The following is a 57671-nucleotide window of genomic DNA, read 5'->3' as shown; positions in this document are numbered from 1 at the left end:
CAAAAGTGAGCAGTGGGAAAACCTGACATACGCATTTCCTTTTGGTGGTCAAACAAGGAGTTAAAATGCCAAGCGAAACGCGTAACGTCAGAACTCAATATATTGGTGGTATGAATATTCCGGGAAGTGAAAAGATAGTTTACCGCGAGTGAGATCACTTACTTAATGCGCTCAGCCTCCGTATCAGGTACTATCTGTGACACGAATTTTTGGTGAGGCGAAGGATAAATGCTAAAAGTTGCGATCAATGGATTTGGACGTATCGGTCGTAATGTACTGCGAGCAGTATATGAGAGCGGTAAGCATCAGCAGATAAAAGTTGTGGCGGTTAATGAACTCGCGCAACCCGAAGCGATGGCACATCTTCTTCAATATGACACTAGTCATGGCCGCTTCGGAAAGAAAATCTCGCACGACCAAGAACACCTCTATGTTCACCACGACAGTGGCGAATTCGATCCCATTAGAATCCTTCACCTTGCTGAAATTGAACTCTTGCCATGGCGTGACTTAGAAGTCGACATCGTGCTCGATTGTACTGGTGTTTTCGGCTCACAAGCCGATGGCCAAGCTCATATTGAAGCAGGCGCGCAAAAAGTTCTGTTTTCACACCCTGGCGCAAGCGATCTCGATAACACCATTATTTACGGTGTGAACCACGAAACCCTCAGAGATGAGCACCGCGTGGTGTCCAATGGTTCATGTACCACCAACTGTATCGTTCCTATTATTAAAGTATTAGATGAGGCCTTTGGCATTGAGTCTGGCACCATCACCACGATTCACTCTTCAATGAACGATCAGCAAGTTATCGACGCTTACCACAATGATTTACGCCGTACGCGTGCAGCCAGTCAATCCATCATTCCAGTCGATACTAAGTTGCATAAGGGTATTGAAAGAATCTTCCCGAAATTTTCCAACAAATTCGAAGCTATTTCGGTTCGAGTTCCGACAGTTAACGTCACTGCGATGGATTTAAGTGTCACAATTAGTACAAATGTGAAAGTTAATGACGTAAATCAAACCATTGTTAACGCATCTCAGTGTACATTACGTGACATTGTTGACTATACTGAATCGCCGCTCGTTTCCATCGACTTTAACCACGATCCCCATAGTGCAATTGTGGATGGAACTCAGACAAGAGTGAGTAACGGGCAACTCGTTAAAATGCTTGTTTGGTGCGATAACGAATGGGGCTTTGCTAACCGGATGCTGGATACCGCCTTAGCAATGCAAGCTTCTTCACAAGTGGAGCAATAATGGTGAAGAGGCGATGGAGAAATTTTTTATTTTAAGCCTTGAAATAAATCTGACGTATCTCCATATCAGTAACCAGTTTGAAGAATTAACGGGCTTGGCAGGATTGCCGAGTTTTTAAAAACTTTAATTATTTAATATTTGAGAGGACACATCATGTCTGTAATCAAGATGACTGACCTGGATCTTGCAGGTAAACGTGTATTTATCCGTGCTGACCTAAACGTGCCAGTAAAAGACGGTAAAGTAACTTCAGATGCACGTATCATCGCATCTCTTCCAACTATCAAGCACTGCCTAGAAGCAGGCGCTAAAGTTATGGTTACTTCTCACCTAGGTCGCCCAACTGAAGGTGAATACGCTGAAGAGTTCTCTCTACAACCAGTAGTTAACTACCTAAACGACGCACTAGAGTGCGAAGTTAAACTAGCGAAAGACTACCTAAACGGTCTAGAACTAAACGCTGGTGAACTCGTTGTTCTAGAAAACGTTCGCTTCAACAAAGGCGAGAAGAAAAACGAAGAAGAACTGTCTAAGCAGTACGCTTCTCTATGTGACATCTTCGTAATGGACGCATTCGGTACAGCTCACCGTGCACAAGCATCTACTCACGGTGTTGGTATGCACGCAGACGTAGCATGTGCTGGTCCTCTACTAGCGAACGAACTAGAAGCTCTAGGTAAAGCAATGGACAAGCCTGCTCGTCCAATGGTTGCTATCGTAGGTGGTTCAAAAGTTTCTACTAAGCTAACTGTTCTTGAGTCTCTATCTAAAATCGCTGACCAACTAGTTGTTGGTGGTGGTATTGCTAACACATTCATCGCAGCTGCGGGCCACAACGTTGGTAAGTCTCTATACGAAGCAGACCTAGTTGAAACAGCTAAGAAGCTAATGGACGAGTGTGCAATTCCAGTAGCAACTGACGTTGCATGTGCGAAAGCATTCGACGAGAACGCAGAAGCTGAAATCAAGCACGTTTCTGAAGTACAAGACGACGACATGATCTTCGACCTTGGTCCAGATTCAACTGCTGAACTAGCAGAAATCCTTAAGAACGCTAAGACTATCCTATGGAACGGTCCAGTAGGCGTATTCGAATTCAAGAACTTCGAAGCAGGTACTAAAGGTATCTCTGAAGCTATCGCAGCTTCTGAAGGTTTCTCTGTTGCAGGTGGTGGTGACACGCTAGCAGCTATCGACAAGTTCGGTATCAAAGCTGACGTATCTTACATCTCTACTGGCGGCGGCGCTTTCCTTGAGTTCGTAGAAGGTAAAGTACTTCCAGCAGTTGAAATGCTAGAAGCACGCGCTAAGTAATATTAGTAAAGCGGGAGTCCTCTCCCGCTTTCTTGTTTGCTGCAACGAGAGTGGAACTCTGCTAAAATAGCCCCAGTTGTGAGCAAACGTTTGCAAGATTTTCAATTTAACAAGTTTTGTTTATAAAACGACAGATAAATAGGATTACATCCATGTCTAAGATCTTCGACTTCGTAAAACCAGGTGTTATCTCTGGCGATGACGTTCAGAAAGTATTTGAAGTAGCAAAAGAGAACAACTTTGCACTTCCAGCAGTAAACGTTGTTGGTACTGATTCTGTAAACGCAGTACTTGAAGCAGCTGCAAAAGTTAAAGCTCCAGTTGTTGTTCAGTTCTCTAACGGCGGCGCAGCTTTCTTCGCTGGTAAAGGCGTTAAACTTGAAGGTCAAGGTGCTCAAATCCTTGGCGCTGTAGCTGGTGCTAAATACGTTCACGCTGTAGCTGAAGCTTACGGTGTGCCAGTAATCCTACACACTGACCACGCTGCTAAGAAACTTCTACCATGGATCGACGGTCTACTAGACGCTGGTGAAGAGTTCTTCGCTCAAACTGGTAAGCCTCTATTCTCTTCTCACATGCTAGACCTTTCTGAAGAGTCTCTAGAAGAGAACATCGAAACATGTGCTAAGTACCTAGAGCGCATGGCTAAAATGAACATGACAATCGAGATCGAACTTGGTTGTACTGGTGGTGAAGAAGACGGCGTTGATAACTCTGATATGGACGCATCTGAGCTTTACACTTCTCCAGAAGACGTTGCATACGCATACGAGAAACTAAGCGCTGTTAGCCCACGTTTCACTATCGCAGCATCTTTCGGTAACGTACACGGTGTATACAAGCCAGGTAACGTTGTTCTAACTCCAACTATCCTACGTGACTCTCAAGCATATTGTGCAGAGAAGTTCGGTATCGCACCAAACGCTCTAAACTTCGTATTCCACGGTGGTTCTGGTTCTACTGAAGCAGAAATCCAAGAGTCTATCGGCTACGGTGTTATCAAAATGAACATCGATACTGATACACAGTGGGCTACATGGGACGGTATCCGTGCATACGAAGCGGAAAACCGTGATTACCTACAAGGTCAAATCGGTAACCCAACTGGCGAAGACGCTCCAAACAAGAAGTACTACGATCCACGCGTATGGCTACGTGCTGGTCAAGCTTCAATGGTAGCTCGTCTAGAGAAAGCATTTGCTGACCTAAACGCAGTAGACGTACTATAATTCGTCTCAACTGAGTTTCTAAAAACCCGCTCTTAGAGCGGGTTTTTTTATGTCTAAACAATGAGACTGTCTAGATTCTCCTTCCTGTAGTAATTGATAACTAAATCAACTGCTATATGATCACCGCACTTCATATCCCTTCTGTTTTTGGCGCAAATTTCGAAACTCAGCGCATTTCCGCACCAAGTGGCATAAAACCAAGTAAAAAGTGTGGCGAAATGTAAATCCATTGCGTACTCTGTAACAAGCCAGTATCAGAAAAATCTGATAAAGCTTTGTTTTGTAGGTCTTTGCTAAACTCTGACTTTGCAAAATTTCAGTTTTGAGATATTGTGCCAAAAATCTGACACTGTTCAGGAAAACAATAGGGATGTTGTTGTGAATAAGAACCTATAAAAAACAAGGTTCATAAATTAACGGCAATTAGATTTAATATCTTTATTTTGAGGATACGAATTATGGCAGGTGAATCGATGGGTATCGATACCTCTTTAACGGATGGTTTGAGCAAAGCTGAAACATGGCTAAATAACAACTCAGATCTTCTTATTCAGTACGGTGTGAACATCATTTCTGCACTGCTGATCCTATTTATCGGTAACATTATCGTTAAAGCGGTGGCAAACAGCGTTTCAAAAGTGCTTGAAAAGAAAAAGATGGACAAAGCTGTTGTTGAATTCGTCAATGGTTTAGTTCGTTACCTTCTATTCGTTATCGTACTTATCGCGGCACTAGGCCGTGTAGGTGTTCAAACTGCATCTGTAGTTGCGGTAATCGGTGCGGCAGGTCTTGCTGTTGGTCTTGCTCTACAAGGCTCACTATCTAACTTTGCAGCGGGCGTACTAATTGTTGCATTCCGTCCATTCAAGTCTGGTGACTACGTAGAAATCGGCGGTGTAGCAGGTAGTGTTGAAGCAATTCAAATCTTCCAAACTGTACTAAAAACACCTGACAACAAAATGGTTGTTGTACCGAACTCATCAGTTATCGGCGGCGCAATCACTAACTACTCTCGCCACGCTACGCGTCGTGTAGACCTAGTTATCGGTGTTTCTTACAGTGCTGACCTTAAACAAACTAAGCAAGTTATCCGTGACGTGCTAGAAAAAGATGAGCGTATCCTTAAAGATCCAGCAATCCAAATTGGTGTACTGGCTCTAGCAGATTCTTCAGTGAACTTCGTGGTTCGTCCATGGTGTAAAACTGCTGATTACTGGGACGTTTACTTCGATTCTACTCAAGCAATCAAAGAAGCGTTGGATGAAGCAGGCATCGAAATTCCATTCCCACAAATGGATGTTCACTTGAACAAAGTAGAAGCTTAATCCCTTCGATTGAGAACATGAAAAAGCGAGGCGTTTGCCTCGCTTTTTTATTTCTAGGATTTTTATATTTCTAATAGGGTATTGCTGCCAGCAAGGAGTAGTTGCTTGAGCTCTTTACCTGCAAAACCGAAAGTCGATTCGGGTAAACCAGGAGTATAGAGTAGCTCTTCATGTTGATAGAGGGCCGTATCGACGATAATGGTGACATGTTCAGGTAAGCCAATAGGACAAACTGCGCCGGGCACACAACCTAGTTGCTCAATCATTTCATCGTCGCTGCAAATTGAAGGTCGTTTACCAGTAATGGCTTTGATTTGCTTGGAGTCTAAACGCGAGTCCTTGTCGGTTAGGTACACCGCATAACCTTGTCCTTTTAGCTTGAGAAAAAGACTCTTAGTATGCGTGCCTGTCCAACCGAGTTGTGCGGCGACTCTGACGTCGGTTTCGAAGTCGAGAATGGCTTCGTGTCGCCATTCTCGAAAGGGGATGGAGAGCGCATTGAATCGCTCTCGGTTGATTTGATGGATTTTTTCCAGTGACTCCATGTCGTGTTTCTTTCCTATTTTTCTTTACCAGTATTTGGTGGTTAACTCATTCGCAAGAACAAAAGCGATAGTAAACATCATAGCGGCAACCGCAATATCGATGCCTTTCTTCACTTTTGGTTTTGAGAGCGTCGGACCTAATTTCGCAGCACCTAGTGAGAGTGTGTAGAACCACACAAATGAAGCCATGATGGTGCCCATTGCAAATGCGATGCGATCATTCCCTTCGAATTGACCACCAATTGAACCCAAGATTACTACGGTATCTAAGTAAAGATGTGGGTTCAACACTGTGACGGCAAGTGCGCCAAGAATCACGGTACGACGACCTCGAGCGACGACTTCACCTTTCGATTCAGAGGTGTCTGCCGGTTTGAATGCGCTTTTTAGTGACAGTAAGCCGTAAACACTTAAGAAGGCAATACCACCTAAAGTGACTGAGGTCAGCAGGATTTCATTTTGCGATAGGATCGCACCACCACCAAAAATACCAAGCGATATGAAGATCATATCTAGGATGCTACAGATGGTCGCGGTCGTCAGGTGATGTTGACGCTTAATACCTTGGTTAAGGACGTACGCATTCTGCGCACCGATTGGAATGATCATTGTCGCACCTAAACCGAATCCTTGTAATAACACCCAAAAGCTCACAACACACCTCAAAAAATTAGCAATAGAACAACAGAGGAATGGAAGATAAAACTTTTATTTAAATAAGTATAATTAATGATTTTAATATATTATTAGCAATACTTATCGAGGTTTTTGGGCGTTTATTAAGGAGAAAAAACACGTGCGAGGATTGGACTATAAATGGATTGAAGCGTTAGATGCGGTGGTACATCAAGGCAGTTTTGACCGAGCGGCTGAACACCTTTTTGTCTCACAATCCGCCATTTCCCAGCGTATCAAGCAGCTAGAGAAGTACCTTGCCCAACCGGTTCTTATTCGGGAGCAACCACCAAAACCAACCCCGATTGGTAAGAAGTTACTCGGGCTTTATCGCCGAGTAAGATTGCTTGAGCATGAAATCCTCCCTGAACTAAAAAACGACACGACAACACGTCCTGTACAGCTTTCATTAGCAACCAATGCAGACAGTCTCGCAACTTGGCTCTTACCTGCGTTGCAAGACGTAATGAAGCATCGCCAAGTGGAACTAAAACTGACCATTTATGGCGAGTCGCGCTCGATTGAGAAGCTAAGAAGCGGTGAGGTTGCAGGGGCGATCAGTTTAGAGTCTCAAGCCATCCCGGGCTGTCGAGCAGACTACCTTGGTCGCATCGATTATGTTTGCGTCGCCAACCCAGAGTTTTATCAACGTTACTTCTCGGAAGGGGTCAACAACCAGACTTTGGCCAAAGCGCCGGCGGTGTCTTATGACCAATATGATGATCTGCATAAGAAGTTTTTAACGGAACACTTCAACGTGAGGCCAGATAGCGTGATTCATCACAACATCAGTAGCTCAGAAGCTTTCCTTAAGATGGCGTTAGCAGGCGTGGCTTATTGTTTGATTCCCCGATTGCAGATCACTGACGAACTGGAGAAAGGTGAGTTGATTGATATTACGCCGGGCTTTTTGATGTCCTATCGAATTTACTGGCATCACTGGCAGTTAGAAACGGGGGTGCTTCAAGAGATCTCACAAGCGATCGTTGGCTATGCGCAACAACATTTGCCACAATAAGTTCCCGCTTGGCTCACGTTTTAAGCTGAAATCACGGCGAAGTAACACAGTCAAAGTTGTGTTAGAAGTCGCTTAGGGCGCTTGGATAATTGGCAGAAGTTTCTATGATGAAGCTATATACACTCCAGTTCATTGGTGCCTTTAATTTTTCTGGTTTAGATGAGGCATCAACTTAATCCGCCATGGCATTCATCGAGTATCTCGTCTTGAACTCCGGCATTTGGAGTGATTTTTCTATTTCAATACGGATGGATTTATCGAATGAAACTGTCTTCAATTTTTCTGGCTTCGGCACTAAGCCTTACTAGTGTTTCTGTACTTGCGAATGATGCACCTGATTTTGCTCATGTGAGTACGACTGGATATGGTGAAGTTGTTGCAACTCCAGATATGGCCACTTTCTCTGTGAAGGTGGTTGATACCACAATGACTGCGGAGCAAGCGAAGCAATCGGTCGATAATACCGTTGATGCGTTTCTAAAAAGCTTAGCGGATGCAGGGTTGTCAAAAGACAACATCACCAGTTCAAACCTATACTTAGCACCGCAGTATCACTATCCAAAATCGGGCAAAGCAGAGCTAGTTGGCTATCGCGCATCACGTAGTATTGATGTGACGGTTAACGATCTTGCTAACTTGAATGAATACTTGGACATGGCGTTAAAAGCTGGCATTAATCAAGTCGATAATATTCAGCTTAAAGTGAGTAACCAGTCTGAGTATCAACAAAAAGCGCGTATGGAAGCAATCAAAGATGCGCAAAGCAAGGCGGCATCTTTAGCGACTGGTTTTGATAAAAAATTGGGTGATGTTTGGCAGATTAATTACAACCAAATGCACGCACGCCCAGTACTAATGCGTTCAATGGCAATGGAAGCTGTAGGAAGCTCAAATAGCTACCAAGACTCGACACTCGTGATTCGTGATCAAGTTGATGTGATTTACAAGCTTAAATAAGCCCAGTTAAACACGACGAACAGAAACAGAAAAGGCAGGGAAGTCCCTGCCTTTTTTATATCTAGTAATCAGTGGTTAATGAAGGATGCGAGCACGGATTGTGCCTTCGATGCCTTTTAGTTTCACCAGTGCTTCTTCTGCACGAGAAGTCTCTACGTCGATAACCACGTAACCGATCTCAGCTGCAGTTTGTAGGTACTGACCTGCGATGTTGATGCCGTCTTCAGCAAAGATGGTGTTGATTTGCGTCAGGATACCAGGGCGGTTTTTGTGGATGTGCAACAAACGTGAACATTCACGATGCTCAGGCAGTGATACCTCTGGGAAGTTCACACTTGATAGCGTTGAACCGTTGTCAGAGTATTTCGCCAGTTTACCAGCAACTTCAACACCAATGTTTTCTTGCGCTTCTTGCGTTGAACCACCGACGTGTGGAGTTAGGATGACGTTGTCGAACTTCTGCAGTGGAGACTCAAATGCATCAGCATTGGTTTTTGGCTCTACTGGGAATACGTCAACCGCAGCGCCTGAGATGTGACCAGACTCTAGACTGTGGCACAGAGCTGGGATGTCTACGACAGTACCGCGCGCAGCGTTGATAAAAATTGCGCCTGGCTTCATGCGTGCGAACTCTTCTGCACCCATCATGTTTTTTGTCTCTGGCGTTTCAGGAACGTGCAAAGAAATGACGTCACACTTGTTCAGTAGTTCGCTCATGGTGAACACTTGCGTTGCGTTACCTAGCGACAGTTTGTTTTCAATGTCGTAGTAGTAAACGCGCATGCCTAAGTTTTCTGCGATGATACCCAGCTGAGTACCGATGTGACCGTAACCGATGATACCCAGGCGCTTACCACGTGCTTCGTAAGAGCTGTCTGCACTCTTCTTCCAAATACCACGGTGTGCTAGTGCATTTTTCTCAGGGATACCACGAAGAAGTAGTAGAACTTGGCCTAATACCAACTCGGCAACACTGCGCGTGTTTGAGAATGGTGCATTAAATACAGGGACACCGCGTCGAGCGGCAGCACTTAGGTCAACTTGGTTGGTACCGATACAAAAACAGCCAATCGCAACTAGCTTATTCGCCGCATTGATCACTTCTTCCGATAGGTTCGTTCGGGAACGGATACCGATGAAGTGCACGTCTTTTACTGCTTCAATCAGCTCTTCTTCTGAAAGGGAACCTTTGTGATATTCAATGTTGCTGTAGCCAGCTGCTTGAAGAACTTCAACTGAAGAAGGGTGGAGTCCCTCTAGCAAGAGGATCTTAATCTTTTCTTTTTCCAGTGAAACTTTGGCCATTTTTCTCGTCCTTAAAATGGAAAGGTGGGCTAATGTGGCGCACATAAAGCAAAACCATTAAAAAGGGGATAATTAACAGTTTTGTCGGAAGACAAACGTTTCCCTGTGCGTCTTCTGCTCAATAAAGTAACAAAAAATTTTTGCTTTGGGTAAGAAAATTACGGAATAAGGCATGCTTTTCTTAGAAAAAGGAAGAAAAAACGGCGCCCTAGGGCGCCGTCTGTAATGAAATAACAGAAAATTTAAATCATCTAATGATTTATTCTTCTATTTTCGCACCTTCTGGTGTGCCAGTGATAACCACGTCAGCACCACGGTGAGCGAATAGACCTACCGTTACCACACCTGCAATGCCGTTGATCTTGTCTTCAAGCTCTTTCGGGTTAGTGATTTGCATGTTGTGCACGTCTAGGATTACGTTGCCGTTGTCCGTTGTTACGCCTTCACGGTATGCAGGATCACCGCCTAGTTTTACCAATTCACGAGCAACGTATGAACGCGCCATTGGGATAACTTCGACAGGAAGTGGGAACTGACCAAGTACGTCAACTGCTTTTGTGCCGTCAACGATACATACGAATTTCTCTGAAATAGCCGCAACGATCTTTTCACGAGTCAATGCAGCACCGCCGCCTTTGATCATTTCACGCGCTGCGTTGATTTCATCTGCACCATCAACGTAGATATCTAGCATTGCTACGTCGTTACACTCGTAAACCTCAATACCAAGCTTTTTTAGACGCTCAGTAGAAGCAACAGAGCTAGACACTGCGCCTTTGATATCATCTTTGATACTGCCTAGGGCATCGATGAAGTGATTCACGGTAGAGCCAGTACCAACACCGACAATGCTGCCTTTCTCAACATACTTAAGTGCTGCCCAACCAGCCGCTTTCTTCATTTCATCTTGAGTCATGCCAATCTCCTGAATAGATGTTCGTTAACGTTTGCGGCGTGATTATAGCGGGTAAGTGTCACTTTTCCCATTGCCAGATTTGGCTTGGAGTCACGATCTTAGGTAATGGAATATCCCAACTTTCAACGGGTAGGCGCTCTACATGCTGGCAATCGTGAGCGATACCGATCGGTTTGGCACCTTCGCCAGAGCTAAACCAGCGTGAGAGTGTCCTGTCGTAGTAGCCTCCGCCCATACCTAAGCGATGGCCGACACTGTCAAACCCGACTAACGGTGTACAAATGACATCCAGTTCACGAACCGGTTTCAGGAAACGGATATCAAGCGCAGGTTCTAAGATTCCATATTTGTTATACACCAACTGCTCATCATTGACGTATTGCAAGAAGAGTAATTGACCTTTAGAGAAAGGATGAATGACGGGCAGGTAAATCGACTTACCTTGCTGCCATAGTGATTCAATCAAAGGTTTAGTGTCTAACTCGCCATCGGCAGACAAATAGATGGCAATGTGCTGTGCGGTTTTGATTTCTGTTAACTGTGAAAACTGCTGAACGAGATCGAGCCCAGCTTGGAACTGAGTATCGCTACAAAGGGCGTTGCGTTTTTCACGGATGAGTTTGCGGAATTCTTGTCGAGATAGGTCTGACATAGAGAGGATACCCCAGGGTGCCGTTGAGGATTGTGGCCCTTGAACCAGCTGGTTCAAGGCGGATCAGCAATGATAACCGTAGGCTTCTCGGTGCATGCCAAGCTTGCTCAATAGCTATCAAGTACTAACCCTTTGGTATTGCTTATCGGCTCAGGGACTTAAATCCAACTGACGCACACCCCAGGGTAAATTTGGTATCTACTGCTGTCCTTGTGTTACCTTACTAAGCGCGCTTTCTAAAGACGCGGTGAGCTTTTCCATTCGCTCAGTAATTTCTTGTTGCTGACCGTTAGATTCGTATGACTTGGTATGCAGTTCATAACAAATGTTCAACGCAGCAAAGGTCAGTAGCTGAATTTCATTGGTTACCTTAGTACGCTCGCTCATCTCTTTCAATCGACGATCAAGATCTTTAGCCGCTGTAATTAGTGACTCTTCTTGCCCCGCAGGACAATTGACTCGTGTCATTTTGCCAAGGATTTCAACGTCGATCGCTTGATTGCTCATGATGAATAAACTCTATATTCGCGCTATCTAAGGCGTTGCGTTATACAACTACCGAGGAGGAAACTATAGGAAAACCGCTATTAAGATTCAAGCATTTCCCATCACAGAAAGAAAAATGGTGAAGTGATCACACAGGAATTGGGCAAATTGATTAAATGCTGTCCAAAATTGAATTTGATAGCCGTTTCAGCCGACTAGGCTTGATGGTAGGATATGTCGATACATTATTACGCAAGAATGAGCCAAGATTATGAGTGAAATCACCCTTCCTGAATACCAATCTATTGCTGCCGAACTGAAATCTGCAAGCCTTGCTGTGACCCCAGCAGAATTGCACGGTCTACTTGTTGGCATGCTAAGTGGTGGATTGGCGATTAACGACCAAACCTGGCAACCGATTCTGTTTGATTACACCAACGAAGGCATGGGCTGGCCATCAAGCGCATTAGCACTGGCACAAAGCGTGTTCCGAGTAACCGTTAACGAGCTAACTGGCACTTCTATGGAGTTGTCTCTACTGCTTCCAGATGAAGCGGGCGAAGAAGGTTTGTTTGCACTAGCAGATGGTGTGTCTGACTTTGTGAACCACTTTATCTCAGGTATGGGCTTAGCGGGCATTGCGATTGATAAGGCATCAGACGATGCAAAGGAAGCCCTGGCTGATCTAGAAGAAATCGCCAAACTTGGTATTGATGAAGATGATGACCTAGGCGAGCAAGCGCTATTACTAGAGCAAGTAATCGAACACGTTAAAGCCTGCGTATTAACTATTCATGCAGAGTTTGGTGCTCGTCCTGAAAGCAACGAAAACAAACCAACGATTCATTAATCACTCGTTTCCCATTATCGAATAGTTTCTAGAGGTTAGCATGAGGCAATATGACGTTGTAATTGCTGGTGGTGCCATGGCTGGTGCCACACTTGCGTTAGCAATCGACCGTTTATCTAAAGGCGCGCTGCAAATTGCGGTCGTTGAGCCTTTTAAAGCCCAATCGGATCAACATCCGGGCTTTGATTCGCGCTCGATTGCTCTGTCCTACGGTACGGTCAATATTCTGCGTCACTTGCAGTTGTGGTCTGCTATAGAGCCTTGTGCAACCCCAATTGAACATATTCATGTTTCTGACCGATCTCATGCGGGCATGACTGAGATTACCAAGCACGAAGTTGGCGTTGAAGCGCTTGGCTACGTAGTGGAACTCGCCGATGTTGGCCGCGTCTACCAAGAGCTCTTGGATAACAGTGAGGCTATCACTCTGTTTTGCCCTGATTCGGTTGCGAACATCGAGCGTGAGCAAGACAAAGCACACATTGAACTGAGCAGCGGTGAGAAGTTAGAAGCTAAGTTACTGGTGGCTGCCGATGGGGCAGTATCGCAATGTTGTCAGCAAATCGGCTTAGAGTTGTCTGAACATGATTTTGACCAAGTGGCAGTGATTGCGAATATCGTGACGCAAGAGCCTCATCAAGGTCGCGCTTTTGAACGCTTTACCGAGAATGGTCCAGTCGCACTGCTGCCGATGAGTGATAACCGCATGTCGTTGGTGTGGTGTCTGCGTCCTGAAGAAGCGCAGACCGTGGTGAACCTATCTGATGCGGAGTTTCTTGAGCGTTTGCAGAACGATTTTGGTTGGCGACTAGGTGCGATGCAGAAAGTCGGACAACGTGCGAGCTATCCGCTTCTTCTGCGTCATCGTAAGCAGAACATTTCACACCGCTTTGCTATTGTCGGCAATGCTGCACAAACGCTTCACCCTATTGCCGGGCAAGGCTTCAACCTTGGTATTCGTGATGTGGCATCTTTAGCGGAAGAGGTTGTTAAGCAAGCTGAAGACGTGGGTCGTTATCAAGGCCTGATGCGATTTAGTCAACGCCGTGAAGATGATCGTAGCGAAACGATTTGGCTAACCAGCTCTCTCGTGCATATTTTCTCAAATGATTTACCTGCGATGCGAATTGGGCGTAATCTTGCCCTCGCAACGATGGATAACCTTTCTACTTTTAAGCAGCCGCTGCTACGCCATACACTTGGTTTAGTGAAACGATAAACGGCAACGAATTAGGTAACAAATAGCAATGATGCAAAGTGTAGATATCGCCATCATCGGCGGTGGAATGGTCGGTTTAGCATTAGCTGCCGCTTTTAAGGACAGTGACCTGCGTGTGGCCGTTATTGAAGGTGCAGTACCAAACGACACACTCAACGAACTACCAGATGTTCGCGTATCGGCGTTAAGTCGTTCAAGTGAAACCATCCTTCGCAACCTTGGTGCGTGGCAAGGTATCGAGCAGCGTCGTGCCTCACCATACTATTCGATGGAAGTATGGGAGCAAGACAGCTTCGCTAATATTGCATTTGATGCGCAGAGCATGGCTCAGCCTGATCTCGGTCATATCGTTGAAAACCGTGTGATTCAATTAGCGCTGTTAGAGCAAGTACAAAAGCTCGATAACGTGACGCTGTTTATGCCTGCTCGTTGTGCAACACTTGCCGTGGGTGAGCAAGAAAGCTGGCTAACGCTCGACAATGGTCAAGCTATGACAGCGAAGTTGGTTGTTGGTGCGGATGGTGCAAATTCTTGGCTGCGTAACCAAATGGATATCCCACTAACGCATTGGGATTACGGCCATAGTGCACTTGTCGCGAACGTAAAAACCGCTGATCCACACAACAGTGTTGCGCGTCAGCTCTTTACACCGCAAGGTCCACTGGCGTTCCTTCCAATGTCAGATCCGCACATGTGTTCGATTGTTTGGTCTACCGACCCAAATCGCGCAGAGCAACTGCTAGCGATGAATGAGCAAGAGTTCAATAAAGCACTGACTAGCGAATTTGATGTGCGTTTAGGTTTGTGTGAAGTCGTTGGTGAGCGTGCGGCATTCCCACTTAAGATGCGTTATGCGCGTGACTTTGTGGTTGAACGCGTGGCGTTAGTTGGCGATGCAGCACACACAATTCATCCACTAGCAGGACAGGGGGTGAACCTTGGTTTATTGGATGCTGCAAGCTTAGCGCAAGAGGTGTTGGCGCTGTGGAAACAAGGGCAGGACATTGGCACCAAACGTAACCTACGTGGTTATGAACGTTGGCGCAAAGCTGAGGCGGCGAAGATGATAGCGGCAATGCAAGGCTTCCGTGATCTGTTCTCTGGTGAGAACCCTGCCAAGAAGCTGGTTCGTGGTATTGGTTTGAGCCTAGCAGGACAACTGCCGGGTGCGAAAGATGAAATTATGAAGCGTGCACTAGGTTTGAAAGGCAATTTGCCGGAACTAGCGCGTCAATAAGCGCGTTTATCGCTTCACGAATAGAAGACACAAAAAAGGCTGGTTCATCCAGCCTTTCTTATTACATCGATGTTTAAGCTAAGCGTATGCGCATCTGAGCTTCATAATCTCTTGGTTAATCTCTTTTACTGCCTGAAAGTGACGTTTTTCAGCTTTCTCTGGCAACATCAATTTTCCGTTATCAAACTCGAATTTACCGACTCCGTAAATATAAATTCTTCCTTTAAAAAGACGACTTATGTGTTTAGCAATCATACCTGGTGTATAGCGCTTAAACAGTCTCATATTTACTCTTCCTTATCTCTTACCTAGCCCAGTTATTCTACGTTTTTCGCGTAAAAATTATTGTGACAGCAATAGTATTAAGTGCAGTTGAGGTACTTGGCTTTAGAGATTTGTGCTGCCTTAGACAAATTGACAGAGTCATATCTCAAATAGCGTGAGGATTACCTCAAAAAATCATTATTGAAGGAACCAGTCCTTGAGTCCTCCTGTTCTTACGTGGTGCATTAAGCATCAGTTTTGTTACAGAATTAAGAATAGAAGGAAAATGATTGTTTGCTAAATGTTTTTACTCAATGGGTTGCATTTTGTTCATTTTGACGAAGTTGAAACTTCAAATGCATTGCTTTCATTGAGTTAGAGGAAGGAAAAGGGAAAAAGTTCCACGCAAAAAAAGCCCGCTTCGGCGGGCGAATAGTCACAGATGCATTACACAAAAGTGGACGACTGACTTAATGAACGCTGTCATACAAGTCAGCTGATTCACTTTATGTTGATTAAGTCGTTGTTGAAAACTTAACCAACAAATTCAGCATATACGAGTTTTTCATGCGTGACTATTTATGTTTTTAAAATGATTAAAAATTCTTTAATGTAATCGGCGAGATATGAGTGAGATCACGCAGGAGTGAGAATCCTGCGCTCGATTACATGTTAGCGGCAGATATCAGCCATGGTTGGTTGGCACAATTGGATGAGATCATCGATGGACAGCGCTAAGCCTGCCATGCGATCACCGCTGCTAATGGTGATTTCTTTTTCTTCAAGCAAACTTGGGTCAAACACGATCGGCATGTAGCGTTTTAAAAGTAGTGGCGTGACAGTACCAATCTTGTATCCGGTAATCGCTTCTACGTCCGCTTGATCAACACAGGTCATGCGACGGCATTGCAGTAGTGCGCGTACCTTCTTTGGATCAACGCTACGATCACCTGGAGCACAGGCAAGCGCATATTGGTTCCCCATATCGCGCAAAAGAATCGCTTTGACCATTTGAGAGGAGCGAATGCCGCGTTGTTGCGCGGCATCCTCAATGGTTGTTGCTGGCCTTTGATGAGGAAGAAGGCGGAACTCGATGTTCTGGTCCGCCAAAAACTGCATCAAAGGGGTATGAATGGTATTACTCATCGTCAAGACTGTACGGTAGTGCAGCGATTTCCCATTCGCACTCTGGCTGAGCAACCAAGCGCAGACGAGTGTCATCGTCCAGGTTGTTTGGTAACACAATGAGACCCATCGCTTGGTTATCGCTGAATTGGTAATGTGTGAGCAATGCGCCTACTGAACGCCAGTTTTCACCGACACTACGTTCCAATTCGATCGCACCCTCACCTAAGGCTTCAGCGGTTGCACCTTTAACAATGTACATTGCACGTTTGTTGGTGCCGCGGTATTTCGCGCGTGCTACGGTTTCTTGGCCTGTGTAGCAGCCCTTCGTAAAGCTGATGCCACCGAGCGCTTGTACGTTTAGCGCTTGTGGAATGTGCTCGTTTTGCGCGTCTGCTGCCACGTATGGTAGTGCTGCTTCAATATCGAAACGGGTCCAAAGTTCATGAGTGGTCAGTGTTGCTTGGCTGTCTTCCAATAACGATTGTGCTGCTTCTGCTGTAAGCGCAAGTAACCAGCGGTTTGAAGCCACTTTGACTGCAGTGCCACCTTCAACAGTACGCACTTCGCCAGAATCAGCATTTAATGTTGAGATGAACGCATCGGCATTCTCACCAGCGACACCTAGCACAACGTCGCTAGACTTTTCGATGGTCACTTTAGAGAACACCGCGTACTTTTTGATTTCTTTCAGTTCCACTTCAATCGCTGATTTCGGCTGAACCATTGCGTAGCCATCGTTATGGTGGAATAGGCGGAAGACGCTCCACACTTTACCTTTCGCATCACAATGGGCACCCAACATTGATTGGTCTTTCTCAAGAGAAACCACATCACAAGTAACTTGACCGTGTAGGTATGACTTTTTGTCATCCCCGACCATGGTGATCATGCCTAGGTTATCCAATAGCGAGATAGACAGCTCAGGTAGTGCGTCTTGTGTCGATAGGTTCAGCGGTGAAAAGCGAGTTTGCCATTCCATGATTACAATGCCTTTTGAAGATATTTTTCAGCTATGTTAAATGCAGAATCGGCATTTGTCAGCACTCAATATATCCACTCAATTTTAAGGTGTTTGGCTTTGCTGAACGTTTGTTTATTAAATGCGTTCAGGATTTGCAGCGACTTGGCTACATATTGTGACCCGCACACTAGTGACGTTGCACATCCCTTGTTACACTCCGCACTAAGAACAAGACATCTATGAAGGAATACTGAATGTACACTGCGGAAGAAAAGGCGCGTATTAAATGGGCTTGTCGTCGTGGCATGCTTGAGCTTGACGTGGTGATTATGCCGTTTTTTGAAGAGTGCTTTGATGCACTAAATGAGCAAGAGCAGCGTGATTTCGTCTCACTACTAGAATGCGATGATCCCGATCTGTTTACTTGGGTTATGGGCCACGGTCGTAGCGAAAATCTAGGTCACGCTTCGATGGTCGATAAAATTGTCGCGCACAACCTCAGCAAGGTTCGTTAATCTTAAGGTTAACACTTCTCTATACGCCCAAATTGCCAACCAACTTCTTCTCCTAGGTTGCGTTTGGGCGCTTATCTGTTCTGATATCCCACTTGTCTTATCAACTTATCTGTTACTACTGATTATCCGTTGCCAAATGCAAGGTGGCTTTGTCGTGCCTTCAGCCTGTGGCGGTTGGTATTTGCATCGTGATGGCACAGTACGCAATGACAAACAAACTTCGACAATATCGAGTGTTGATGTGTCGGCGGCGGCGTTCAAAGTCACGTTTGAATTAGCGTCGGATGAGAAAGTCACGATTTGGCGAGACAGTTGTGAAGACGTGGCATATCGTCAACTGTGTTTGATATTACGACAATGGAAAATGGGAGCCGAAGCTCCCATTTGATCTTATATCTGACGGTTACTGTTTAGTGTCAGAGTTATTTGTTTGGCGTAAGAATCGTTGGACCGCTGTTTTCTAGCTGGTTTGGATAATCCAAGGTGTAGTGCAGACCGCGACTCTCTTTACGCTGCATCGCACAACGCACCATCAGCTCTGCGACTTGCAGCAGGTTACGCAGCTCTAGCAAGTTGTTTGATACGCGGAAGTGGCTGTAGTACTCGTGCGTTTCTTGTTGCAGCATCTGGATACGACGCAGTGCACGTTCAAGGCGCTTATCGGTACGAACGATGCCCATGTAATCCCACATAAACAGGCGCAGCTCATGCCAGTTATGTTGGATGATCACTTCTTCATCACTGTTGGTCACTTGGCTTTCATCCCAACAGGGAACCTGCTGTGCTAGTTCTACTTCGTTGTGATGTTTAAGAATGTCTTTGGCTGCTGACCATGCGTAAACCACACACTCAAGTAGTGAGTTCGATGCCATACGGTTCGCACCGTGCAAGCCTGTGTAGCTCACTTCACCAATTGCGTAGAGGTTCTTCAGGTCGGTATGACCGTTTTGATCGACCATGACGCCACCGCACGTGTAGTGCGCCGCAGGTACGATTGGGATTGGCTCTTTGGTCATGTCGATACCCAAATCCATCAAACGAGAGTAGATGGTTGGGAAATGCTTAGTAATGAAGTCCGCTGGCTTGTGGCTGATGTCGAGATACATGCAGTCAGCACCTAAGCGCTTCATTTCGAAGTCGATAGCGCGAGCCACGACATCACGCGGAGCAAGCTCTTTACGCTCATCGAAATCCGGCATAAATCGTGAGCCATCAGGACGACGTAAATACGCGCCTTCACCACGTAATGCTTCTGTTAGTAAGAAGTTGCGCGCTTCTGGATGGAACAGACAGGTCGGGTGGAATTGGTTGAATTCCATGTTCGCAACACGACAACCTGCACGCCACGCGATTGCAATACCATCACCAGATGAGACGTCTGGGTTAGACGTATATTGATACACTTTGGAAGCGCCGCCCGTTGCCAAGACAACAAATTTTGCGCGAACAGTTTCAACTTGCTCTTCGTTGCGGTTCCAAATATAAGCGCCAATGATCTTGTTTTTGTCGCCGCCGATTTTATCTTCGGTGATCAAATCCAGAGCATTATGACGCTCAAGAACATGAATGTTTGGGTGGCTGTGCGCGTTGTCTTGCAGAGAAGTTTGCATTGCCATGCCAGTGGCATCGGCCGCATGCAAAATACGGCGACGGCTGTGTCCGCCTTCGCGAGTTAGGTGATAGCGTGGTTCATCGTCAGAATCATCGTCTTCACGGTCAAATGGCACGCCGCCATCAATCAACCATTGCACGCACTCTTTTGAGTTTTCCGCGATGAATTTAACGGTCTCTTCATCACAGATACCATCACCGGCAATTTGCGTATCTTCAACGTGAGACTCAATGGTGTCCGACTCATCAAATACGGCAGCGATACCACCTTGCGCGTAATACGTTGCGCCTTCGCTGCGTGGCCCTTTACTTAGAACCATCACCTTACAGTGGTTTGCGACACGCAAAGCTAACGACAAGCCCGCGGCGCCACTCCCTACCACTAACACATCACATTCATGTTCACGATTTGTGTTCATATTACTTTTACAATCCCAAGCTAAGGTAACAAGGTTACCTTGTGTATATTTTGCACACCATGTGCATTCTATTAACGCGACATCCGTCGCTAAGGGCTAAGTTGGGAGACGTATCGAAATCGGCGTTACTTTGGTGACTTCTGTCACTCTTGTTTTTCCATGCTTTGGGCATGAGGATGCTTCCTGAGTTTTGTTTGCAACGCGATGTTCTGATAGCCATTAGCCATGCAAATGAAAAGTAATAGTTTGTCAATGCCATTGCTTTTCTATGCTCTACCCAGCACAATCTGGGACAGAGATCATCCATTATACCCATTTCCCCATCACTATGCTCGCTTGTCAAAACGAGACTTAAGTCCGACGAGGAGCGGGATTTGGCTAATGACATCACACTGTGAAAAAACAATGACAAAAAATTTGAGAAACCATGGAACTTTCTCATTCACGTCGGAGTCACAATAGTGCTCAAGTAAGCAGTGGTGTCAATACTACGTTTTGCATAATTAGTACCCATATCTGAGAAGAGTAGGGGCATAACAAATAGGAGTATCCGCTCGAATGAACGAGCAGCTGACCGATCAAGTATTGATTGAGCGAGTTCAGAATGGCGATAAGCAAGCATTCAACCTGCTGGTAACAAAGTACCAGAACAAGGTATGTAACCTTATCTCCAGATACGTAAGTAATCCTGGCGATGTTCCAGATGTAGCACAAGAAGCGTTTATCAAGGCTTACCGAGCTATCCCTAGTTTTCGTGGGGAAAGTGCGTTTTATACGTGGCTGTATCGCATTGCTGTGAATACTGCGAAAAATCACATTGTTGCCCAAGGTCGTAGACCGCCAGCAACAGACGTGGATGCTGAAGAAGCTGAATTTTACGAAACAGGTAATGCACTGAAAGAAATTTCGAACCCTGAGAACTTAACGTTGTCCAAAGAATTGCAACGGGTAGTGTTCAGTGCAATCGAAGACTTACCTGAAGATTTAAAAACCGCAATGACTCTGCGTGAGCTTGATGGCTTAAGCTACGAGGAAATTGCTGAAGTAATGGATTGCCCGGTGGGAACGGTACGATCGCGTATCTTCCGTGCTCGTGAGGCGGTGGAAAAGAAAATCAAACCTCTTTTGCAGCGCTAGTACAAGTGATAACTATGGTGAAAATAATGGCTGACAAAGAAAAACTTTCAGCTCTCATGGATGGAGAATTGGTCGATAAGGCTTTAATTCAAGAATTAGAGCAAGACCAAGAGAGCCGTGATGCTTGGCAGAACTATCACCTAATTGGTGATGTGATGCGAGGCGAAGCGCCAGCAAAGCCTGAGTGGAATATTGCTGAAAGCGTAGCGTTAGCGTTAGAAGACGAGCCTGTGCATCGTGCTATCGATTCGCGCAGTGCTAACGTAATTTCAATTAACGACGCGCCAAAAGAGTCGCAACCAGAGCCACAAAAAGCGAAACGCCAGTTGCCTGCATGGTTGACTCAGTTTGGTCAAGTTGCCGTCGCTGCGTGTGTGTCACTTGTTGTGATACTAGGCGTACAGCAGTATGGTGGTAGCGACCCAATGTCGCCGCAAGCAGACCAACTTCCTGTACTTCAGACTGTGCCATTCGCGGGCAGCGCTGAACCTGTAAGCTTGACGCGTGAATCCGTAGAGCGTTCAGTTGGTGAAGCAAATATGCAAGAGCAACGCAAACGCGTTCATGCTATGCTTCGTGACTACGAATTGCAGCTAAGAATTAACAGTGATGCGTCTCAGCAAGATGCACATCTGACTCCGGATATTGAATGAAAAAATTTCTGATCAGCGCTTGCGCTCTGTTCAGTCTGATGTCTTCGCAAGCCTTTGCTGGTGATAAGCCAGCGGAGGCTTTATTGCATCAAATGAGCGAGGCGAGCAAGAATTTAAGCTACGAACTCTCTTATATCCTTATCAAAAAGAACAGCATTGAACCTTTGCTGTATCGTCATGCGACTCACGATAAAGACCAGTACGCACATCTTGTGTATCTAAGCGGTCCTGTGCGTGAGGTTATTCGTCGCGGCACTGAAGTAAGCTACATCGAAACCGGCGCGGAGCCGTTTACCATCGAGTCGGGTAAAATGGTTGCTCCAATCATGCCGATGCTGAACGCGAATATTGACGAGCTAAACTTGTACTACGACTACGTAAAAGTAGGTCGTGCCCGTGAAGCAGGCGTACCAACACAAGTACTACGTATCGTGCCAAAAGATGGCTTGCGTTATTCTTATGTGTTGTGGATTGATGAGAAGAGTAAGTTGCCACTGCGTGCTGATCTTGTCGATCGCGATGGTGAAATGCTTGAACAGTACCGAACTATCTCTTACTCAGTGAACCCTAAAATTGGCGAGCTGATGAGTGGTTTGGAAGAGGTTCAATTACCTGGTGTTTTGACCATGCCGAAAGGCGATATCGGCACCAGCGATTGGACTGTGGGCTGGATACCAGAAGGTTTTCACCCAAATGAACTGAATCGCTACCGTATGGCAGTGACCGACCAAATGGTAGAAAGCCAATTGTACTCAGATGGGCTGTTTAGTTTCTCTGTGTATGTGGCGAACAAAGATGAGCATTCGCTGAAAGGCCAGCTGGTTCGTCAAGGTCGTCGCACTCTACATAGCTTTATTAACGGCAACCATGAAATCTCTGTTGTAGGTGATATCCCACCAACAACGGCTCAGCGCATCGCACAATCGGTCACTTTTAATGTAACAAAGAGTGAAGTGCAATGATGACTGCATTGGCTACCGTGACGGGTGTTCATCGTCACGGTCAGCAATATGATGTCGATCTCAGCTGCGAGCAACAAACCAGTTGCAGCAGCTGTTCATCGCAAAAAAGCTGCGGTACTGGCGTTGTTACCAAAGCCATCGGTAACAAAACGCTGTCGTGGCATTTGCGTACCCCAAAATCCGTCAAAGTTGGTCAAGTCGTGGAAATCGGTTTTCCTGAGTCAAGCCTGATCAAATCTGCTATGGCGGTCTACCTTCTTCCTCTGTTTGGTTTGATTCTCGGTGCCGTGATTGGCAACTTCCTGCTTGTGCCTTTAACCGCGGGTGGTGAGGGCATTACCATCCTCGCTTCGATATTGTTCGCGGCTGGTGGTATGTGGCTCGCAAAACGTGTGTCACGCCCGCTAGAAGATGAGTCCAAACGCCAAGTCACCCTCATTCGTGTTCTCGGTGAACCTATTCAATAAGCTCTAAACTTTAAATAAGGTGCGCCCGGTAACGAAATTGGGTAGAATCTGCCAACTTGATTGAAATGCCGTCAACTGACGGCTTTCTTACTGTCCCTATTTGTAAAGAGTTAGTCACCCTAAATCTATGAAGCACATTCGTAACTTTTCGATTATCGCCCACATCGACCATGGTAAGTCGACCCTATCTGACCGTCTAATCCAAGTTTGTGGTGGATTAAGCGATCGTGAAATGGCCGCACAGGTTCTGGATTCTATGGATCTTGAACGTGAGCGTGGTATCACCATCAAATCTCAGAGTGTGACGCTGAACTACACCGCTAAAGACGGCGAAACGTACCAGTTGAACTTCATCGATACTCCGGGACACGTTGACTTTGCGTACGAAGTATCACGTTCTCTAGCCGCTTGTGAAGGTGCGCTACTGGTGGTTGACGCAGGTCAGGGTGTAGAGGCTCAAACGCTAGCTAACTGTTACACCGCGATCGAAATGGATCTAGAGGTTGTGCCAATCCTGAACAAGATTGACCTACCAGCGGCTGATCCTGAGCGTGTAGCGGAAGAAATTGAAGAAATCGTTGGTATTGATGCAATGGAAGCTACTCGCTGTTCTGCAAAGACAGGTATCGGTGTAGATGACGTTCTAGAAAACATCGTATCAGCAATTCCAGCACCAGAAGGTGATCCAGACGCGCCACTTCAAGCGCTGATCATCGACTCATGGTTCGACAACTACCTTGGCGTTGTTTCTTTGGTTCGTATTAAAAACGGCTCACTGAAGAAAAACGACAAGATCAAAGTAATGAGCACAGGTCAAACTTGGGGTGTAGACCGTCTAGGTATCTTCACGCCTAAGCAAGTGGACACTGATGTTCTGCGTACTGGCGAAGTAGGCTGGGTAGTTTGTGGTATCAAAGACATCCTAGGTGCACCAGTAGGTGATACGCTGACACTAGCGAAAAACGGTAGCGAGAAGCCACTACCAGGCTTTAAGAAAGTAAAACCTCAGGTATACGCGGGTCTGTTCCCAGTATCTTCTGATGATTACGAAAACTTCCGTGACGCACTAGGTAAACTGAGCCTTAACGACGCATCGCTATTCTACGAGCCAGAAAACTCAGCAGCGCTAGGCTTTGGTTTCCGTTGTGGTTTCCTTGGCATGTTGCACATGGAAATCATCCAAGAGCGTCTAGAACGTGAATACGACCTAGACCTGATTACAACGGCACCAACCGTAGTTTACGAAGTTGAGCAAACAAACGGCGAGACTCTGTATGTTGATAGCCCGGCAAAACTGCCAGCGGTTAACGACATTGAGGAGATCCGTGAGCCTATCGCGCGTTGTAACATCCTAGTTCCTGCCGATTACCTAGGTAACGTAATCACACTTTGTGTTGAGAAACGTGGTACTCAGGTAGATATGGTTTACCACGGTAACCAAGTAGCCGTTACTTACGATATTCCAATGGCAGAAGTAGTATTGGATTTCTTTGACCGTCTGAAGTCTACATCACGTGGTTATGCGTCTCTGGATTACAACTTCCAACGCTTTGAAGCATCGAACATGGTACGCGTAGACGTACTACTGAACGGCGACAAAGTGGATGCGCTAGCGTTGATTACGCACAAAGACCAGTCTCAGACTCGTGGTCGTCAGCTTGTAGAGAAGATGAAAGAATTCATCCCTCGTCAGATGTTCGACATCGCGATCCAAGCGGCTATCGGTAACCACATCATCGCGCGTTCTACTGTGAAACAGCTACGTAAGAACGTAATCGCGAAATGTTACGGTGGTGACGTGAGCCGTAAGAAGAAACTTCTGAAGAAACAGAAAGAAGGTAAGAAGCGTATGAAGCAGATCGGTAACGTAGAACTGCCTCAAGAAGCGTTCCTAGCAATTCTTCACGTTGGTAAAGACTAGAGTTGAACTATCTCGTACTCTTGTCTGTCATAAGACGTTAGATAGTAAAATAAGTGAAAGGGTTTCGGCTCTTTCACTTTCGTATTTTTAGATAAGGGAATTTAATGGCGAATACATTCTCACTGATTCTAGTTATCGTGACTTTGGTAACTGGCGTAGTTTGGCTACTAGAAAAACTGGTGTTTGCGAAAAAACGTCAAGCAAAGGTAGCGGAGATCCAAGCGCAAACAGCAAATGGTCTGGATGCGGTGACGCTACAAAAAGTAGAAAGCCAACCTTGGTGGGTAGAGAACAGCGTCTCTATCTTTCCAGTGATTGCATTCGTACTGGTATTACGTTCTTTTATCTATGAACCGTTCCAAATCCCTTCAGGCTCAATGATGCCAACCCTACTAGTGGGTGACTTCATTTTGGTTGAGAAATACGCATACGGCTTGAAAGACCCAGTATGGCGCACGCAGCTAGTGGAAACTGGCAAGCCTGAGCGTGGCGACATCGTGGTATTCAAATACCCACCACAGCCAAACATTGACTACATTAAACGTGTGGTTGGTTTGCCTGGTGATACCGTGCGTTACTCTGCGGACAAACAGGTATGTATTCAATCGAAAGGTGAATCATCTTGTAAGCCAGTCAAATTGAGCAATGTTGAAGAGAGCCAATTTATCCAAAATGGCATTCCTCTGATTCAGATGAATGAAAAACTGGGGGAAGTGGAACACCAAGTTTTGGTGAACCCGCTCGCTCGTGACCGTGTGCAGAACTACCAGCCACGTCCAGGAGTTAACGAATGGGTTGTACCACAAGGTCAGTACTTTGTTATGGGTGATAACCGTGATAACAGTGCTGATAGCCGTTACTGGGGCTTTGTTCCAGAAGCAAACTTAGTCGGTAAAGCTGTTGCGATCTGGATCAGCTTCGAGTTTGATCGTGGCGCAGACAGCGTTCTACCTTCATGGATTCCAACTGGTGTGCGTTTTAACCGCGTCGGTGGTATTCACTAACCATTACATATCGAGAGAGTATGAATTCTCCAATTGATAAACTAGAGAGAAAGCTCGGCTACCAATTTAAGGATGCTGGGCTTATCAACTTGGCGCTGACTCACCGCAGCGCCAACAGCAAGCATAATGAACGTCTTGAGTTTCTGGGCGATTCAATTTTAAGTTTTGTCATCGCTGATGATCTGTACCATCGTTTCCCGAAAGTGAACGAAGGTGACATGAGCCGTATGCGCGCTACTTTGGTACGTGGGCACACATTGGCGGAACTGGGTCGTGAATTCGATCTAGGAGATTATTTAAAATTAGGTCCAGGTGAATTGAAGAGTGGCGGATTCCGCCGAGACTCTATTCTAGCCGATGCGGTAGAAGCCATTATTGGTGCGATTTACCTTGATAGTGATATTGAAGCCGTGCGCGGTATTGTACTGAGCTGGTACAACTCGCGTCTTGAAGCCATCAAGCCTGGCGTATCACAAAAAGATCCAAAAACTCGCCTACAAGAGTTCCTGCAAGGCAGAAGAAAACCACTGCCTGTCTACACAGTGACTAATATTAAAGGTGAAGCGCACAACCAAGAGTTCACGGTTGAGTGTGACGTAGCAGGTGTGGATAAGCCTGTCATTGGTAAAGGCACCAGCCGCCGCAAGGCAGAACAAGCGGCTGCTGAAACAGCACTTGAGCAATTAACAAATGGCTGATAACGAATTCGATATCGATGCATTTTTTGCATCCAATGGTGAAGTAAGTTCACCAGAAAACCAGCACTGTGGCTTTATTGCGATTGTTGGTCGCCCAAACGTTGGTAAATCGACGCTTCTAAACAAAATTCTTGGTCAGAAGATTTCGATTACATCTCGTAAACCGCAAACGACTCGTCACCGCATCATGGGTGTGGACACAGACGGTGATTACCAAGCGATCTACGTAGATACACCAGGACTTCATATTGAAGAGAAGCGCGCGATTAACCGCTTGATGAACCGTGCAGCAAACTCATCTCTAAGTGATGTGAACCTAGTGTTCTTCTTGGTCGACGGTACGCATTGGACTAAAGATGATGAGATGGTGCTGACTAAGCTTCAAAAGTCGAACTTCCCAGTTGTGCTTTGTGTGAACAAAGTAGACAACGTGCAAGATCGTAACGAAGTGATGATGCACATGGCCGACATGTCGAAGAAGATGGACTTCGTTGACGTTGTGCCAATCTCTGCAAAGCAAGGTAAAAACATCGACGTACTGCGCAAGCACGTTCGCGATCACTTGCCAGAAGCAACGCACCACTTCCCAGAAGAATACGTAACAGACCGTTCTCAGCGTTTCATGGCGTCTGAAATCGTGCGTGAAAAACTGATGCGTTTTACTGGTGAAGAGCTGCCATACTCGGTAACGGTTGAGATTGAGCGTTTCGATTACAACCCAGAAACTGACGGTTTCCATATCAACGCCCTAATTCTTGTTGAACGTAATGGTCAGAAGAAAATGGTGATTGGTAAAGGTGGCGAGAAGATCAAGACAATTGGTCGTGAAGCGCGCTTAGATATGGAAGAGCTATTCGGTCGTAAGGTTTACCTAGAGACTTGGGTAAAAGTGAAATCTGGTTGGGCAGACGACGAACGTGCTCTACGCTCACTAGGTTACATTGACGATCTATAAGCTTGGTTGCTTGTAAGTTTGGTAACGAAGACACTTCGTTCCAACATCGACTAAAATATAATATCGATTAGAATAAGGAGCCGCTTGGCTCCTTATTTTTTATTACCGACTTAGGCACACTGATTGAAATGAGCAACCAGTCTTCAGAAGGCTTCCAGCGCTGCTTTGTATTGCACCGACGACCTTACAGTGAATCGAGCTTGATCCTTGATGTATTCAGCGAGGAGTATGGTCGTATCACGTTGATGGCGAAAGGTGCGCGCAGCAAACGCTCTAATCTTAAAGGGGCATTACAGCCCTTCACACCACTATTGCTGAAATGGTCCGGCAAAGGTTCAATGAAAACCTTACGTCAGGCTGAGCCAATCAGTTTGGGTTTGCCGTTGTTTGGGATAAACCTTTACTCCGCAATGTACGTAAATGAATTAGTCGGGCGCGTGTTAATGGCGGAAGTGCCTATGCCTGCGCTGTTTCATGATTACCTGCATGCACTAACGGAATTGGCTCAGAGTGATAACCCTGAACCGGGCTTGCGTCGTTTTGAACTGGCTCTGCTGTCTTCAATGGGCTATGGCGTTGATTTCTTGCATTGTGCCGGGACGGGTGAGCCTGTCGATCCTGAGATGACTTACCGTTATCGTGAACAAAAGGGATTCATAGCTTCAGTAAGGCGCGACAATCTGACATTTTTAGGTAATGAATTGATTGCGATTAGTGAACGGCGATTCGTCACTAAAGAGCAATTAAAAGCGGCGAAACGCTTTACACGTATGGCATTAAAGCCGTATCTTGGCGGCAAACCTTTAAAAAGTCGCGAATTATTTATTCAGACATATCGAGCACGGAGTAACGGAAAATGAGCTCAATCTACTTAGGCGTTAATATCGACCATATTGCCACTCTACGTAATGCACGTGGTACTAAATACCCAGATCCAGTTCATGCTGCTGAGATCGCAGAGCGTGCCGGTGCTGACGGTATTACCATCCACCTACGTGAAGACCGTCGCCACATTCTAGATCGTGACGTACGTATCCTACGTGAAACCATTCAAACTCGTATGAACCTTGAAATGGCGGTAACGGACGAGATGGTTGAGATTGCGCTACAAACTAAGCCTGAGTTCGTTTGTCTGGTTCCTGAAAAACGTGAAGAGTTGACAACAGAAGGTGGTCTGGATGTTGTCGGTCAACTTGAGAAAGTGAAAGCGGCAACGCAAAAGCTAACTGAAGCGGGCATTAAAGTCTCTCTATTCATCGATGCTGACCGTCAACAGATCGATGCGGCAAAAGCTTGTGGCGCACCTTACATTGAGCTTCACACAGGTCACTACGCAGATGCGACAACAGAAGAAGATCAGCAAGATGAACTGAAGAAGATTGCAGCAGGCGCAAGCTACGCCGATGACCTAGGTATCATCGTAAACGCAGGTCACGGTCTGACTTACCACAACGTTGCACCAATCGCAGCACTGCCAGAAATCTACGAGCTAAACATCGGTCACTCGATCATTGGTCGTGCGGTTTTCGATGGTTTAGAAAAATCTGTGGCAGAAATGAAAGCCATCATGGTTGCGGCTCGTAAGTAATCAGATTTAAGCATGGCAATTTTAGGATTAGGCACTGACATCGCAGAGATTGAGCGCATTGAAAAAGCGCTCGGTCGAACGGGTGAGCCCTTCGCAAAGCGCATTTTGTCGCAAGATGAAATGGTAAAGTTTGCTGAATTGAAGCAAAAAGGGCGCTACCTTGCGAAGCGTTTCGCAGTAAAAGAGGCTGCCTCAAAAGCGCTAGGTACAGGCATCGCAAAAGGCGTGACCTTCCATGATTTTACAGTTTCGAATGATGAGTTCGGTAAACCGGTATTGACCTTATCCGGTGTGGCGAAGCAAATCGCCGAGTCGATGGGCGTCAATCATGTTCATCTGTCGATTTCGGATGAACGTCATTACGCGGTCGCGACGGTGATTTTTGAATCCTAACTTAGCCTGATTACGGATTAACAACCGAATACGAAAAAGCCAGAGTCGATGCTCTGGCTTTTTTATTGCTCTGATTTATGCCGTCATTATCTACTGCTCAAGATAGAGTTTCGCTGTACTAGTGACCTTTATCATTTCATCTTGCAGTTCAAACATTTCTGGCTCGATGTCTTCAATACTAGCCCCTGAGCGCAGCGCTTGTTCCAAGGTTGCACACAATGACTTCAATCTTGGCACACCGCAGTAAGAGCTGCTACCGTGAAGTTTATGCACAACATGGATAAGATCATCACGCGAGAAGTCTTCTTGCTCTAATGCTTGATCGACCACTTCTTCCACCTCAGGAATAAAATCAATCAGCATGCGCAGCATGTCTTTGGCTAAGTCTTCTTTGTTGGCACTTTGTTTTAACGCTGCTTGCCAGTCGATGATGACATCTTGCTGCGGTTTTTCTGGCGCTGGTGGCGCAGTTTCCACAACAGGTTCGACATACGATGGCGCGATTTTGTCGACACTCTCAGTACAGGTATTTGGATTCCAATGAACCAAAACCTGTTGTAGCACATGCTCTTCAATTGGCTTGGTTAGGTAGTCATCCATACCCGCAGCCAGTAGTCGGTCACGTTCGCCCGCCATGGCATGCGCGGTTACCGCAATCACGGGGGTGTCTTTGTTCAGCTCTAGCTCTTTAATGTGCTGACAAGCGGTCACACCGTCCATCAATGGCATTTGAATGTCCATGAAGATCAGATCGTATTTCTTCTCAGTCGCGAGATTCACCGCTTGCTGACCATTGCTGCACGCCGTTACTGTTTCTACACGCTCTTTTAGTAGCGCAGAGATCAGTTTCAAGTTGGCAGGGTTATCATCAACCGCAAGCACCGTCAGTGGTAAGCGTTCATTCACCACTGGCTCAATTGGTGCAATTACCGCTTGTGGCGTTTCAACATGGTCCGTGATTAGGCTTTGTAGAAGCTTGCGACGCGATAATGGCTTAGTCAGACATTGGATCTGATGATCGTTCATCACTTGATCTGCCAGGGCTAATTCGGTACTCGGCGTACCCATGATCACACTCGGCGCCATGCGTTTGGCTTGTTCAATCCAAGCTGCTACCGATTGATCGTCGTAGGTTTGATTGGCAGCCAGGTTCAACAATACGTAATCGTAGTTCTCGTCGTTTTCAGGCAATGAAGAGCGGTAGGTCACCAGAATGCCTTCTTGGCTCAGGATCTGCTGTGTCACCGACGCCGCTTGCATGTTCGGTTCAACCAACAGCAATTGCTTACCAGTTAGTAGTTCGACTTCAATCAGATCGCTCATTGGCATTTCAGTTGAGTGCAAGCGAACCGTAAACCAGAAGGTAGAACCTTGGTGTAGGCGACTGGTTAGGCTGATTTCACCGCCCATCTGGCTTACCAGTTTTTGAGTGATAACCAGACCAAGACCGGTACCACCATAGCGACGTGAAATACTCGCATCTGCTTGGCTAAACGCTTGGAATAACTGCGCTTGCTGACGTTCTGAGATACCAATACCAGTATCGCGCACCATGAATTGCAGTTCGACCGAATCACCAGATTGTGAGCGCATCTCAACGCTGATGTCGATATTACCGCGCTCAGTAAATTTGATGGAGTTACCGACCAAGTTAGTAAGGATTTGTTGGATACGAAGCGGGTCACCCACCAAGCCTTGCGGGATCTTCGGATCCACTTTCAAGGTGATTTCCAAACCTTTCTCGTGCGCGCTGGTGGCTTGTAGGTTGATTACTTCTTCTAAGCTTTCACGGAATTCAAATGGAATGTTTTCCAGCGCCAACTTACCGGCTTCCAGTTTCGAGAAGTCGAGGATGTCGTTGATGATGTTCAGTAGGTTGTTTGCGGACTTCTCAATGGTCTGCAAGTAATCCGTTTGGCTGTTCGATAGCTGTGTTTTCAGCATCTGGCGGGTAAAGCCAATCACACCATTCAGCGGAGTACGAAGTTCGTGAGACATGTTCGCCAAGAATTCGGATTTCACACGTGCTGCTTCTTGGGCACGCTTCTTCGCGATGTCCAACTCCACGTTCTGAATCTCTAGCTGTTCCAGAGTCTCACGCAAGTCTGATGTCGCTTGGTCTATACTGTGCTGCATCTCAACGTGGTATTCCGACAGCGAGACCGCCATGGCGTTGATACCGTTTTTTAGCTGATCCAACTCACCGTGCATTTTACCTTCGATACGCACATCAAGGTGACCACGACGAATGCGGTCAACAACATTCTTCATGTGGGTGATCGGTTGGGTAACGTCATGCATGAGGCGAGAGGCGAACACACTCGCGAGGCCAAGACCGAGGATCAATACTAAGAACGCAGAGAAGACTTCTTGGTATTGCTGCAATCGAAGCGACGAAAGATCCATTTCCACTGCGATGTAGCCGATGGCTTTTGTGCCCTGATTCTCATTTGAGAGCTCCGAAAGATAGTGACCTTCAGATAGAATCGGCACGCGCAGAATTAGCGAGTTATCGAAGATTTCCGAATTGCCTAATTGAGGGATAGGTTTATCCTTCGGGAACATCAGAGCTTCAAAATTGGGATGGAAGTTAGAAGTGACGAAAAGCTCATGATTTTCATCGAACACCGCGATACTGCGAACCAGTTTTGAGTTTTTGCGGTGGGCATAACTGATAAGGCGACGAACGGCTTCGCGACTTTCGGAAAGTAGGTGAGTTTCACTGGCAATCGCAAGTGGTTCGATAATGCTATTGCCTGTGGTGATAACTTGTTTCTCGAGGTCTTGGTAGCGGTTAAATGAGAAAAAGCCGCTCAGTAATAAACCAATAATGAGAGTGGGAGCGAGAGTTAGTGTAATTACACGTGCTCTTAAGCCATATCTGGTCATGTTATCTAATTACATCGGAGTCTGGATATGGGAAAATAACGCATTATTTCTCAAGCGCACGATAAAGCCTTGAGCAAAGAAGTGACGTCACCGGATAAACGGTAAGCATAATCAAGTCACTCGAATCACACAACGGCTGCAATCAAGAATAGTGAAGCAGTAGAGCAATTAGACACAAATCAGGCACAGAGCATGGCACGTATCTTTCAACCTAAAAAGAAAACGCAACTGAATACCCGTCACCAAGCGGTACAAGTAGAGCGTTTGGATCACCACGGCGCAGGCATTGCTTACCTTAAGAAGAAACCATTGTTTATTGATGGTGCGCTACCGGGTGAGGAGGTGGTAACCCAATTGGTGGAAGAAAAGAGCAAATTCGCTCGCGGTAAGTTGATTAAAATCCTTAAACCGAGTGACGCTCGCGTGGAGCCATTTTGTCCGCACTACCATGAATGCGGTGGCTGTGACCTACAGCATTTGAACTATGACCAACAATTGACGCACAAGCAGCAAACGCTTCGCCAGTTGATGAGAAAATTTGCCGGCAGTGATATCGAGTTGGATGCGCCTGTATTGGGTGAGTCTCTTGGCTACCGTCGCCGTGCTCGTGTGAGCTTGTTCGTAGATAAAAAGACTCGTCAGCTGCACTTTGGTTTCCGTAAGAAACAGAGTAAGCAAATCGCGCAAGTGACGGACTGCCCAGTGTTAGCACCTGAGTTGAATGTGCTATTGCCAGAAATCTACTCGACGTTAAAAGCGTTTAAGAAGCCAGAGCAACTTGGTCACGTAGAGTTGGTGCTAGGCGATAATGCTCCATGCATCACATTACGTCACCTAAGCAAGTTGACTGAAAAAGAAACCAACACCTTGGTGGAGTTGGCGAAGCGTCACCAGTCATCGCTCTATCTGATGCCAGAAACGGATCAGCTTGATTTAATTGAAGGTGAAGTGCCTTACTATCAAGAAGCGGGTGTCACCGTGCCATTTACGCCAAATAACTTTATTCAAGTGAACCAAGCGGTAAACCAGAAAATGGTTGCTCAGGCAGTGGAGTGGTTAGACCCACAAAGTGACGAGCGAGTGTTAGATTTGTTCTGTGGTTTAGGTAACTTCAGTTTGCCTATCGCGAAACGTGCAAAACACGTGGTTGGCGTAGAAGGTGTGGCAGAAATGGTGGAAAAGGCAGCAAACAATGCATCTTTGAACCAAATCAATAACGCTCGATTTTATCACGCTAACCTTGAGCAAGATTTTGAAGGGCAAGTTTGGGCGGCTGAACAATTCGACAAAGTGCTGCTCGATCCAGCACGTGCGGGTGCGAGTGGGATCATTGATCAAGTTTCTGTGCTTGGCGCACGCCGTATAGTTTATGTTTCTTGTAATCCTGCTACCCTTGCAAGGGATAGTCAGAGCTTGCTGGAGCAAGGCTACCAATTAACCAAATTAGGTATGCTGGATATGTTCCCTCATACCAGCCATCTAGAGTCGATGGCACTGTTTGAAAAGTCCTGATAATTGGGACTTTATTGATCACTTACTCGTGGAGGGTGGTCAATAAGCCAACGCTTAAGGCTTGGCACAAGAACTAACCTGGATGGTGTTAGTCAAACCACACAAATATAATAATTAGGATGATGAGATGGTTGCGGTAAGAAGCGCGCATTTAAACCAAGATGAACAGTTTGAACTTGAAAACTGGGTGGCTAGCCTAGGTCAAGAGAAGAACACAGCGAAACGCTTAACCGAAGTGTATCGTGACTGCCAATCTGTGTTGGCGGATAACGAACAGGCGGAGCTTTTGTTGTGGCGTGGACGAGAGATGATCGAAATCTTGATCACCTTGTCGATGGATAAAGCGACACTCGTCGCTGCGCAGCTGTTCCCTTTGGTCTCAAGTGGTGCTTTTGATAGAGAACTCCTTGAGGAAAAATACAGCAAAGAAATCATTAAGCTGATCGATGGCGTCGACGAAATGGCGGCAATCGGCCAGTTGAATGTAACAATGGATGGTGGAGCTGCCTCGTCTCAAGTCGATAACGTTCGTCGCATGCTGTTGGCCATGGTGGATGATTTCCGTTGCGTGGTTATCAAGCTGGCAGAACGTATCTGTAACCTGATTGAAGTAAAAAAAGCGCCGGACGAAGTTCGTCGTGCAGCGGCAAAAGAGTGTGCAAATATCTACGCGCCTCTGGCAAACCGCCTTGGCATTGGTCAGTTGAAATGGGAAATCGAAGATTACGCTTTCCGCTACCAACAGCCAGAAACCTACAAGCAAATCGCGAAGCAATTGGCTGAGCGTCGTATTGTCCGTGAACAATACATCAAAGACTTTGTCGACGACCTTACCCAAGAAATGACCGTATGCGGCATCAACGCAGAAGTCAGTGGTCGTCCAAAGCACATCTACAGTATCTGGCGCAAAATGCAGAAGAAGAGTCTGGCGTTTGATGAATTATTTGACGTACGTGCAGTACGTATCATCGCTGACAAACTTCAAGACTGTTATGCCGCTCTGGGTGTGGTTCACACCAAATACAAACACTTACCAAGCGAGTTCGACGATTACGTAGCAAACCCGAAACCAAACGGCTACCAGTCTATCCATACCGTGATTCTTGGCCCTGAAGGTAAGACCATCGAGATCCAGATTCGTACTAAAGAAATGCACGAAGATTCTGAGCTCGGTGTTGCAGCGCACTGGAAATATAAAGAAGGTGCAAGCAGCCGCAGCGGTTACGATGAGAAGATCACGTGGCTACGTAAGCTACTCGATTGGCAAGAAGAAATGTCCGACTCTGGCGAGATGTTGGACGAGCTGCGTAGTCAGGTATTTGATGACCGCGTGTATGCCTTTACCCCACGTGGCGATGTTGTCGACCTTCCAATGGGCGCAACCCCACTCGATTTCGCTTACCACATTCACTCAGAAGTGGGGCACCGTTGTATCGGTGCCAAAGTGGCGGGTCGTATCGTCCCGTTCACTCATAAACTGCAAATGGGCGATCAGGTTGAAATCATCACTCAGAAAGAGCCAAACCCTTCACGTGATTGGTTGAACCCGACGCTGGGCTTTGTGACGTCGAGCCGAGCACGTGCAAAAATCAACGCATGGTTCCGCAAACAAAGTCGTGAGAAGAACTTAGAAGCGGGTCGTGAAATCCTAGAGCACGAATTGGCGAAAATCGGCGCGACACTGAAAGACGCAGACCAGTACGCGCTGAAACGCTTTAACGTCAATAGCGCCGATGAATTGTATGTTGGTATTGGTAGTGGTGACTTGCGCATCAACCAGATCATCAACCACATCAACGCGTTGGTAAACAAACCAACCGCGGAAGAGGAAGACCAGCAAGCGCTAGAAAAACTGCAAGAAGCAGAAAATCGCGCGCCAGCACAAAGTCGTCCGAAGAAAGATGCGGTTGTGGTAGAAGGTGTCGATAACCTAATGACACACCTAGCGCGCTGTTGTCAGCCGATCCCAGGTGATGAGATCTCAGGTTACATCACTCAAGGTCGTGGTATTTCGGTGCACCGTAGTGACTGTGAGCAACTAGAAGAACTTCGTCATCACGCACCAGAACGTATCATTGATACCGTCTGGGGGAGCGGCTTTGTCGGCTCTTACATCTTGACGGTTCGTGTTGAAGCGATGGAGCGTGGTGGTCTACTAAAAGACATCACAACGCTATTTGCGAACGAGAAAATCAAAGTCACCAGCATGAAGAGTCGCGTCGATTACCGCACGCAAATGTCGATCATGGACTTTGACCTTGAAGTGACCAACCTTGAGGTGTTCTCACGCGTTTCGAAACGTGTTGAGCAGATCAAGGATGTGATGTCGGTGAAGCGCTTAGGCTAAAATTCTCGTCATACTTGAAGCTGATAGCGTTGTTGCCTACGCTCACTCGCTCCATCACATAGGCAGGCTATGCTCAGGAGTCTCGCTCGCTTGCCGCCTAGCTACAGCTTCAATTATTTAGAGAATTGATCAACATATAACAAAGGTGAGTGGTTTTGGCTACTCACCTTTTTCTTTAGATAGAAAGGTTTAAAGGAACAGAAAATGAGTCATCCAATTGAACAGTTAGAACAAATCATGGCGAAGTTGCGTGACCCAGAAAGCGGTTGCCCTTGGGACTTAAAGCAGACCTTCGACACCATTGTTCCTCACACTATTGAAGAAACCTACGAAGTGGTGGATGCGATTCAAAACCGCGATTGGTCGAACTTGCAAGAAGAGTTGGGGGACTTATTGTTCCAAGTGATTTTCTACAGCCAAATGGCGAAAGAGCAGGGATTGTTCGAGTTTTCTGATGTGGTGGAAACCGTTAACGAGAAGCTGACGCGTCGTCACCCGCATGTTTTTTCAGAAGTAGAATTCGATTCTGAAGAAGCGATTAACGCCAACTGGGAAGCGGAAAAAGCCAAAGAGAAAGCACAATTAGGCAAAGCTGAAGAAAGTATCCTAGACTCAATACCAAACTCTCTACCTGCGCTTTCGCGTGCTACAAAGATCCAGAAAAAGTGCGCAAAATTCGGCTTTGATTGGGACTCGCTTGGTCCCGTTGTCGGAAAAGTGCAGGAAGAAATTGAAGAGGTAATGGAAGAAGTGCTTCAAATTACTCCGGATGAGGAGAAAGTTGAACTCGAATTAGGCGATCTTTTATTTGCTACCGTGAACCTGTCTCGTCACCTAGGGAAAGACCCTGAAGTGGCACTGGCAAAAGCCAACTTAAAGTTCTCGAAACGCTTTAAAGGCGTGGAAACTAAAGTTGCAGCGCACGGTAAACAGCTGACAGACTTTACTCTAGATGAACTCGATTCCATGTGGGATGAAGTGAAACGAGAAGAGCGAAGCTGAAATTGCATGAATACTCGACTTTGATTTGAAGCAAAAAATAAAAAATTACGGTGTGATAGATTTCACGTTGTGGCGGTTAGGAGCTTCTGGTATATTTACGTCCCGTCCAGAAGCACTCCATTTCCCTCATTCAACCAATTTCAGGTTAAACATGACGACAAATTACATTTTTGTTACTGGCGGGGTTGTATCCTCTCTAGGTAAAGGTATTGCAGCAGCATCTCTTGCAGCTATTCTAGAAGCTCGTGGTCTTAAAGTGACTATGATGAAGCTTGACCCTTACATCAACGTTGATCCAGGCACAATGAGCCCAACTCAACACGGTGAAGTGTTCGTTACGGAAGATGGCGCAGAGACTGACCTTGACCTTGGTCACTACGAGCGTTTCATCCGCACCAAGATGACTAAGCGTAACAACTTCACTGCTGGTCGTGTTTATGCAGACGTACTACGTAAAGAACGTCGCGGCGATTACCTAGGTGCAACCATTCAGGTTATCCCTCACATCACTAACGCTATCAAAGACCGCGTAATTGCAGGTTCTGAAGGCCATGATGTTGCTATCGTTGAAGTCGGTGGTACGGTAGGTGATATCGAATCACTACCATTTATGGAAGCTATCCGTCAGCTTGCTGTAGAACTAGGTCGTGAGCGCGCAATGTTCATGCACCTAACGCTAGTTCCTTACCTAGCCGCTGCTGGTGAAGTGAAAACTAAGCCAACTCAGCACTCTGTTAAAGAGCTGCTATCTATCGGTATCCAACCAGATATTCTTGTTTGCCGCTCTGATCGTATGATCCCAGCGAACGAGCGTAAGAAAATCGCTCTTTTCTGTAACGTACAAGAAAAAGCAGTTATCTCAATGAAGGACGTAGATTCTATCTACAAGATCCCTCAACTTGTTAAGTCTCAAGGTCTAGATGACCTAGTTTGTGCTCGCTTTGGTATCAACGCGCCAGAAGCTGACCTGTCTGAATGGGAACAGGTTATCTATGAAGAAGCGAACCCAACTGGCGAAGTAACTATCGGTATGGTCGGTAAATACATCGAACTACCAGATGCTTACAAGTCAGTAAACGAAGCACTTAAACACGCAGGCTTGAAAAACCGTCTAAACGTCACAATTAAATATGTAGACTCTCAAGATGTTGAGACGAAAGGCGTAGAAGTACTTGAAGGTCTAGATGCAATCCTAGTACCTGGTGGCTTCGGTGACCGTGGTATCGAAGGTAAGATTCGCGCAGCACAATACGCTCGTGAAAACAAAGTACCTTACCTAGGTATCTGTCTAGGCATGCAAGTAGCACTGATCGAATACGCGCGCAACGTAGCGGGTATGGAAGGTGCACATTCAACAGAATTTAACAAAGACACTAAGTACCCTGTGGTAGGTTTGATCACGGAATGGGTAGACGGCGAAGGTAAAGTTGAAGAACGTACTGAAACGTCTGACCTAGGTGGTACGATGCGTCTTGGTTCACAGCTATGTCACCTAGAGAAAGGGACGAAAGCTCGTGAACTATACGGTAGCGCGACAGTTCACGAACGTCACCGTCACCGTTACGAAGTAAACAACGTTCTTCGTCCGCAAATCGAAAAAGCAGGTCTGAAAGTATCTGGCCTATCAGCGGATAAGAAACTAGTGGAAATGATTGAGAACCCAGCTCACCCATGGTTTGTAGCGGCTCAATTCCACCCAGAATTCACCTCGACGCCTCGCGATGGTCACCCACTATTCGCAGGTTTCGTTAAAGCTGCTGGCCAAAACGCTCGCGGCGAATTCGAGAAGTAAAAGGATACGGGCAGCGGCGAAGGTTGTGCTGCTGCCCTTTAAAATTGACATTTATATTTGAAACGAGAGGAAACATTAATGTCTAAGATCGTTAAAGTTCTAGGTCGTGAAATCATCGACTCACGTGGTAACCCAACTGTAGAAGCTGAAGTACACCTAGAAGGCGGTTTCGTAGGTATGGCAGCAGCTCCATCTGGCGCATCTACTGGTTCTCGCGAAGCTCTTGAGCTACGTGACGGTGACAAAGCACGTTTCCTAGGTAAAGGTGTTCTTAAAGCTGTTGAAGCTGTAAACGGCGCAATCGCTGAAGCTCTAGTTGGCAAAGACGCTAAAGACCAAGCTGCAATCGACGCAGTAATGATCGAACTAGACGGCACTGAAAACAAATCTAAGTTCGGTGCGAACGCTATCCTAGCTGTTTCTCTAGCAAACGCTAAAGCTGCTGCAGCAGCTAAAGGCATGCCTCTATACGAGCACATCGCTGAGCTAAACGGCACAGCTGGTCAGTTCTCTATGCCTCTACCAATGATGAACATCATCAACGGTGGTGAGCACGCAGACAACAACGTTGACATCCAAGAGTTCATGATCCAACCAGTTGGCGCTAAGACTCTTAAAGAAGGTCTACGTATCGGTGCAGAAGTATTCCACAACCTAGCTAAAGTTCTTAAGTCTAAAGGCTACAGCACTGCAGTTGGTGACGAAGGTGGTTTCGCTCCAAACCTTAAGTCTAACGCTGAAGCTCTAGAAGTTATCGCAGAAGCTGTTGCAGCTGCTGGTTACGAACTAGGTAAAGACGTTACTCTAGCTATGGACTGTGCTGCATCTGAGTTCTTCGACAAAGAAGCTGGCATCTACAACATGAAAGGCGAAGGTAAAACTTTCACTTCTGAAGAGTTCAACCACTACCTAGCAGAGCTAGCTAACCAATTCCCAATCGTTTCTATCGAAGACGGTCTAGACGAGTCTGATTGGGCTGGCTTCAAGCACCAAACTGAACTACTAGGTGACAAGCTTCAACTAGTAGGTGACGATCTATTCGTTACTAACACTAAGATCCTTGCTGAAGGTATCGAGAAAGGCGTAGCTAACTCTATCCTTATCAAGTTCAACCAAATCGGTTCTCTAACTGAGACTCTAGCTGCAATCAAGATGGCTAAAGACGCAGGTTACACAGCAGTAATCTCTCACCGTTCTGGCGAAACTGAAGATGCAACTATCGCTGACCTAGCGGTAGGTACAGCTGCAGGTCAAATCAAAACTGGTTCTATGAGCCGTTCTGACCGTGTTGCTAAGTACAACCAACTTATCCGTATCGAGGAAGCTCTAGGTGAGCGCGCTCCTTTCAACGGTCTTAAAGAAGTTAAAGGTCAAGCTTAATTCTTAACTGAGTTAACGGCTTAACTTAAAGCTTTTGAAAACGCCTCGCACTTGCGGGGCGTTTTTGTATCTGACATATGAGAACGCTTCGCTTCGAGAGGCGGGAACGGGCTTCGCCCTTCGAGAACGCTTCGCTTCGAGAGGTGGGAACGTGCTTTGCCCTTCAGGAACGCTTCGCTTCGAGAGGTGGGAACGTGCTTTGCCCTTCAGGAACGCTTCGCTTCGAGAGGCGGGAACGGGCTTCGCCCTTCGGGAATGCTTCGCTTCGAGAGGTGGTACGGACTTGGCTCTTCGAGATCGCTTCACTTGGCGATATGAGAATTGACTTTGCTTTTTGATGTCTTTCGCTCATGTTCATTTGTCATTCCCTAGAACGACGAAGGAGAGAGGCGGGAATCTCTTTGTTTCATTTTGCTGCTTTTTTCCTGTAAGGAGCGTGTGAGTCTCTTTTTATGCCCTAGAGCCAATCACGCATTTATGCTATATATGTCACCTTATCTAATCCCTTCCGGTACAGAATGTTAGCAACGATATGCGAATCTTTGTTATAGCCCTTACGTTACTGTTTGGCTGGCTTCAATATACCCTCTGGTTTGGCAAAAACGGGGTGTCTGACTACTACACAGTAGAAGATGAAATTGAAGTGCAGCAACAAGTAAACAGCAAGCTGCAAGCTCGTAATAACGAGATGTTCGCTGAGATTGATGACTTACGACAAGGTCTTGATGCGATCGAAGAACGTGCGCGTCACGAACTTGGTTTGGTCAAAGATGGCGAAACCTTCTACCGAATCGTAGGTGAGGATGAACAATAAGATGTTGGATACTTCACCATCTCATATTGCTATCGTGCCAGCAGCTGGCGTTGGTAGTCGAATGAAGGCAGACCGTCCAAAACAGTACCTGTTGATTGACGGCAAAGCGGTATTGGAACATACCGTGGAAAAACTGCTTTCTCACCCAAAAATTTCTAAGGTTGTCGTAGCTATTACCGACGGTGACCCATACTACCCTGAACTGTCCATTGCCCAGCACCCAGACGTGATTCGTGTGGCTGGTGGTAAAGAAAGGGCAGATTCTGTGCTTTCAGGGCTAAACTATGTAAGAACACATCTGGAAAGCGAGTGGGTTTTAGTTCACGACGCAGCAAGACCATGTGTTCTCACATCCGATATTGACCATTTGATCGACGTTTGTAGCGCACACCCAACAGGTGGCATCCTTGCCTCTCCAGTGAGAGACACAATGAAGCGAGCAAACGCAGCACAAGATATTGATCATACGGTAGATAGAGAAGCATTGTGGCATGCACTAACCCCACAAATGTTTAAAACTCAGCAGCTTACTCAAGCACTGGCTGACGCATTAGAACAAGGTGCAACTATCACTGATGAAGCCTCGGCTTTGGAATGGTTAGGCGAAAAGCCGGCACTTGTTCAAGGGAATGCGAATAATATAAAAATTACTCAGCCAGAAGATCTTGCGTTAGCCGAGTTTTATCTCAGCCGTGAGCGCGGCGAATAAAGAAAGGATAAAAAATGATTCGAATTGGTCATGGTTTCGACGTACATAAATTCGGTGGTGAAGGTCCGGTAATCATTGGTGGCGTAGCGATCCCTTACGAACAAGGTTTGATTGCACATTCTGATGGTGATGTCGCACTGCATGCGTTGAGCGATGCTTTGTTAGGAGCGATCGCTGCGGGTGACATTGGTCGCCACTTCCCTGATACCGACGATAAATGGAAAGGCGCGGATAGCCGTGAATTATTGAAAGACGTATATCGTCGAGTCAAAGAACAAGGCTACCGACTTGGTAATGCTGACATCACTATCATTGCACAAGCGCCGAAGATGGCGCCGCACATTGAAGCTATGTGCGCAGCGATTGCCGAAGACTTGGAAACCGACATAAACAACATTAACGTAAAAGCGACGACGACAGAACGTCTTGGTTTTACTGGACGCAAAGAAGGCATTGCAACGGAAGCAGTTGTACTTCTGTTTAAGCAATAACTAGCAATTTGCTCCTCTAAGCTGTGATATCAGCGGAAACACATCATGTCAGACATTTTATCTTCATTGGCTTACCTAACAGGTAAGCCAGTTGCATCTGCAAAAATTAAAGCGCAACCAGAGCACTTTCAGGTTCGCGAAGACTTAGGTTTTGCCTTTACGGGTGAAGGCGAGCACTTAATGGTTCGTATCCGTAAAACCGGTGAGAACACCAGCTTCGTTGCTAACGAGTTAGCAAAAGCCTGTGGCGTTAAGTCGAAAGACGTTAGTTGGGCTGGTCTTAAAGACCGTCATGCTGTGACTGAACAGTGGCTAAGTGTGCATTTACCAAAAGCTGAAACACCAGACTTTTCAGCATTTTTGGCGCAATATCCGAGCATCGAAATCCTTGCAACGGATCGTCACAACAAAAAACTGCGTCCTGGTGACTTAGTAGGGAACGGGTTCGTGGTTACTTTGTCTGAAGTGACAGATGTAGCGGATGTTGAGCAACGTCTTGAAAAAGTGAAACAAGTGGGTGTGCCAAACTACTTTGGTAGTCAGCGTTTTGGTAACGATGGCAACAACCTTGAAGAAGCACGTCGATGGGGACGTGAAAACGTTCGTACACGTAATCAAAACAAACGTAGCATGTACTTATCTGCTGCGCGTTCTTGGATCTTCAACCGTATTGTTTCTGCTCGTTTAGAGAATGGTGTATTTGATAAATTCATCGATGGTGATATTGCACAGACCCAATCTGGCACTCAACTCATTGATGCAAGCAACATTGCAGAGCTACAAGTTCAACTGATGCAAGGTGAGGTCTCTATTACAGCTGCACTCGCTGGCGATAATGCGCTACCTACCCAAAGTGATGCTCTGGTATTAGAGCAACCGTTTTTAGATGAAGAACCTGATTTAATGGCGCTGATTCGTGGTAACCGAATGCGTCATGACCGACGTGATATTGCGCTTAAGCCGCAAGACTTAACTTGGACGGTTGATGGAAACAACATTACGTTGACATTCTCACTTGACGCAGGCTCATTTGCTACCTCAATCGTGCGTGAGTTGGTCATCGAAGAAAAGGTAGAAAGAGAATATTAATGGAAATGGATTCACACAACGCGAAGCCATTAAGAATACTGCTCAGCAATGATGACGGTGTTCATGCTCAGGGAATTCATGCGCTTGCTGATGAGCTAAGAAGCATTGCTGAAGTGACGATCGTTGCGCCGGATAGAAACCGCTCTGGTGCTTCTAACTCATTGACATTAGAGCAACCACTGCGTGTTACCGAGATAGCGCCGAAGACCTTCTCTGTGCAAGGTACACCAACAGACTGCGTGCACTTTGCGCTGAACGAGTTGATGAAAGATGACCTGCCAGACCTCGTGCTGTCAGGCATCAATCACGGCGCAAACCTAGGTGATGACGTGTTGTACTCCGGTACCGTGGCTGCTGCGATGGAAGGGCACTTCCTTGGCGTACAGGCGATCGCTTTTTCTCTAGTCGGTAAGCAACATTTTGAATCGGCGGCTAAAATTGCTCGCCAGTTGGTTGAGCAGCATCTGATTCGCCCAATTCCAACCAACCGTCTATTGAATGTAAACGTCCCTGATCTTCCGTTTGAAGAGCTTGGTGAGATTGAAGTGACTCGCTTAGGTGCGCGTCATCACGCAGAGAATATGATTAAGCAGAAAGATCCGCGTGGACATGATATCTATTGGCTCGGTCCTCCGGGCAAAGAGCAAGATGCCGGTATCGGTACGGACTTTTACGCGATTGAACATGGCTTTGTTTCAATCACGCCACTGCAAGTCGATCTCACTGCTCATGAGTCGCTGCGCGCAATGGACAGTTGGTTAAAGGAAGAGAATTAATGACTAACCCACATGCTGACAGGTTGATAGCATTTCTTATCTCCAGTGGCATCAGTGATCAACGAGTGTTGGATGCGATTTATCGACTGCCGCGTGAGAGCTTTGTCTCACAAGCAATGATGCACCAAGCGTACGACAACAATGCGTTGCCGATTGGTCAGGGGCAAACCATTTCTCAGCCTTACATCGTTGCAAAAATGACAGAGCTGCTCGATTTGAAATCGGACAGCAATGTTTTAGAGATTGGCACGGGCTCGGGCTACCAAACAGCAGTCCTTGCTCAAATTGTTGATCATGTCTACTCAGTTGAACGCATTAAGTCTCTGCAATGGGATGCTAAGCGTCGTCTGAAACAACTGGATATCTATAACGTCTCTACTAAACACGGAGATGGTTGGCTCGGATGGGAAGCGAAAGGCCCTTTCGATGCGATTATCGTCACTGCGGCAGCGGAAAGTGTTCCCCAAGCACTTTTATCCCAGCTGAAAGAGGGCGGTAAGATGATCATTCCTGTTGGTGAAGAAGAGCAACAACTATTAAAAATTGAACGTCAGGGTGAACAATATCTGTCGACTGTGGTAGAAATGGTAAGATTTGTGCCATTAGTTGCAGGTGATTTAGCTTAAGGGTTAAAGACTAGGTGAAGAAGTTATTACATCGTTTTGGTATTAGCTGTTTGTTGGCTGCGGGACTGGTTGGTTGCGCGGCTCACTCACCTGCACCTGTTTCTAGCTTAAACAAAGATTACTCAGCGGTTGAACGTGGCAGCTATAGAGGGAGTTATTACGAAGTAAAGAAAGGTGATACCCTTTATTTTATTGCCTATGTCACAGATAAGAATGTAAATGATCTTGTTCGTTACAATGATTTGTCTGCGCCTTACACGATTTTTCCGGGGCAGAAGCTAAAACTTTGGGCCCCGAAATATGTCGCACCTAAATATGGTCATAAAGTGGAACCCGTTGTAGCTCCGGTAGTTGCGGCGAAACCTGCTCCAGTGACTAAAACATCAACAGCGTCAAAGTCGTCAAATTCAAGTAAAAGATCTACTCAACAACCTAAGCCAACTACGACTCAAGTTGCACAAAAACAGCCGCCAAAGAAGGTTGAACAATCCAAACCAAAGGAGTATGTTGGGTCAAAAGGTAACCAAAATGTTAAACCAAAACCACCAGTAACTACGGCGAAAAACGACAAAGTATCTAAGTGGCTATGGCCAACAAAAGGGAGAGTAATCAAGAACTTCTCAGCGGGAGAACAGGGAAATAAAGGCATCGACATCGCAGGACAGCGTGGTCAGCCTATCGTTTCAACCGCAGCCGGCACAGTTGTGTACTCAGGTAATGCGCTACGAGGTTATGGCAACCTAATTATAGTGAAGCATAACGACAATTATTTAAGCGCATACGCACACAATGACAGATTGCTGGTTTCAGAAGGACAAAGTGTCAAGAGCGGACAAAAAATTGCAACCATGGGTAGTTCAGGTTCTAAATCCGTCAAACTTCACTTTGAAATTCGCTATCAAGGTAAGTCAGTGAATCCAAAGCGCTATTTACCTTAAAACTTTGAATAACAACTTGCGACATCATTTAGCGACATATTGAGTTGTCATGTCTTGCTAACTCGCCAGGGGGAGGCGTTATGAGTATCAGCAACACAGTAACCAAAGTTGAAGAGTTCGAATATGACAATGCATCAACGGAAGGCATTGCTAACAACGAGCTTGAAAAAACATCCAACCGAACCAAAACAGCAGCACGCGAAGAATTCGACGCGAGCAGCAAGAGCCTAGATGCTACTCAGCTTTACTTAGGCGAAATTGGTTTTTCACCTCTACTTACGGCAGAAGAAGAAGTACTTTATGCTCGACGTGCGCTGCGTGGCGATGAAGCTGCTCGCAAACGTATGATCGAAAGTAACTTGCGTCTTGTAGTGAAGATCTCTCGTCGATACAGCAATCGTGGTCTAGCACTTCTTGATCTCATTGAAGAAGGTAATTTAGGTCTGATTCGTGCGGTAGAGAAGTTTGATCCAGAAAGAGGCTTCCGTTTCTCAACTTACGCGACGTGGTGGATTCGCCAAACGATCGAACGTGCGTTGATGAATCAAACTCGTACAATCCGTCTGCCAATTCATGTGGTTAAAGAGCTGAACATTTATCTGCGTACTGCGCGTGAACTTTCTCAGAAGCTCGACCATGAACCAACAGCAGAAGAGATTGCTGCACAGTTAGATATCCCAGTAGAAGACGTAAGCAAAATGCTTCGCCTTAATGAGCGCATTAGCTCTGTCGATACACCGATTGGTGGTGACGGCGAGAAAGCGCTACTGGATATTATTCCTGATACCAACAACTCGGATCCTGAAGTTTCCACTCAGGACGATGACATCAAATCTTCATTGATCCATTGGCTAGAAGAGCTGAATCCAAAACAGAAAGAAGTGCTAGCGCGTCGTTTTGGTCTGCTTGGCTATGAGCCATCAACACTTGAAGAAGTGGGACGTGAGATTGGTCTAACACGCGAACGTGTTCGTCAGATCCAGGTGGAAGGTTTACGTCGACTACGCGAGATCTTGATCAAACAAGGTCTGAATATGGAAAACCTGTTCAACGTTGAAGACGACTAAACAAAGACCGCTGTAGAGGCGAATTCAGAATAAACAAAAGGCTATGGGTGACCATAGCCTTTTTGCTTTTACAGGATCACTTCAGAAACTAGAGCATCTTCTTCAAGCGGTAAAGCTCTTCCAATGCCTGACGCGGCGTTAGATCGTCAGGATCGATGTTCGACAATGCTTGTTCAACATCACTAGGTTCAGGAATTAGGCTGAGTTGATTTGCCACATCGACGGTACTAGGACGAGCTGAATCATTGCCTTGACCTAATTGCTCAAGTTGCGACAGCTTGTTACGCGCATTCTTAATCACTGGTTTTGGAACACCCGCTAAACCAGCAACCGCTAGACCGTAAGATTTGCTTGCCGCGCCTTCTTGAACTGCGTGCATAAAGGCAATGCTGTCTCCGTGTTCTACCGCATCAAGGTGAACGTTGGCTAAGTTTGGCAGTAGGTTTGGTAGCTCAGTCAGTTCGAAGTAATGCGTTGCGAACAGGGTCATTGCGCCAATTTGAGTTGCAAGCCATTCTGCACTTGCCCATGCCAAAGACAGGCCATCGTAAGTACTGGTACCGCGACCGATCTCATCCATTAGCACCAAGCTGTTCTTAGTAGCGTTGTGAAGAATGTTGGCTGTTTCAGTCATTTCTACCATGAAGGTTGAGCGGCCAGAGGCCAAATCATCAGATGCACCGATACGAGTAAAGATACGGTCTAGAGAGCCAATATGAGCTGATTCTGCAGGTACGTATGAACCAATGTGGGCCATCAAAGCAATCAATGCAGTCTGGCGCATATAGGTCGATTTACCACCCATGTTTGGACCGGTTATGATCAGCATCTTACGGTTTGAGCTTAGTTCAATAGGGTTAGCGATAAATGGTTCGCTGGTTACTTGCTCCACGACAGGGTGACGACCTGCTTGAATGCTAATGCCTGCTTCTTTGTCCAATGTTGGGCGGCAGTAATCAAGTGAATCTGCACGCTCGGCTAGGTTTTGTAGTACGTCTAACTGAGAAATCGCTGAAGCAAGGTTTTGCATCTTCTCAAGGTTTGGCATCAACAAATCAAACAGCTCTTCCCACAGTTTTTTCTCTACTGCTAGCGCTTTTGATTTAGAGTTCAGTACCTTGTCTTCGTGCTCTTTTAACTCAGGAATGATGTAGCGTTCTGCGTTTTTCAGCGTTTGGCGACGTACATAGTGTGGTGGAACCAAGTGGCTTTGACCACGACTAACCTGAATGAAGAAACCGTGTACAGCGTTGTAGCCAACTTTTAGGGTGTCGATACCATGACGTTCGCGTTCGTCAGCTTCGAGTTTTTCTAGATACTCGGTTGCACCGTCTGCAAGTTTGCGCCATTCATCAAGCTCAGCATTGTAGCCCTCTGCAATCACGCCTCCTTCACGAATAACCACTGGCGGGTTTTCTTTGATTGCGCGCTCGAGTAAATCACATACCTCATCTAATGGTGCAGCAAACTGAGCCAGCTTTTTAAGGTATGGGTGAGCTAGAGAAGAAGTGACAGCTTCCAACTCTGGCAGTTGTTGCATCGCATGGCGCAGACGAGCCATATCGCGCGGACGTGCCGAGCGAAGTGCCAAACGAGCGAGGATACGTTCAATATCACCAATTTGTTTGAAGATTGGTTGAATGTCGGTGAACAAGCTTTGATCTTTGATTTCACCAATCGCATCAAGACGGTTGTTAAGGGTATCAACACAGCGCATTGGCTGGTGCAACCAACGTTTTAGCATACGGCTGCCCATTGGGGTCGCACAGTGATCGAGCACTTCAGCTAGCGTGTTATCAGTGCCGCCTGATAGGTTTTGCGTCAGCTCTAAGTTGCGACGTGTAGCGGCATCAAGAATGACTGAGTGATCTTGGCGATCAAACGTCAATGAACGAATGTGCGGTAGGGCAGTACGCTGAGTATCTTTTACGTATTGGATCAAACAACCCGCAGCACACAGACCGAGTGAAGCATGCTCAACCCCAAAGCCTACCAAATCGCGCGTACCAAATTGTTGGTTCAATTGCTGTTTAGCGGTATCTAGCTCGAACTCCCAGATTGGGCGACGACGGTTACCGTTGCGGTTCGACATCAAATGTACGGGTTCAAAATCTTCTGGGAAGAGTAACTCACGAGGTGCGGTGCGTTGCAGCTCAGCGGCCATCGCTTCTTCGGTTTCCGGCTCGACTAGTTGGAAACGACCCGAAGTTACATCCAATGTCGCGTAACCGAATTTACCGTTATGATGGTAAATCGATGCAATCAGGTTATCGATACGCTCAGACAATAGCGCTTCGTCGGTCACCGTACCAGGGGTGACGATACGCACTACTTTACGCTCAACCGGACCTTTGCTTGTCGCTGGGTCGCCAATCTGTTCACAGATCGCAACAGACTCACCAAGCTGAACAAGTTTAGCTAGATAACCTTCTACCGCATGGAATGGAACACCAGCCATCGGGATAGGTTCACCTGCCGATGCACCACGTTTGGTCAACGAAATATCAAGCAATTGAGATGCGCGTTTAGCATCGTCGTAGAAGAGTTCGTAGAAGTCGCCCATGCGGTAAAACAGCAAGATTTCTGGGTTCTCAGCCTTTAGCTTGAGATATTGCTGCATCATCGGAGTGTGTTTTTGTTCAGCTTTCACAGGTAAGTACTTTTGTTTATTTCCGTAGCGGCTTAGGATACGTGAATCCCTATCAAGTAAAAAGAGACAAAGGGCATTTTTGGCTATGGAAAGAGCAACAAAATTGAGTGCCGATTTAGGCGCATTATTGGCTAAGCACGGACATGTTTTAACCACGGCAGAATCATGCACGGGTGGTGGTGTCGCAACCGCTATTACTGACATTGCTGGTAGTTCAGCGTGGCTTGATCGCGCGTTCGTCACTTACAGTAACGAGGCTAAAATGGAGATGCTTGGCGTACAGGCTTCAACATTAGATGCGCATGGTGCAGTGAGTGAGCCAGTTGTGATTGAAATGGTGCAGGGCGCAATTAGAAACTCAAATGCCACCATCGGCGTGTCCATCAGCGGTATTGCAGGCCCGGGAGGAGGCAGTGAAGAGAAACCTGTCGGTACAGTCTGTTTTGCTTTTGCTGATAACCAAAGTTGGCAGCAAGTAGAAACCATGCATTTCACTGGTGACCGTGCACAAGTTCGCAAAAAAGCGGTCGAGCATGCACTGACTCAATTGCATCAACATCTGCTCTAGAATTTCTTAAATTGTTTTAGCCCAGCGTTGATAAGGGCTAGAGCAAATCATGGCTATAGGTCAGCCAAATTTTTTTCATACAGGTATGGACACTGTATGAATCAACAGTATAATAACTTTCATTGCTGAGCAGTTCTTCTGCTCAAGAAAAATGAATTACTATTCGTCGCCCAAAGAAGATGAATAAATCGGAGAAAGTAATGGACGAGAACAAACAGAAAGCGCTCGCCGCTGCGCTAGGTCAAATTGAAAAGCAATTCGGTAAAGGCTCTATCATGCGCCTTGGTGATAACCGCGCAATGGACGTAGAAACCATCTCAACGGGTTCTCTTTCTCTTGATATCGCTTTGGGTGCTGGTGGTCTGCCAATGGGTCGTATCGTAGAAATCTACGGCCCAGAATCTTCAGGTAAAACAACGCTAACTCTTGAGCTTATTGCTGCTGCACAACGTGAAGGCAAAACTTGTGCGTTTATCGACGCAGAGCATGCTCTAGATCCTGTATACGCGAAGAAACTTGGCGTTGATATCGATGCACTATTGGTTTCTCAGCCAGACACTGGTGAGCAAGCGCTAGAGATCTGTGACGCACTTGCACGTTCTGGTGCTATCGACGTTATGGTTGTCGACTCAGTAGCAGCACTAACACCAAAAGCAGAAATCGAAGGCGAAATGGGCGATAGCCACATGGGTCTTCAAGCTCGTATGCTTTCTCAAGCAATGCGTAAGTTAACGGGTAACCTAAAACAGTCTAACTGTATGTGTATCTTCATCAACCAAATCCGTATGAAGATTGGTGTGATGTTCGGTAACCCAGAAACAACAACTGGTGGTAACGCACTTAAGTTCTACGCTTCTGTTCGTCTAGATATCCGTCGTACTGGCGCAATCAAAGAAGGTGACGAAGTAGTAGGTAACGAAACGCGCATCAAAGTTGTTAAGAACAAGATTGCTGCACCGTTTAAAGAAGCAAACACGCAAATCATGTACGGCCAAGGTTTCAACCGCGAAGGCGAACTAATTGACCTAGGCGTGAAGCACAAGCTAGTTGAAAAAGCGGGTGCATGGTACAGCTACCAAGGCGACAAGATCGGCCAAGGTAAAGCAAACGCTTGTAACTACCTACGCGAAAACCCAGAAATCGGTAAAACTATCGATGCTAAACTGCGTGAAATGCTACTTTCACCAGCACTACCTGAAGCACCAGAATCGGGTGAAAAATCAGAGCAAGAAGAAGAGTTTTAATCTTCTGATTGAATCATATTGAACAAAGCCCTGCTATGCGGGGCTTTGTTGTATCTGCTGAAATCAAAACCGAAAAAACAAAAGGCAGATTAATATCAATTAGAGTAGGTAAGCGATCAGAGCTAGCGCGTTTGTCAGCTAGAGTGAGCGGTTATTTACTACGATTGTTATAAAGCCTGTACAGCAAAAACAGTTTTAGGATCACCATGTACCAAAAGCGTCAAGCGCCGACCTTATCCAGCAAAGAAGCGGCTATCCAATTATTAAGCCGTCGAGATCATGGGCAATACGAGTTATACCAAAAGCTGGCTCTAAAAGGGTATGAAGAGGCAGACATCGAAGCGGCGATTAATTTTTGTCTCGACCACAACTATTTGGATGACCTGCGTTATGCCAAAAGCCAAGTGCGCCAACATGTTTACAAAGGTCACGGTGAGCGTCGCATTCGTCAAGAACTGAACCAAAAGCGTGTCGCAGAATCCATCATTGATATGGCGATGGCAGAAGAGCCCCAAGACTGGTTTGAACTGGCAAGAATGGCTGCTGAGAAGAAATTCAAAGGAATAAAAGCCAAAGACCAGAAAGAGTACGCTAAACAAGTGCGATTTCTGCAATATCGTGGCTACAGTTTTGACCAAATCAGCTATGCGCTGAGCTTTGAGGACGAAGATTAGCGGTCAGCTGTTCGCACTGTTTTTTGTTTTGCTTCAAATTTTTTCTTCTAATGCCTCTTTTCCGCAAGAAAACTAGTCGTAGCTGATTGCATGATCTACAATACGGCAAAATTCTAACTCGACTATTTTCAGGAAGAGCTGCATGTACATGAGCACTGATGAGGTTCGTAACGCGTTCCTCAAGTTCTTTGAGAGCAAAGGACACCAAATCGTAGAAAGTTCATCGTTAGTTCCACATAACGACCCAACCCTGCTGTTCACAAACGCGGGTATGAACCAATTTAAAGATTGTTTCTTAGGCTTAGAAAAACGAGCCTACACTCGAGCGACTACGGCTCAACGTTGTGTACGTGCTGGTGGTAAACACAACGACCTGGAAAACGTTGGCTTCACTGCTCGTCACCACACATTCTTTGAAATGCTAGGTAACTTCAGCTTTGGCGATTACTTCAAAGAAGACGCTATCGCATTCGCTTGGGAATTCCTAACAGTAACCCTTAAGCTGCCAGCAGACCGTCTACTTGTTACAGTTTACGAGACAGACGATGAAGCATTCGATATCTGGAACCAAAAAGTAGGCGTTCCAGCAGACCGCATTATTCGCATCGGCGACAAGAAAGGTGGTAAACCATACGAGTCAGATAACTTCTGGCAAATGGGTGACACGGGTCCTTGTGGTCCATGTACTGAAATCTTCTACGATCACGGTGAGCACATCTGGGGTGGCCGTCCTGGCACACCTGAAGAAGATGGTGACCGTTTCATCGAGATCTGGAACAACGTATTCATGCAGTTCAACCGTCACGCAGACGGCACTATGGAACCGCTACCAAAGCCATCGGTAGATACTGGTATGGGTATCGAGCGTATCTCTGCAATTATGCAAGGCGTTCACTCAAACTACGAAATCGATGTATTCCAAGCTCTTATCAAAGCAGCTGCTGAAGTGATTGGCTACGAAGATCTATCAAACCAATCGCTACGCGTTATCGCTGACCACATCCGTTCATGTTCATTCCTGATCGTTGATGGCGTTATGCCTTCAAACGAAGGTCGTGGTTACGTTCTACGTCGTATCATCCGTCGTGCAGTTCGTCACGGTAACAAGCTGGGCGCACAAGGTGCATTCTTCCACAAACTGGTTGGTGTACTAGCGGAAATCATGGGTACGGCTGGTGAAGAGCTGAAGCGTCAACAAGCTGTGGTTGAAAAAGTACTGCGCATCGAAGAAGAAAACTTCGGTCGTACACTTGAGCGCGGTATGGCGATTCTAAACGAAGCGCTAGATAACCTAGACGGTAAAGTTCTAGACGGCGAAACCGTATTTAAACTTTACGATACTTACGGCTTCCCAGCTGACTTAACTAACGACGTTGCACGTGAACGTGAGTTTGCAATCGACGAAGAAGGTTTCGAGAAAGCGATGGAAGAGCAGCGTCAACGTGCGCGTGAAGCTGGTAACTTCGGTACTGACTACAACGCAGCGATCAAAGTTGATACGCAAACAGAATTCTGTGGTTACACAGGCACTAAAGGTTCTAGCTCTGTAGCAGCGATGTTCGTTGAAGGCAACGAAGTAGAATCTCTGTCTGCAGGCGACAAAGCAATCATCGTGCTTGGTGAAACACCATTCTACGCAGAGTCAGGCGGTCAATGTGGTGACGCTGGTGAAATCCGCACTGAGTCTGGTGTATTCCGTGTTGAAGACACTCAGAAGCTAGGCAACGCAATCGCGCACCACGGTGTGATGGCAGAAGGCGTGCTAGCAAAAGGTGACGAAGTAGCAACTATCGTTGACGCCGAGCGTCGCGCAGCTATCTCTCTAAACCACTCAGCAACGCACTTGCTACACGCAGCGCTACGCCAATTGCTTGGTGAGCATGTTACTCAGAAAGGCTCACTAGTGAAGGCTGATGGTCTACGTTTCGACTTCTCACACCTAGAAGCAGTAACTGCAGCTGAATTAAAAGAAGTTGAGCGTCTAGTCAACGCGCAAATTCGTCGTAACCACGTGATTGAAACCAACGTGATGGACATTGAGTCTGCGAAGAAGAAAGGCGCAATGGCACTATTCGGTGAGAAGTACGACGACGAAGTACGCGTGCTGTCTATGGGTGATTTCTCGACCGAACTTTGTGGTGGTATCCACGCTTCAAGCACTGGTGACATCGGTCTATTCAAGATCACATCTGAAGGTGGTATCGCAGCAGGTATCCGCCGTATCGAAGCGGTAACGGGTGAAGGTGCGCTAGACGCAATCGAAGCTCAAACGGCTAAGTACGAAGAGAAACTGGCTGAATCAGCACAGAAAGCGAAATCTCTAGAGAAAGAAATCCAAAAACTGAAAGACAAGATGGCAGCAGCAGAAAGCGCGAACATCATGGGTAAAGTTCAGGATATCAACGGTACTAAAGTACTGATTGCAGCTCTAGAAGGCGCAGATAACAAGAACCTACGTACTATGGTTGATGACATCAAAAACCAAGTAGGTAGCGGCGTTATCCTTCTTGCAAACGTGAACGATGACAAGATCGGTCTAATTGCAGGTGTAACCAAAGACCTTATCGGCAAAGTGAAAGCGGGCGACCTAGTTAAGATGGTTGCTGAGCAAGTTGGCGGTAAAGGTGGTGGTCGTCCAGATATGGCTCAAGCAGGTGGTACCGATGTTGCGGCGCTACCTGCGGCGATTCAGACTGTACAGCCTTGGCTAGAAGAACGCCTATAATTATTTAAAACACATCTTACGCTCAATCAATGTTCTTTGATTGGGCGTAATTTTTTTATGATAACCAAGTGGTTTAATTGACCGTATTTTAACCAGGTCATTTACGCTGCTTGGTTTTTGTTGTAACTACCGCTTATATAATTTCAACTAGTGGAATATGAGTGGTCCTAATGAGACTTTGGTCTTGGGAAGGTGAAGACTGGTGAAAAAGCCCCTTATCGTGCAAAAGTTTGGCGGAACCTCGGTGGGTTCAATTGAGAGAATCCACCAGGTAGCTGAACACATCATTAAGGCGAAAAATGATGGTAATCAAGTTGTCGTAGTTGTGTCTGCAATGTCAGGCGAAACAAACCGATTAATGGACCTAGCTAAACAAGTAGATAGCGTTCCTACGGCTCGAGAACTTGATGTTTTGCTCTCTGCTGGTGAGCAAGTGTCGATGGCACTGCTGGCAATGACTCTGAATAAATTGGGTTATGCTGCACGCTCACTTACCGGAGCACAGGCGAACATTGTGACGGACAATCAACACAATGACGCGACGATTAAACACATTGATACTTCTACGGTTATGGATTTGCTTGAGCAAGACCAAATCGTCATCGTAGCAGGCTTCCAAGGTGTGAATGAAAATGGGGATATCACCACATTAGGTCGAGGTGGCTCAGATACGAGCGCAGTGACACTGGCTGGTGCGTTAAGCGCTGATGAGTGTCAAATCTTTACCGACGTTGATGGTATTTATACTTGTGATCCACGTGTAGTAAAAAACGCTCAAAAGATGGCGGTGATTGATTTCCCTTCGATGGAAGCAATGGCCAGTCGTGGAGCGAAAGTGTTGCACCTCCCTTCTGTGCAGTTTGCATGGAAGAATAATGTACCGCTGCGCGTGCTTTCTACATTCGATGTGAATGAAGGCAGTTTGGTAAAAGGAGAAGCAGGCTTAAAAGCCGTCTCTGGTATAGCCATTCAACGTGACCTTGCCATGATTGAAGTCGACAACGAACATTTGTCTAGCATTACAAAGCAATGTCAGATGTTGGGTATCGACATTTGGAATGTGATCGAGGAAACAGATCGAACAGGTATCATGATAAAACAAGATGCATGTGCCAAGTTGGATCTGGTGTTCAGCGATAAAATCCGTAATAGTGAGGCTGTAAGCCTGTTGACCGCTGTGGGGCTTGAAGCCAATGGAATGGTTGACCACGCCTGCGAATTGTTGGCACAGCAAGATATTGCGATCAATTTCTGCTCAACGAATGCACTCACTATGATGCTGGTCTTACCACCTGAGTGTGTGGATGCAGCAGCAAACATTCTTCATGATGCTTACGTCACATCTAGCGAAGCAGTAAACATTCAGCAAAAACATGCCTTTTTGGGCTAATTTTCGGTCACAAGGTAGTTTACGAAAATATAACTTTTGTTGGATAATAGCTTTGTAGCAAGAATATTTAGAGATTACTCAAGGAGCAAAGAATGCTAATTTTGACTCGCCGCGTAGGCGAAACACTGATGATTGGTGATGAAGTGACTGTAACTGTACTAGGTGTTAAAGGTAACCAAGTACGTATCGGCGTTAACGCTCCGAAAGAGGTTTCTGTTCACCGTGAAGAAATCTACATGCGCATTCAAGCTGAAAAGGGCAATGGTAACGTTGCTTCTGGTAACTACTAAGCCGCTCCTGTTTACAGAGCTTAGTTTGAATGAAAAAGGCTAGCCGATGGGCTAGCCTTTTTAGTTTCTAATTAATGTCATTTTTTAAGAGAAGACTCTCTTTTTTTCATCATAATAGGGTGGTAAAGTTTGTTTAATAGTCACTTTGATTAAATCCGCATCGGTTAAGCGATTTTTGCGTTTTTTTTCAAAGAAAGTGTTTGACATATTTTCGGTAAAACGTAATATGTGCCTCCGCAAGACGGTGAGGTGGCCGAGAGGCTGAAGGCGCTCCCCTGCTAAGGGAGTATACGGTTTATCCCGTATCGAGGGTTCGAATCCCTCCTTCACCGCCATTCTTGCAACGTTGATTTATCAACAAAAAGTGCGTCCTTAGCTCAGCTGGATAGAGTACCTGGCTACGAACCAGGCGGTCGGAGGTTCGAATCCTCCAGGACGCGCCATATCTCTTCTGAGATATAACAATGAAAACGGTGAGGTGGCCGAGAGGCTGAAGGCGCTCCCCTGCTAAGGGAGTATACGGTTTATCCCGTATCGAGGGTTCGAATCCCTCCTTCACCGCCATTCATTGACTGGCCCGAAGGCCTTTTTTTTGTTTCGTAAGAAATGAATGTGATTTACTTCACAACTTCCTAGCAAGAAGATCTGCGCGTCCTTAGCTCAGCTGGATAGAGTACCTGGCTACGAACCAGGCGGTCGGAGGTTCGAATCCTCCAGGACGCGCCACTATTTAATAATTCGTTTGATAAACGGGTTATACAAAGTAAAATAAGATTATTGCGCGTCCTTAGCTCAGCTGGATAGAGTACCTGGCTACGAACCAGGCGGTCGGAGGTTCGAATCCTCCAGGACGCGCCACTCTTTAGGGTTTCTTTTACAGATATCCTGATATTGGGAATACCGATATTGAAACTTGCGCGTCCTTAGCTCAGCTGGATAGAGTACCTGGCTACGAACCAGGCGGTCGGAGGTTCGAATCCTCCAGGACGCGCCACTATTTAATAATTCGTTTGATAAACGGGTTATAC

Annotated in this window: 54 protein-coding genes, 6 tRNA genes and 1 other RNA gene (1 of these 61 running past the window's edge); 47 read left to right on the top strand and 14 right to left on the bottom strand. The window is 46.2% G+C overall.

Features of this window, described 5'->3' with window-relative positions:
• Positions 1 to 29 carry the beginning of a hypothetical protein gene (locus QTO06_RS19280; protein WP_005449753.1) on the bottom strand. Its footprint begins 208 nt before the window's first position, so 29 of the gene's 237 nt are visible here — the first part of the coding sequence; its start codon is at positions 27 to 29; its stop codon lies off the left edge, out of view.
• A gap of 199 nt (positions 30 to 228) precedes the next feature.
• Here QTO06_RS19280 and epd point away from each other — a divergent pair, with 199 nt between their 5' ends.
• From epd to mscS, 4 genes are all read left to right on the top strand, one after another.
• Complete coding sequence (gene epd, locus QTO06_RS19275; protein ID WP_331409404.1) at positions 229 to 1266, top strand: erythrose-4-phosphate dehydrogenase; 1038 nt, start codon at positions 229 to 231, stop codon at positions 1264 to 1266.
• Positions 1267 to 1419: 153 nt separating this feature from the next.
• Entirely contained in the window at positions 1420 to 2580 is a 1161-nt protein-coding gene (locus QTO06_RS19270) for a phosphoglycerate kinase (protein WP_331409402.1), read from the top strand.
• Between the two features lie 152 nt (positions 2581 to 2732).
• Positions 2733 to 3809 (top strand): class II fructose-bisphosphate aldolase, encoded by a 1077-nt coding sequence (fbaA, locus tag QTO06_RS19265; RefSeq protein ID WP_005436482.1) that lies wholly within the window; start codon positions 2733 to 2735, stop codon positions 3807 to 3809.
• A 458-nt stretch (positions 3810 to 4267) separates the two neighbouring features.
• Positions 4268 to 5134, top strand: coding sequence for a small-conductance mechanosensitive channel MscS (gene mscS / locus QTO06_RS19260; RefSeq protein WP_005436480.1), 867 nt, complete (start codon positions 4268 to 4270; stop codon positions 5132 to 5134).
• Between the two features lie 62 nt (positions 5135 to 5196).
• On the opposite strand, the gene QTO06_RS19255 is transcribed toward mscS, so the two are convergent.
• Entirely contained in the window at positions 5197 to 5679 is a 483-nt protein-coding gene (locus QTO06_RS19255; protein ID WP_331409399.1) for a YbaK/EbsC family protein, read from the bottom strand.
• A 24-nt stretch (positions 5680 to 5703) separates the two neighbouring features.
• Positions 5704 to 6333, bottom strand: a complete 630-nt coding sequence (locus QTO06_RS19250; RefSeq protein ID WP_331409398.1) for a LysE/ArgO family amino acid transporter — start codon at positions 6331 to 6333, stop codon at positions 5704 to 5706.
• 142 nt (positions 6334 to 6475) lie between these two features.
• Between QTO06_RS19250 and QTO06_RS19245 the strand changes: the two genes are divergently transcribed.
• On the top strand, positions 6476 to 7372 hold the full coding sequence (locus QTO06_RS19245) for a LysR family transcriptional regulator ArgP (RefSeq protein ID WP_009707613.1): 897 nt from the start codon (positions 6476 to 6478) through the stop codon (positions 7370 to 7372).
• 261 nt (positions 7373 to 7633) lie between these two features.
• A complete protein-coding gene (locus QTO06_RS19240) occupies positions 7634 to 8329 on the top strand; it encodes an oxidative stress defense protein (RefSeq protein WP_331409397.1) in 696 nt (231 codons plus the stop codon).
• Between the two features lie 75 nt (positions 8330 to 8404).
• Here QTO06_RS19240 and serA read toward each other — a convergent pair whose 3' ends face one another.
• The 5 genes from serA to QTO06_RS19215 all read right to left on the bottom strand — a co-directional run bounded on the left by serA (position 8405) and on the right by QTO06_RS19215 (position 11709).
• Complete coding sequence (serA, locus tag QTO06_RS19235) at positions 8405 to 9634, bottom strand: phosphoglycerate dehydrogenase (RefSeq protein WP_009707610.1); 1230 nt, start codon at positions 9632 to 9634, stop codon at positions 8405 to 8407.
• 259 nt (positions 9635 to 9893) lie between these two features.
• Entirely contained in the window at positions 9894 to 10550 is a 657-nt protein-coding gene (gene rpiA / locus QTO06_RS19230; protein WP_331409395.1) for a ribose-5-phosphate isomerase RpiA, read from the bottom strand.
• Positions 10551 to 10608: 58 nt separating this feature from the next.
• Positions 10609 to 11202 carry a 5-formyltetrahydrofolate cyclo-ligase gene (locus QTO06_RS19225; protein ID WP_331409394.1) on the bottom strand — a complete coding sequence of 198 codons (594 nt, stop codon included), beginning with the start codon at positions 11200 to 11202 and terminating at the stop codon, positions 10609 to 10611.
• Positions 11203 to 11207: 5 nt separating this feature from the next.
• Positions 11208 to 11392, bottom strand: a non-coding RNA gene (ssrS, locus tag QTO06_RS19220) — 6S RNA.
• A gap of 8 nt (positions 11393 to 11400) precedes the next feature.
• Positions 11401 to 11709, bottom strand: a complete 309-nt coding sequence (locus tag QTO06_RS19215; RefSeq protein WP_038897030.1) for a cell division protein ZapA — start codon at positions 11707 to 11709, stop codon at positions 11401 to 11403.
• A gap of 250 nt (positions 11710 to 11959) precedes the next feature.
• Between QTO06_RS19215 and QTO06_RS19210 the strand changes: the two genes are divergently transcribed.
• The 3 genes from QTO06_RS19210 to QTO06_RS19200 are packed head-to-tail and all read left to right on the top strand — an operon-like array spanning position 11960 to position 14994.
• Positions 11960 to 12538: a YecA/YgfB family protein gene (locus tag QTO06_RS19210; RefSeq protein ID WP_331409392.1), complete on the top strand. Its 579-nt coding sequence runs from the start codon at positions 11960 to 11962 to the stop codon at positions 12536 to 12538.
• A 40-nt stretch (positions 12539 to 12578) separates the two neighbouring features.
• Positions 12579 to 13757, top strand: coding sequence for a 2-octaprenyl-6-methoxyphenyl hydroxylase (ubiH, locus tag QTO06_RS19205; RefSeq protein WP_331409391.1), 1179 nt, complete (start codon positions 12579 to 12581; stop codon positions 13755 to 13757).
• 28 nt (positions 13758 to 13785) lie between these two features.
• On the top strand, positions 13786 to 14994 hold the full coding sequence (locus QTO06_RS19200) for an FAD-dependent 2-octaprenylphenol hydroxylase (protein WP_331409389.1): 1209 nt from the start codon (positions 13786 to 13788) through the stop codon (positions 14992 to 14994).
• Positions 14995 to 15072: 78 nt separating this feature from the next.
• Here the strand turns inward: QTO06_RS19200 and QTO06_RS19195 are convergent, their stop codons facing one another.
• The 3 genes from QTO06_RS19195 to ygfZ all read right to left on the bottom strand — a co-directional run bounded on the left by QTO06_RS19195 (position 15073) and on the right by ygfZ (position 17365).
• Positions 15073 to 15279 carry a DUF1107 domain-containing protein gene (locus QTO06_RS19195; RefSeq protein ID WP_005449772.1) on the bottom strand — a complete coding sequence of 69 codons (207 nt, stop codon included), beginning with the start codon at positions 15277 to 15279 and terminating at the stop codon, positions 15073 to 15075.
• A 651-nt stretch (positions 15280 to 15930) separates the two neighbouring features.
• Positions 15931 to 16404 (bottom strand): aminoacyl-tRNA deacylase, encoded by a 474-nt coding sequence (locus QTO06_RS19190; protein WP_162093536.1) that lies wholly within the window; start codon positions 16402 to 16404, stop codon positions 15931 to 15933.
• Positions 16397 to 17365, bottom strand: a complete 969-nt coding sequence (gene ygfZ, locus QTO06_RS19185; protein WP_331409387.1) for a tRNA-modifying protein YgfZ — start codon at positions 17363 to 17365, stop codon at positions 16397 to 16399. The genes QTO06_RS19190 and ygfZ overlap by 8 nt, the downstream gene beginning before the upstream one ends.
• Before the next feature lie 236 nt (positions 17366 to 17601).
• On the opposite strand from ygfZ, the gene QTO06_RS19180 reads away from it, so the two are divergent.
• Together QTO06_RS19180 and QTO06_RS19175 are read left to right on the top strand one after the other, a co-directional pair.
• Positions 17602 to 17862 carry an FAD assembly factor SdhE gene (locus QTO06_RS19180; protein WP_005429937.1) on the top strand — a complete coding sequence of 87 codons (261 nt, stop codon included), beginning with the start codon at positions 17602 to 17604 and terminating at the stop codon, positions 17860 to 17862.
• The gene (locus QTO06_RS19175; protein WP_331409386.1) at positions 17831 to 18250 is read left to right on the top strand and encodes a protein YgfX; all 420 of its coding nucleotides are present in this window, start codon (positions 17831 to 17833) and stop codon (positions 18248 to 18250) included. The genes QTO06_RS19180 and QTO06_RS19175 overlap by 32 nt, the downstream gene beginning before the upstream one ends.
• A 34-nt stretch (positions 18251 to 18284) precedes the next feature.
• On the opposite strand, the gene nadB is transcribed toward QTO06_RS19175, so the two are convergent.
• Positions 18285 to 19892, bottom strand: coding sequence for an L-aspartate oxidase (gene nadB, locus QTO06_RS19170; protein WP_047481854.1), 1608 nt, complete (start codon positions 19890 to 19892; stop codon positions 18285 to 18287).
• Between the two features lie 558 nt (positions 19893 to 20450).
• Between nadB and rpoE the strand changes: the two genes are divergently transcribed.
• From rpoE to acpS, 11 genes are all read left to right on the top strand, one after another.
• Complete coding sequence (gene rpoE, locus QTO06_RS19165) at positions 20451 to 21029, top strand: RNA polymerase sigma factor RpoE (protein WP_331409384.1); 579 nt, start codon at positions 20451 to 20453, stop codon at positions 21027 to 21029.
• A 26-nt stretch (positions 21030 to 21055) separates the two neighbouring features.
• A complete protein-coding gene (locus QTO06_RS19160) occupies positions 21056 to 21682 on the top strand; it encodes a sigma-E factor negative regulatory protein (RefSeq protein ID WP_005449785.1) in 627 nt (208 codons plus the stop codon).
• A complete protein-coding gene (rseB, locus tag QTO06_RS19155) occupies positions 21679 to 22644 on the top strand; it encodes a sigma-E factor regulatory protein RseB (protein WP_005436456.1) in 966 nt (321 codons plus the stop codon). The genes QTO06_RS19160 and rseB overlap by 4 nt, the downstream gene beginning before the upstream one ends.
• On the top strand, positions 22641 to 23111 hold the full coding sequence (locus QTO06_RS19150) for a SoxR reducing system RseC family protein (RefSeq protein ID WP_331409383.1): 471 nt from the start codon (positions 22641 to 22643) through the stop codon (positions 23109 to 23111). Before rseB ends, QTO06_RS19150 begins: the two co-directional genes overlap by 4 nt.
• A 127-nt stretch (positions 23112 to 23238) precedes the next feature.
• Positions 23239 to 25032, top strand: coding sequence for a translation elongation factor 4 (gene lepA / locus QTO06_RS19145; protein ID WP_005436452.1), 1794 nt, complete (start codon positions 23239 to 23241; stop codon positions 25030 to 25032).
• 104 nt (positions 25033 to 25136) lie between these two features.
• Positions 25137 to 26036 carry a signal peptidase I gene (lepB, locus tag QTO06_RS19140; protein ID WP_005436449.1) on the top strand — a complete coding sequence of 300 codons (900 nt, stop codon included), beginning with the start codon at positions 25137 to 25139 and terminating at the stop codon, positions 26034 to 26036.
• A gap of 20 nt (positions 26037 to 26056) precedes the next feature.
• A complete protein-coding gene (gene rnc, locus QTO06_RS19135) occupies positions 26057 to 26734 on the top strand; it encodes a ribonuclease III (RefSeq protein ID WP_005436448.1) in 678 nt (225 codons plus the stop codon).
• Positions 26727 to 27689, top strand: coding sequence for a GTPase Era (gene era / locus QTO06_RS19130; protein WP_005436447.1), 963 nt, complete (start codon positions 26727 to 26729; stop codon positions 27687 to 27689). The genes rnc and era overlap by 8 nt, the downstream gene beginning before the upstream one ends.
• Before the next feature lie 128 nt (positions 27690 to 27817).
• The gene (gene recO, locus QTO06_RS19125) at positions 27818 to 28549 is read left to right on the top strand and encodes a DNA repair protein RecO (protein WP_005426504.1); all 732 of its coding nucleotides are present in this window, start codon (positions 27818 to 27820) and stop codon (positions 28547 to 28549) included.
• Positions 28546 to 29277, top strand: coding sequence for a pyridoxine 5'-phosphate synthase (gene pdxJ / locus QTO06_RS19120; RefSeq protein WP_005426507.1), 732 nt, complete (start codon positions 28546 to 28548; stop codon positions 29275 to 29277). The genes recO and pdxJ overlap by 4 nt, the downstream gene beginning before the upstream one ends.
• A gap of 12 nt (positions 29278 to 29289) precedes the next feature.
• Complete coding sequence (gene acpS, locus QTO06_RS19115) at positions 29290 to 29670, top strand: holo-ACP synthase (RefSeq protein ID WP_039841951.1); 381 nt, start codon at positions 29290 to 29292, stop codon at positions 29668 to 29670.
• Between the two features lie 90 nt (positions 29671 to 29760).
• Here acpS and barA read toward each other — a convergent pair whose 3' ends face one another.
• Positions 29761 to 32559 (bottom strand): two-component sensor histidine kinase BarA, encoded by a 2799-nt coding sequence (gene barA, locus QTO06_RS19110; RefSeq protein ID WP_045411587.1) that lies wholly within the window; start codon positions 32557 to 32559, stop codon positions 29761 to 29763.
• A gap of 192 nt (positions 32560 to 32751) precedes the next feature.
• On the opposite strand from barA, the gene rlmD reads away from it, so the two are divergent.
• From rlmD to rpoS, 13 genes are all read left to right on the top strand, one after another.
• Entirely contained in the window at positions 32752 to 34071 is a 1320-nt protein-coding gene (gene rlmD, locus QTO06_RS19105) for a 23S rRNA (uracil(1939)-C(5))-methyltransferase RlmD (RefSeq protein ID WP_331409380.1), read from the top strand.
• A gap of 127 nt (positions 34072 to 34198) precedes the next feature.
• Positions 34199 to 36418, top strand: coding sequence for a GTP diphosphokinase (relA, locus tag QTO06_RS19100; RefSeq protein WP_005426513.1), 2220 nt, complete (start codon positions 34199 to 34201; stop codon positions 36416 to 36418).
• 204 nt (positions 36419 to 36622) lie between these two features.
• Positions 36623 to 37420 carry a nucleoside triphosphate pyrophosphohydrolase gene (mazG, locus tag QTO06_RS19095; RefSeq protein WP_005449806.1) on the top strand — a complete coding sequence of 266 codons (798 nt, stop codon included), beginning with the start codon at positions 36623 to 36625 and terminating at the stop codon, positions 37418 to 37420.
• A 151-nt stretch (positions 37421 to 37571) separates the two neighbouring features.
• Positions 37572 to 39212, top strand: a complete 1641-nt coding sequence (locus QTO06_RS19090; RefSeq protein ID WP_331409379.1) for a CTP synthase — start codon at positions 37572 to 37574, stop codon at positions 39210 to 39212.
• A 78-nt stretch (positions 39213 to 39290) separates the two neighbouring features.
• Positions 39291 to 40592, top strand: coding sequence for a phosphopyruvate hydratase (gene eno, locus QTO06_RS19085; protein WP_005425372.1), 1302 nt, complete (start codon positions 39291 to 39293; stop codon positions 40590 to 40592).
• A gap of 532 nt (positions 40593 to 41124) precedes the next feature.
• Positions 41125 to 41406 carry a cell division protein FtsB gene (ftsB, locus tag QTO06_RS19080; protein WP_005436434.1) on the top strand — a complete coding sequence of 94 codons (282 nt, stop codon included), beginning with the start codon at positions 41125 to 41127 and terminating at the stop codon, positions 41404 to 41406.
• Position 41407: 1 nt separating this feature from the next.
• Entirely contained in the window at positions 41408 to 42115 is a 708-nt protein-coding gene (ispD, locus tag QTO06_RS19075) for a 2-C-methyl-D-erythritol 4-phosphate cytidylyltransferase (RefSeq protein WP_078608715.1), read from the top strand.
• Between the two features lie 14 nt (positions 42116 to 42129).
• Positions 42130 to 42606: a 2-C-methyl-D-erythritol 2,4-cyclodiphosphate synthase gene (gene ispF / locus QTO06_RS19070; protein WP_331409377.1), complete on the top strand. Its 477-nt coding sequence runs from the start codon at positions 42130 to 42132 to the stop codon at positions 42604 to 42606.
• A 45-nt stretch (positions 42607 to 42651) separates the two neighbouring features.
• A complete protein-coding gene (truD, locus tag QTO06_RS19065) occupies positions 42652 to 43695 on the top strand; it encodes a tRNA pseudouridine(13) synthase TruD (RefSeq protein ID WP_331409376.1) in 1044 nt (347 codons plus the stop codon).
• Positions 43695 to 44471 (top strand): 5'/3'-nucleotidase SurE, encoded by a 777-nt coding sequence (surE, locus tag QTO06_RS19060; protein ID WP_005531673.1) that lies wholly within the window; start codon positions 43695 to 43697, stop codon positions 44469 to 44471. The genes truD and surE overlap by 1 nt, the downstream gene beginning before the upstream one ends.
• Positions 44471 to 45097, top strand: coding sequence for a protein-L-isoaspartate(D-aspartate) O-methyltransferase (locus QTO06_RS19055; RefSeq protein ID WP_012128909.1), 627 nt, complete (start codon positions 44471 to 44473; stop codon positions 45095 to 45097). The genes surE and QTO06_RS19055 overlap by 1 nt, the downstream gene beginning before the upstream one ends.
• 14 nt (positions 45098 to 45111) lie before the next feature.
• Positions 45112 to 46035 carry a peptidoglycan DD-metalloendopeptidase family protein gene (locus QTO06_RS19050; protein ID WP_331409374.1) on the top strand — a complete coding sequence of 308 codons (924 nt, stop codon included), beginning with the start codon at positions 45112 to 45114 and terminating at the stop codon, positions 46033 to 46035.
• Between the two features lie 80 nt (positions 46036 to 46115).
• Positions 46116 to 47102, top strand: a complete 987-nt coding sequence (rpoS, locus tag QTO06_RS19045) for an RNA polymerase sigma factor RpoS (protein WP_331409373.1) — start codon at positions 46116 to 46118, stop codon at positions 47100 to 47102.
• Positions 47103 to 47190: 88 nt separating this feature from the next.
• Here the strand turns inward: rpoS and mutS are convergent, their stop codons facing one another.
• Positions 47191 to 49752 (bottom strand): DNA mismatch repair protein MutS, encoded by a 2562-nt coding sequence (gene mutS, locus QTO06_RS19040; protein WP_038891104.1) that lies wholly within the window; start codon positions 49750 to 49752, stop codon positions 47191 to 47193.
• Between the two features lie 85 nt (positions 49753 to 49837).
• Here mutS and pncC point away from each other — a divergent pair, with 85 nt between their 5' ends.
• The 12 genes from pncC (at position 49838) to QTO06_RS18980 (ending at position 57637) form a co-directional block, all read left to right on the top strand.
• Positions 49838 to 50320 carry a nicotinamide-nucleotide amidase gene (gene pncC, locus QTO06_RS19035; protein WP_005425360.1) on the top strand — a complete coding sequence of 161 codons (483 nt, stop codon included), beginning with the start codon at positions 49838 to 49840 and terminating at the stop codon, positions 50318 to 50320.
• 200 nt (positions 50321 to 50520) lie between these two features.
• Entirely contained in the window at positions 50521 to 51564 is a 1044-nt protein-coding gene (gene recA / locus QTO06_RS19030; protein ID WP_005425359.1) for a recombinase RecA, read from the top strand.
• 206 nt (positions 51565 to 51770) lie between these two features.
• A complete protein-coding gene (gene recX, locus QTO06_RS19025) occupies positions 51771 to 52238 on the top strand; it encodes a recombination regulator RecX (protein ID WP_005425358.1) in 468 nt (155 codons plus the stop codon).
• Between the two features lie 142 nt (positions 52239 to 52380).
• Complete coding sequence (alaS, locus tag QTO06_RS19020; RefSeq protein ID WP_331409370.1) at positions 52381 to 54963, top strand: alanine--tRNA ligase; 2583 nt, start codon at positions 52381 to 52383, stop codon at positions 54961 to 54963.
• A 202-nt stretch (positions 54964 to 55165) separates the two neighbouring features.
• Positions 55166 to 56353, top strand: a complete 1188-nt coding sequence (locus tag QTO06_RS19015; RefSeq protein ID WP_005425356.1) for an aspartate kinase — start codon at positions 55166 to 55168, stop codon at positions 56351 to 56353.
• Positions 56354 to 56445: 92 nt separating this feature from the next.
• Positions 56446 to 56643: a carbon storage regulator CsrA gene (csrA, locus tag QTO06_RS19010; protein ID WP_004415691.1), complete on the top strand. Its 198-nt coding sequence runs from the start codon at positions 56446 to 56448 to the stop codon at positions 56641 to 56643.
• 243 nt (positions 56644 to 56886) lie between these two features.
• Positions 56887 to 56978, top strand: a tRNA-Ser gene (locus QTO06_RS19005).
• A 31-nt stretch (positions 56979 to 57009) separates the two neighbouring features.
• Positions 57010 to 57086, top strand: a tRNA-Arg gene (locus QTO06_RS19000).
• 29 nt (positions 57087 to 57115) lie between these two features.
• Positions 57116 to 57207 (top strand) — tRNA-Ser (locus QTO06_RS18995).
• Between the two features lie 85 nt (positions 57208 to 57292).
• Positions 57293 to 57369 (top strand) — tRNA-Arg (locus QTO06_RS18990).
• Positions 57370 to 57424: 55 nt separating this feature from the next.
• Positions 57425 to 57501, top strand: a tRNA-Arg gene (locus QTO06_RS18985).
• Between the two features lie 59 nt (positions 57502 to 57560).
• Positions 57561 to 57637: transfer RNA gene (locus tag QTO06_RS18980), tRNA-Arg, on the top strand.
• The last annotated feature ends 34 nt before the right edge of the window (positions 57638 to 57671 follow it).

It is taken from the genome of Vibrio sp. M260121 (assembly GCF_036533715.1).
GTDB lineage: Bacteria > Pseudomonadota > Gammaproteobacteria > Enterobacterales > Vibrionaceae > Vibrio.
This window is presented reverse-complemented; position numbering and strand designations above follow the sequence as displayed.

Excerpts from the sequence above, each read along its gene's own strand:
- acpS (WP_039841951.1), top strand. The coding sequence starts at position 29,290 with ATGGCAATTTTAGGATTAGGCACTGACATCGCAGAGATTGAGCGCATT.
- csrA (WP_004415691.1), top strand. The coding sequence starts at position 56,446 with ATGCTAATTTTGACTCGCCGCGTAGGCGAAACACTGATGATTGGTGAT.
- recA (WP_005425359.1), top strand. The coding sequence starts at position 50,521 with ATGGACGAGAACAAACAGAAAGCGCTCGCCGCTGCGCTAGGTCAAATT.
- pdxJ (WP_005426507.1), top strand. The coding sequence starts at position 28,546 with ATGAGCTCAATCTACTTAGGCGTTAATATCGACCATATTGCCACTCTA.
- QTO06_RS19255 (WP_331409399.1), bottom strand. The coding sequence starts at position 5,679 with ATGGAGTCACTGGAAAAAATCCATCAAATCAACCGAGAGCGATTCAAT.
- lepA (WP_005436452.1), top strand. The coding sequence starts at position 23,239 with ATGAAGCACATTCGTAACTTTTCGATTATCGCCCACATCGACCATGGT.
- rpiA (WP_331409395.1), bottom strand. The coding sequence starts at position 10,550 with ATGACTCAAGATGAAATGAAGAAAGCGGCTGGTTGGGCAGCACTTAAG.
- mazG (WP_005449806.1), top strand. The coding sequence starts at position 36,623 with ATGAGTCATCCAATTGAACAGTTAGAACAAATCATGGCGAAGTTGCGT.
- QTO06_RS19200 (WP_331409389.1), top strand. The coding sequence starts at position 13,786 with ATGATGCAAAGTGTAGATATCGCCATCATCGGCGGTGGAATGGTCGGT.
- serA (WP_009707610.1), bottom strand. The coding sequence starts at position 9,634 with ATGGCCAAAGTTTCACTGGAAAAAGAAAAGATTAAGATCCTCTTGCTA.
- ispF (WP_331409377.1), top strand. The coding sequence starts at position 42,130 with ATGATTCGAATTGGTCATGGTTTCGACGTACATAAATTCGGTGGTGAA.
- rseB (WP_005436456.1), top strand. The coding sequence starts at position 21,679 with ATGAAAAAATTTCTGATCAGCGCTTGCGCTCTGTTCAGTCTGATGTCT.
- QTO06_RS19195 (WP_005449772.1), bottom strand. The coding sequence starts at position 15,279 with ATGAGACTGTTTAAGCGCTATACACCAGGTATGATTGCTAAACACATA.
- rpoS (WP_331409373.1), top strand. The coding sequence starts at position 46,116 with ATGAGTATCAGCAACACAGTAACCAAAGTTGAAGAGTTCGAATATGAC.
- barA (WP_045411587.1), bottom strand. The coding sequence starts at position 32,559 with ATGACCAGATATGGCTTAAGAGCACGTGTAATTACACTAACTCTCGCT.
- recO (WP_005426504.1), top strand. The coding sequence starts at position 27,818 with ATGAGCAACCAGTCTTCAGAAGGCTTCCAGCGCTGCTTTGTATTGCAC.
- epd (WP_331409404.1), top strand. The coding sequence starts at position 229 with ATGCTAAAAGTTGCGATCAATGGATTTGGACGTATCGGTCGTAATGTA.
- rpoE (WP_331409384.1), top strand. The coding sequence starts at position 20,451 with ATGAACGAGCAGCTGACCGATCAAGTATTGATTGAGCGAGTTCAGAAT.
- QTO06_RS19090 (WP_331409379.1), top strand. The coding sequence starts at position 37,572 with ATGACGACAAATTACATTTTTGTTACTGGCGGGGTTGTATCCTCTCTA.
- QTO06_RS19225 (WP_331409394.1), bottom strand. The coding sequence starts at position 11,202 with ATGTCAGACCTATCTCGACAAGAATTCCGCAAACTCATCCGTGAAAAA.
- relA (WP_005426513.1), top strand. The coding sequence starts at position 34,199 with ATGGTTGCGGTAAGAAGCGCGCATTTAAACCAAGATGAACAGTTTGAA.
- alaS (WP_331409370.1), top strand. The coding sequence starts at position 52,381 with ATGTACATGAGCACTGATGAGGTTCGTAACGCGTTCCTCAAGTTCTTT.
- eno (WP_005425372.1), top strand. The coding sequence starts at position 39,291 with ATGTCTAAGATCGTTAAAGTTCTAGGTCGTGAAATCATCGACTCACGT.
- mscS (WP_005436480.1), top strand. The coding sequence starts at position 4,268 with ATGGCAGGTGAATCGATGGGTATCGATACCTCTTTAACGGATGGTTTG.
- QTO06_RS19190 (WP_162093536.1), bottom strand. The coding sequence starts at position 16,404 with ATGAGTAATACCATTCATACCCCTTTGATGCAGTTTTTGGCGGACCAG.
- QTO06_RS19180 (WP_005429937.1), top strand. The coding sequence starts at position 17,602 with ATGTACACTGCGGAAGAAAAGGCGCGTATTAAATGGGCTTGTCGTCGT.
- surE (WP_005531673.1), top strand. The coding sequence starts at position 43,695 with ATGGAAATGGATTCACACAACGCGAAGCCATTAAGAATACTGCTCAGC.
- ygfZ (WP_331409387.1), bottom strand. The coding sequence starts at position 17,365 with ATGGAATGGCAAACTCGCTTTTCACCGCTGAACCTATCGACACAAGAC.
- fbaA (WP_005436482.1), top strand. The coding sequence starts at position 2,733 with ATGTCTAAGATCTTCGACTTCGTAAAACCAGGTGTTATCTCTGGCGAT.
- ispD (WP_078608715.1), top strand. The coding sequence starts at position 41,408 with ATGTTGGATACTTCACCATCTCATATTGCTATCGTGCCAGCAGCTGGC.
- truD (WP_331409376.1), top strand. The coding sequence starts at position 42,652 with ATGTCAGACATTTTATCTTCATTGGCTTACCTAACAGGTAAGCCAGTT.
- QTO06_RS19055 (WP_012128909.1), top strand. The coding sequence starts at position 44,471 with ATGACTAACCCACATGCTGACAGGTTGATAGCATTTCTTATCTCCAGT.
- recX (WP_005425358.1), top strand. The coding sequence starts at position 51,771 with ATGTACCAAAAGCGTCAAGCGCCGACCTTATCCAGCAAAGAAGCGGCT.
- QTO06_RS19160 (WP_005449785.1), top strand. The coding sequence starts at position 21,056 with ATGGCTGACAAAGAAAAACTTTCAGCTCTCATGGATGGAGAATTGGTC.
- rlmD (WP_331409380.1), top strand. The coding sequence starts at position 32,752 with ATGGCACGTATCTTTCAACCTAAAAAGAAAACGCAACTGAATACCCGT.
- pncC (WP_005425360.1), top strand. The coding sequence starts at position 49,838 with ATGGAAAGAGCAACAAAATTGAGTGCCGATTTAGGCGCATTATTGGCT.
- QTO06_RS19270 (WP_331409402.1), top strand. The coding sequence starts at position 1,420 with ATGTCTGTAATCAAGATGACTGACCTGGATCTTGCAGGTAAACGTGTA.
- ftsB (WP_005436434.1), top strand. The coding sequence starts at position 41,125 with ATGCGAATCTTTGTTATAGCCCTTACGTTACTGTTTGGCTGGCTTCAA.
- QTO06_RS19240 (WP_331409397.1), top strand. The coding sequence starts at position 7,634 with ATGAAACTGTCTTCAATTTTTCTGGCTTCGGCACTAAGCCTTACTAGT.
- nadB (WP_047481854.1), bottom strand. The coding sequence starts at position 19,892 with ATGAACACAAATCGTGAACATGAATGTGATGTGTTAGTGGTAGGGAGT.
- QTO06_RS19150 (WP_331409383.1), top strand. The coding sequence starts at position 22,641 with ATGATGACTGCATTGGCTACCGTGACGGGTGTTCATCGTCACGGTCAG.
- rnc (WP_005436448.1), top strand. The coding sequence starts at position 26,057 with ATGAATTCTCCAATTGATAAACTAGAGAGAAAGCTCGGCTACCAATTT.
- era (WP_005436447.1), top strand. The coding sequence starts at position 26,727 with ATGGCTGATAACGAATTCGATATCGATGCATTTTTTGCATCCAATGGT.
- lepB (WP_005436449.1), top strand. The coding sequence starts at position 25,137 with ATGGCGAATACATTCTCACTGATTCTAGTTATCGTGACTTTGGTAACT.
- QTO06_RS19215 (WP_038897030.1), bottom strand. The coding sequence starts at position 11,709 with ATGAGCAATCAAGCGATCGACGTTGAAATCCTTGGCAAAATGACACGA.
- ubiH (WP_331409391.1), top strand. The coding sequence starts at position 12,579 with ATGAGGCAATATGACGTTGTAATTGCTGGTGGTGCCATGGCTGGTGCC.
- QTO06_RS19210 (WP_331409392.1), top strand. The coding sequence starts at position 11,960 with ATGAGTGAAATCACCCTTCCTGAATACCAATCTATTGCTGCCGAACTG.